Raw genomic sequence first — 51,984 nt, forward strand, 5'->3', positions numbered from 1 at the left:
ACCAACCAGGCGTAAACCAGCCAAACGCTGCCGTCACTACCCCCGAACGCCTGTAACTCCTACCTTTCAACCTCAGATGCGTTTGAGCCGGTTCTTCACCACGGTGATCAGCTGGTCGACGGTGCGCATGGCGAGGTTGGCCAGGCTCTTTTCATGTGGGCCCACACGCCCTCGACCGGATTCAGTTCCGGGGCGTATGCGGGCAGGTAGAACACCGTCAGCCAAGTGCGAGCCTCGATCAGCCGTCGCATCTGGGCCGAGGTGTGGGTGTTCAGGTTGTCCCACACCACCACCAGCTGCCCGCCCAGCTGCTGATGGGCAGCGTCGAGCAACGCCGCGTAGTCGGCCTCGGACAACCCTCGACGTTCGCCCTTACGGCCGCGATGGCGGCGCGTCCGGTAGATCAACCTCGATCGCTGACCGGGACGGGTGGCGATCAGGCCGGCGAGCGACACGCGCCCGGTGCCCTTGACCGGCAGCGACACAATCGGCGTGTGACCCTTGCGGCCCCAGGTACGTCTCTTGGGAGACCTCAGGCTCTGGCCGGCCTCGTCCTCGAAGCACAGCCACGCCCCTTGCTTGCGCCGCCAACCTTTTATGATCGGCCACTGCTCGTCCTTCCAGGCGGCGATGGCCTGCTCATCGCGTTCTGCCGCACGCCGGGAGGGGGGCTGCCAGCTCCAGCCCAGCCGGTGCAGCAGGTAGCACACGCCACCCACCGTGTGACATAGGCGACGGAGGCGGGTCCGCGTCCGGCCTTGGTGCCCTTGGTGACCGTCAGATGCGGGTTGCTGGTGCGCTGGGTCTCGCGGTGAGCCACGCATCGTTGCACCGTGGTCCAGCTGACTGGATCCGGGGACACCGGGCGGGGTCGCTGTCCGAGGCGGATAGTGCGGCTCGCGGGATCGATCTCCTCCAGGCGCAGATGGCGGACCTCGCTGCTGGAAGCGCCGTGCAGTAGGGCAAGAATGCCCAGCAAAGCTTCGTGCGGGTGGACGGCCGGGTCGGTGGTCCACCGCTGGAAGAGGCGTCGCTGCTGGTCGAGGGTGAGGGTCTGGCCGATGAAGCCGTTGGGCGCCTTCGCTGACAGCCCGCTGGTGGGGGTCGACGAGGACCAGTTTGTGGCTTTTGGCGAAGCGGAAGAACTGCCGGGCGATCTGCAGTCGTCGAGGCCGGTTCTTGGGCTGGGCGGCCAGGAACGTCTCGGTGTCGTGCACGTCGACCAGTGCCCAGTCCTGCTTGCCGCGGGCGTGGATGTGCTGGGCCAGATCTCGCAGGGTGGACAGCTTGATGTCGAGCGTGACGTCGGCGCGGGGCAGCGTTCCAGCTCGGCGGGCGCGTTCTCGGGGGCGCAGCAGGAACGTGTTGAAGGCCTCCGCCGCGGGCCGCTGCGGCTCGGGGACGGCGTCGATTAGGCGGCGACGGCGGCCGGCGGCCAGCCGTTCCGCATGGTCGGTGGCCAGCGCCAGACCGCGTTCGACGAAGAAGACTTGCAGTCCTCGCGCCAGCGGTCCCATCGAGCGGCCGGGTAGGCGGGCCCGCTGGCTCCAGCAGGGCTTGGGAGTGGTTGGGGTGTTCGTCGCCCAGCAGCCGTCCCAGTTGGCCGATCAGGCCGCAGGCCCGGCCGGAGAATGTCGGTCAGCCGGGCGATGAGGTTCTCGCCGGCGTGACGGTCCGGACGGCGCAGATCCCACAGGAGGATCCGGTGCTCCCCGCCGCCGCCCTTCGTCTCCGGGCCCACCACGGTCGCCACCATGGACCCGAGTGGCCGCACCTCTCCGCCCACGGCGCGTGGCCGCGCTGACCTGCGCCTCGGGCTTCAGTCCTTCCACGCCCAGCAGCACCAGCCCGCCGACGATCACCCCGGCGAGCAGAGCTAGCGCGCTTTCCACATGGTAGGAATGCTCCCCATTCTGGAAGCCCGCGGCACGGCTTCGGTGTTGCCGGCGTTATCTAGGGTGCCGAGAAGGCGTCAGGCATGTGAGGCAAGTGGGCTCCCGAGGAACATGCCGGACAGGTTATCTGGGGTTGTAAGGCACGTTGGTCACCTGTGGAAACCCCTTCTCTTGATAACGATCTCCCTCAGGGTCCGGTCGTACGCGTCGTTCGTCAGCGTCGCCGCAGTCACGTTGGCCTCTGGCAGTCATCGGGTTCCATGCCGTGGGCCAGCGTAGGAGCCATCGGCCACTCGAGTTCGCCCGCCGACGCTTCGCCGCCTGACGGCTCGTATCAAGCAGGCAGGACGAGGGGCGGACTTTTCGACCAGCTTCTCAGCCCCGCGGGCTCAGGCCCGCCACGGCCAGCCGGAACAGCCGGTCCGCGCGGGCCGCCGGGTCAGGGTGGTGCTCCGTCGCGAGGACGACGCCGACGATCAGCGCGATCAGGTCGGCGACGGTAACGCCTTCCGCCACCGCCCCGTCCTGCACGGCGCGCTGCAGCAGGGGATTCCCCGCCTCTATCATCATCGCCGAGCAGGTGTTCTCGTGCACGGGGTCGGGCTCGGCCCCGTCGTAGGCCAGTGCTGCCGCCAGCCCCCGGGCCGCGACGCAGTAGGCGACGACGTCACTGAGCCATGCCAGGAGCGCGTCACGGCTGTCACCCTTGCCTGTTAGCTCGCGGGCGCGGGTGGCCAGGGCCTCGATGCGTTGATGGGAGACCGCCTCCAGCAGCGCCCGGCGGGTCGGGAAGTGGCGGCGTACGGTGGCCGAGCCGACCCCCGCGATGCGCGCGATCTGTTCGAGGGAGGCCCCGGCCCCGTACGCGGCGACCTCCTCCTCGGCCACGGCGAGGATGCGCGCGTAGTTGCGCCGGGCGTCCGCGCGCTGGCGGTCGGGCATGGGCGTCATCTCCAGGGTTGCTAAATGGCGGGACCCGCCATATCTTATCGCACAGAAAACGGCGGCCACCGCCGTTTATAGTCCTGAGGAGCACCATGTCTGCAGACTCCGCACCCGTCCTGGTCACCGGCGCCACCGGCAGGCAGGGCGGCGCCACCGCCCGAGCCCTGCTCGCCGCAGGCGTTCCCGTACGCGCTCTGGTTCGTTACCCCGACACCGAGCGAGCCAAGGCCGTCGAGGCGCTGGGCGCCGATCTGGTCACCGGTGATCTCCACGATCGCGATTCGGTGGTGCGGGCCGCCACGGGTGTCCGCGCCGTCTTCTCTGTTCAGATGCCCGCCCTGGCCGCCGACGGGTTCGATTTCGACGGAGAGGTGGCCCAGGCCGTCAACCTCATCGAGGGCGCGAAGGCTGCGGGAGTGCCGCAGTTCGTCCACACCTCCACCAGTGGCGCCGGTCAGCACACCGAGGCTCCCGGCTGGATCGCAGACCGCTGGGGCTCCTTGGATGCCAGCCTGGGAGCCAAGAGCACGATCCAGGACCGGGTCCGCGCGGCCGGCTTCTCCCGCTGGACGATCCTCAAGCCGGGCTTCTTCATGGAGAACTTCCTGCCGTCCATGGCTTTCCTGTTCCCGCGAGGCGTCGAAGGCGGCCTGGTGAGCGTCGTGAAGCCGGACACCCGGCTGTCCCTCGCCGCGGTGGACGACATCGGCAGGGCAGCCGCCGCAGCCATCGCCGAGCCGGAGCGCTTCCACGGGGTCGAGCTGGAACTGGCGAGTGACTACCTGTCCATGACGGAGATCGCCGATATTCTCTCCCGCGCGCTGGGCACGCCCCTGTCCGCGCCGGACATGACCGAGGAGCAGGCACTCGCCGCCGGAATGCCGCCGATGGGCGCCTCACACGAGTGGATGAACATAGCCGGCCAGCCGGCCCGCCCGCAGTACGCCAGGGACCTCGGCCTTGCGCTCACCAGCTTCGAGGAATGGGCTCGGCAGCACCTGCGGCCCACGGCTTGACCAGCGGCGGCGGCTGGCTGCTCGGCGTCATCCCTGCCCCGGCCATCGTCTAGATGATTGATTCCAAGGGGTTTGGGATCAGTGATCGTAGGCGGTGAGTGATCGGGCGGTGGGCTGGCCGGTCTTGTCGTTGTGCCAGATGACGGTGGTCAGGGCCAGGACGCGGACGATCACGCGGATGAGGACGCCGGCGAAGGTGCGTCCGCCGTGGCGTTCGAGGTCGAGCTGGGCCTTGAGGGCCTGGTTGATCGACTCGATGGTCTGGCGCAGGGGTTTGAACAGGTGTGCGCCGGCTCGCGGGGGCTCGCCCTTGCGGGCCTTGCGCAGCAGGCGGATGCCTTCGCCTGCCAGGGGCCTGCTCGAAGTCGCGGCCGTAGTACTGCATGTCGGCGATCAGGTGCTGGCCGCGATGGCACTCCAGCAGGTCGGGGTCGGCTTCGAGCATGCCGAGCAGGGTGGTGCGTTCGTCGGCTTTGGCGCCGGTCAGGGCGAAGGCGACGGGCAGGCCGCCCAGGGTGCACAGCAGGTGCAGGCGCAGGCCCCAGAAGAAGCGCGAGTGGGAGGCGCAGTAGCCGTATTCGGCCCAGCCGGCCAGCTCCGAGCGCTGAGCGGTCTGCCGGGAGCGGCCGCATTCGACCGGGGTGGAGTCGGCCACCCACACGTCGTCGCTCCACAGGCTGGTGTCCCGGCCGAGGATGCGGATCAGGTGCAGCACCAGGCCGGTGGCGGCGCGCAGGCGTTTGTTGTAGCCGGACTGGCCGGGCAGGTAGGGGAACAGGCCGCTCAGGTGGGCGCGGGCGTAGCGCAGCCAGCGCCGCTCGGAGGTGAAGCCGAGCAGCGCCGACAGCACCGCCAGTGTGACCAGTTCGGCGTCGCTGAGCCGGGGCTGCAGGCCGGTGCGGGGCCGTTCGGGTGCCAGATCCGGGGAAGCGATCAGCTGATCGTCGATCTTCACGTACAGTGCTGTCGCGAGGGTGTTCAGTTCTGTCGTCACAAACGGATCTTGAACGCCCTCGCTTCATGTCCGCAGCCGAACAGCCGATCTGCATCCCTTGGAATCAACCATCTAGCTGATCTCACCCGTCAAGATGGCCCGCCACGCCTGACTCCTGCGCACCTGCTTGCCTTACGTGCCTGACACGCCTGAAAGCAGCTGACCAGCCATTTCGCTCGTCAACCCAAGATAACCATCGGAACCTGCCCGGCGCCGTGCCGAACTCGCGGCGGAAAGCGTTGGTGAAGGCGTACTCGGAGGTGTAGCCCACCTGGCGGGCGATCGAGGCGAGCGGCGCATCGGTGTCCTGCAGGAGCCGCGCTCCCGTGTTCAGGCGCCACCAGGTGAGGTAGGCCAGCGGAGGCTGGCCCACCAACGACGTGAACCTCCGGGTGAAGGCGGTCCTGGACATCCCGATCGTGTCCCCGAGGTCCTGCACCGTCCACCGGCGGGTGGGCTCGTGGTGGATGTGGTGCAGGGCGGTCGCGATGACCGGATCGGTGAGCGCAGCGTACCCCGCACCAGATCGCCCGGTTCCCAAGAGGAGGCGACGCACCGTCCAGCCGTTGAATGTCCTGCGTGCGCGGCTGGATGCCGCCTGGCGCACGCGGCCCACCTCGCCGGATCACTGAACCGCCCTCGGGAGGATCTTGCCGGACCTGCTTCGGGACACCCAACTCGCTGCCAGCATGTACGAGGGGGCCGACCGGCGCCGAGCGAACGCCCTGCTGGCCGAGGCTACGACTTGAGCCAGATGTTCATCGCCTACCAGTCGGCGCAGGACCTGCTGTGGCGTGTCGCCGACCGGTCGCTCCTAGACGAGTAAGTCCGAAGTACCCCTGAGTCGCTGGGCATGACGAAGGGTGTCGATGATCGGGTGATCTGCATCACTTACTGTCATACCTTGGGCGCCATTTCCCCCGAGGGATGTCGATGGCCGAACGAAGCTCTGTTCGGGGGCCGATCGTGACGCTGGCGGCCCGCACGCCGACGCGCCGCCTGACCGAGTCGTCCCTCGACACCCTCCGCGCCGCCTGACTGATTTCTTCCGTGAGTAACTCCGGCCCAGCGGCCCTGGCCGGTTCTCGGCGGTCAGAGTTTTGCGACCATGCGCCCGAGGGTGTGTGGCGCGATCCGAAGCATCGTCGGCATCAGTTTGGTCTGGCCTGGAAGAGCCATCGGCCGGCGCTGCCGGAGTGCTTTGAGCGTGACCGCTGCGACCTCGGCAGGTGGCAGTTTCGGGCCCGTGGCGTCGGCGTTCATGGGTGTGTCCGTGGTCGGTGGGAGGACCTCGAGCACGTGGGTGCCCTGCGGTGCGAGTTGGCGGCGCAGTCCGTCGGCGAAGCCGTGCAGGCCGGCCTTGACGGCGCCGTAGGTCGGGGCGCGGGTGGGGGAGACCAGGGCAAAGCCCGATGTCACGAACACGATCGCGTCCAGCGACGGCCAGCGCCGCAACGCCTCGCCGGTCAGGTGGATGGGTGCCGTGAGATTCAGGCCGATCTCCTGTTCGAGTGCCACGGTGGCATGAGCGTCCCCGGTAAAGTCCCGTTCGACGAACGTGCCGGCGTTGTTGATTAGCACGTCAAGCCGGCCAAACCGTTCACTAACCGCATCCAGCATGGCGGCTCTCGCCTCCCGGATGGTCACGTCGGACTGGACGGCCAGCGCCTGCGGATGGGCCTGACTGAAGCGGTCGAGGGCCGTCCGCGAGCGGCCGCACACGGCCACGAAGGCTCCCTCCTCGAGAAATGCTTCCGCGAGGCTCAGGCCGATGCCCGAGGTTCCCCCGGTAATGAGAACGACTTTTCCCACGGTTCTACCTCCATACTTCGGTATCAGTCGGTACCGAATGCCACCGTAGCACTTCCGGACCGGTCGGTACCGAATGGGTATGCTGGAGCCGTGAAGAGCGAGCGGACGGCGCCGATCGGCAGGCCGCGAGGGTTCGATGCCGACGAGGCCCTGCAACGGGCGATGCTGGTGTTCTGGGCCCAGGGCTATGAGGGCGCGAGCCTCGACGATCTGACCGCTGCGATGGGAATCACGCGCACGAGCATGTACCGCGCATTCGGCAACAAGGAAAATCTGTTCCGCAAGGCGCTGAAGCGTTACACCGAGGGCCCGGCATCCTACTTCGCCAAGGCCCTGGAGCAGCCGACCGCCAAGGACGTGGCCACCGCATTCCTCGGCGGTACAGTCCGGTCCACCACGCGGCCCGACTGCCCCGCCGGATGCCTTGGCGTGCAGGGCTCCCTGGCGGCCGGCGAGTCCGGTCGCCACGCTCGCGACACCCTCACTGCCTGGCGCGAGGAAGGCACCGCCCACCTGCAGGACCGATTCCAGCGGGCGGTCGACGAGGGCGACCTGCCAACCGGTGCGGATCCCGGTTCGCTCGCCCGATACCTGATGACTGTGGCCAACGGGATCGCCGTTCAGGCCGCGGGCGGTACCGCCCATGACGATCTCCAACTAGTAGCTGACATGGCTCTGCATACGTGGCCTCCTGTCGGCTCCTGACCGCGGCAAAATGAGGGATGTATACGGTTACGTGACGTTATCCCGATTTGCCCAGAATGGGGCGGGTCGTAGCGGCCGACAGCCATCGGTGTCGACGGAGCGGGTGCCGTGGAAATGACCTCGGCGTCCGGCGCGATGATGCGTATGGCTTCCCGTCGAGCGCCTCGTCGAGGTCGTCGCCGTCGGGTAACTCGGAGCAGTCCACATCGGGCGGAAGGTTCTCGATGCACTGACCCGGTTGAACCCGGCGACCCCGAGCGCCACGAAGAACCCGGCCTATTCGTGTTCCAGACCCGAAAACCGCCCGTCGCGTTGACGGGCGGTTCGGATACCGCCTACTTGTGGTCCCTAGACGAGTAAGTCCGAACTCCTTCGGGGCTGCGGGCATGAGGAAAGGTGTTGAAGATCGGTTTGTGACGACTGACCTCAACACCCTTCTGACCGCACTGTACGTGAAGATCGATGACTGGCTCGGCCGGCCGCCCCGCACGGGTCGGCCACCGAAGCTCTCCGACGCCGAGTTGCTCACCCTGGCCGTGGCGCAGGTCCTGCTCGGCGTGCGATCCAAGGCCCGTTGGCTACGGTTCGTGCCCGCCACCTGCCCGGCGCGTTCCCGTACCTGCCCGGACAGTCCGGCTACAACAAGCGCCTACGGGCCGCGCTGCCGGTCCTCAAACGCGCCATCCGCGTGCTGGCCCGCGACACCGACCTGTGGCACGACACCACCTGGATCGTGGACTCCACGCCCGTGGAATGCGCCCGGTCGCGGCCCACCGTCAAACGCTCAGAGCTGGCCGGCTGGGCCGCCTACGGCTACTGCGCCTCACACTCACGCTACTTCTGGGGCCTGCGCCTGCATCTGATCTGTACCCCCGCCGGGCTCCCGGTCGCCTGGGCCCTGGCCAACCCCAAGCTCGACGAACGGCAGATCCTCACCGCGATCCTCGACCACGACCCCCACCTGCTCACCGAACGCCCCGGCCTACTGATCATCGGCGACAAGGGCTACGTCTCCCACCACCTCGACACCTACCTCGCCGAGCGAGGCGTGCGGCTGCTGCGCCCCTCCTACCGCAACCGCACGCCCCGACCCGACGAAGCACTCCTCAAACCCGTGCGGCAGCTCATCGAGTCCGTCAACGACACGCTCAAAGGCCAACTCGACCTCGAACTCCACGGCGGCCGCACCATCGAAGGTGTCGGCGCCCGCATCGCCCAACGACTGCTCGCCCTCACCGCCGCCATCTGGCGCAACCGCGCCACCGGCCAGCCAATCGCCCGGTCACTGATCGCCTACGACCACTGAACCAGATCGGACTTACTCGTCCAGGTCCAAGCCGAAGGCGTACTTCCAGTCGATTCTGCCCCGCACCGCATCCGCGGCCTGCCGGTCCGACAGCCCCTCCGCGAACTGCAGCACGCTGACCAGCGCCAACCGACCCGGCGACAACGCCGGCCGGCCACGACGCTGGCCGGCCACGACGCGAGAACATGCCGACGAACTGCTCGTCCTCGAACAACGGCCCCAATACGTCCCGTAACCGGATGCACAGGGAGCCTTTGGGAAACGCCGCTCTGCATACGAGCGCGGTCTCCTCGGGGATCTCATGGTCCTGAACCGGACGCAGGGACACCATCAACTCCTTGACACCAGTCCCCGATCCGACAAGGCGACCATGATCTCAGCCAGTCCGCGTCCCAGGTATGCGATCTCGCGGATTGGCCAACAGTGTCAGATCTGGTCCAATAACCCGCAGGAGCGGCTGAACAAGGAGATCCGCCGCCGCACCGACGTGGTCGGCATCTTCCCCGACCGGACCGCGATCATCTGGCTGGTCGGGGCCGTGCTGGCCGAGCAGACCGACGAATGGGTCGAAGCCCGCCGCTACATGGGCCTGGACATCCTCGCCAAAGCCCGCATCCGGATGATCTCCGGCGACACACCAGCCCAGCACCCACTCCCACAGACACTTACCGCTTAACCTGCAGAAACAGGATCACGCGAAGATCGATTCATACCCCACGTCCATGGACGTGACCGTGTCGCGTCCTCGCCTCATCGAAGTGCTCACCGATCTGAACCTGCTCCACGACGACTCCGCTCCGGCGATCAGATCCTGGATCGACCGCGTCACAAACCAACGCGCACCCGGCTTTATCGCCCCCGTCCGGCAATGGCTGCTGGTCCTGCTCAACGGCGACACCAGGTCACGGCCCCGGTCCGCATCCAGCATCTATGTCTACTTCGGATGCATCCGGCCATTCCTCGACGACTGGGTGACGAGCTACGACCACCTGCGAGAGGTCACCCGCTTCGACATCAGAACAGCGCTTGGGCCGCTCAGTGGCTCACAACGCGCCACCGCGACCAGCGCCCTGTGGTCGCTCTTCGGATTCGCCAAGAAGCGCGGCCTGATCTTCTCCAACCCGAAGACCGGGTTGAAGGGCCGCCCGGCCGACTTCGCCCTGCTCCCAATGGCCAATGAGGAGATTCGGGCCATCGAGCAACAGGCCGATGACCTCGCCGGACGAGTCATCATCGCCCTGGCCGCCGAGAACGCCGCCCGCACCGGCGCCATCCGCCACCTGACGCTCGACGACCTCGACCTGGCTAACCGGCGAATCACCCTCGCCGGCCGCCGGCAGCGACTCGGCGACCTCAGCCATCGGGTACTCCGCCGCTGGCTCCGCCACCGTCGCGTCAGGTGGCCGCACACCAACAACCCACACGTCCTCTTCAGCGACAAGACCGCCCACGGCACCGGTTCGATCAGCCAACAATTCGTGACGGTGCGGATGAACCACATCGGATGCAGCGTCGACCGGATACGCAAGGACCGCATCCTCCACGAAGCTCTCGCCGGAGGGGCGGACCCGCTTCACCTGTCGCTGGTCTTCGGGATCTCCCACAGCACCGCCGCCAGAAGGCCACCACGGCGCATGATCCGCTCCACGGTCGAGGCGGACACCTGGTGGCCGTCAAACCGGCATAATGCCCAGATCTTGCGGTGTCCCCAGGCAGGGTGGGCCTCAGCATGCTTGATCACGAACGGTTCCACCGCTTCGGCGACCGGGGACGGCCACGGACCGCGGACCGGCGGCTCGCTACGGGCTCGTGGCTGCCAGCGTCGGCAGGTCCGCTCGGGGATGCCGGTCAGGCGACAGAACCTCGAGGTCGGCATCCCCGCCTCGGTGCGGATCACCTCGAGGTCTTGGAAGGGGCCAGGCGGTGCTCGGCCGACTTCTTCCACACCCGCAGCTCGACATGCGCCTGGCCAAGCGCGGTCTTCAGCTCCTCGATCTCCGCTTCGAGCTGGGCCTCGCGGCTGGGGGTGCGGGAGTTCTTCGCCACCAGGCCGGCGCGGCCGTTCTCGATGAACTGCCGCCTCCAGGTGCCGATCGACTGTTCCGAGGCTCTGGCGCGGCGAGCGGCCTGGGCCACCGTCATCTCGCCGGTCAGGATGCTCAGCACAATTCGGACCTTCTCATCGACGGGGATCGCAGGGGGTTGGGGCATCACGATCTCCTTAGGTCAGAGGACAAGCATGAACCTCTGCCAGAAATCATGACGCGGAACACATCGCCCACACGCACCAGCGCTGACCCGGTCGCGGGTCACCGGGCGTGCGTCGCACCGCCGTCCACAACCAACGTGGAGCCCACCACGTAGTCGCCCGCGCGGGACGCCAAGTAGATCGCGGCCGCGGCCATGTCCTCGTGGGTGCCGATACGCCCCGACGGGATCACGCCCATGAGCTCGTCCGCATGGTCGCGCGCGACCCTGTTCATGTTCGAGGCGAACGCGCCCGGAGCGATCGCGGAGACAACGATCCCGTCCCCGATCAGCCGCAGCGCCATCCTGCGGGTCAGCTGGATGAGTCCGGCCTTGCTGGCGTGGTAGCTGTAGGTCTCATCCGGGTTGATCGAGATCCCGTCGATCGAGGCGATATTGATGACCTTGGCCAGATGATCGCCGGTTGCGGCCACGAGCTCTGCCTTAAGTGCCTGCGTGAGGAAGAACGGCGTCTTGACGTTGAGGTCCATCACCTTGTCCCAGCCGGACTCGGGGAACTCGCCGAACGGCGCACCCCAGGCCGCCCCGGCGTTGTTGACGAGGATGCCCAGGGTCGACTCATGCTCGCGGTAGGCAGCCACCAGCTCCTGGATGCCTGCCGCGGTCGAGACGTCCGCCGGCAGCGAGACGCAGTGACCGAGCTCCGAGAGCTCCTTGGCGGTGGCGTCGCAGGCCTCCGCCTTGCGAGCGGAGATGTAGACCCGCACGCCGCTACGGACATAGCCCTCAGCAATCATCCGACCTATGCCGCGAGAGCCGCCGGTGATCAGCGCCGTGCGGCCATCGAGGGAGAAAAGAGTGGGAATGTCCATGGTTCTCGCTTTCTGTGCGGAGGACGACGAGCCGGTCCACCGGTCGCGCAAGTCTAGTATTGAACCTGAACTCAAATACGTCTAGGGTCGAGCGGAGAGTCCCGACCCAGCAAAAGGACGTCCATGGCTGACCGCGAAGTCCCTCGCCCCACCACCGTCGACCACCTCGTCGGCCGCGAGCTCGGCCCCACGGAGTGGCCCACGTCCACCCAGCAGGAGATCGACACCTTCGCCGACGTCACGGGCGACCACCAGTGGATCCACGTCGACCCTGAGCACGCGGCAGCAGGCCCCTTCGGCACGACCATCGGCCACGGCCTCTTCACGCTCTCACTCGGTCCCACCTTCATGGAGGAGCTGATGGCGTTCGACGGCTTCGCGCACAGTCTGGACTATGGCTACGACAGGGTCCGCTTCCAGCACCCGCGGCCGGTGGGCAGCAAGAACCGGATGCGGGCGACCATCACGGACGTGACCCACACCGGGGACGGCTCCGCGCAGATCACGACGACCCAGTACTTCGAGGCCGAAGGCATCGAGAAGCCGATCTGCGTCGCCGAGTCGATCGGACGGTTCACCGAGCACGAGGTCGTCTCGGCATGAGCGCGCGCACGACCCAGCTTCGCCTGGCCCGACGGCCGCAGGGGTTCCCCGACGAGCACACGTGGGAAGTCACCGAGACCGAGGTCCCTTCGCCTGCGCAGGGTCAGTTCGTCGTCGCGGTGGACCACATCTCGCTGGAACCCGCGATGCGGGGATGGATCAGGGACGTCCGCTCCTACTGGCCGCCGGTGGGCATCGGCGAGGTGATGCGCGCCCACGCCACCGGGACGGTGACGGAGTCACGACACTCCGGCTACGCGGTCGGTGACGCCGTCAGCGGTCACTTCGGCGTCGCCGAGCACGCCCTGAGCGATGGCAATGGTGTCGTTCGCATCGACACCGGGCTGGCTGGGCCGCCGACGTGGCTCGGCGCGCTGGGATTGCCCGGGATGACCGCGTGGTTCGGCCTGTTCGACGTCGGCCGAATCCAGCACGGCGAGACCGTGGTGGTCTCCGGAGCCGCGGGGGCGGTCGGCAGCGTGGTGGGTCAGCTGGCCAAGGCGCGCGGCTGCCGGGTGGTCGGCATCGCCGGCGGCCCGAAGAAGTGCGCATGGCTGAAGGAGATCGGCTTCGACGAGGCGATCGACTACAAGGCCCACGACCCGCTCAAGCAGCTGCAGGAGGCGGTGCCCGAGGGCATCGACGTCTTCTTCGACAACGTCGGCGGGGGCATTCTCGACGCGGGCTTGGCCAACCTGCGCCGGGGCGCACGCGTCGTAATCTGCGGTGCTGTCGCCAACTACAACGCCGAGAAGCCCGAGGGCCCGCGGCGCCTGATGTCTCTGATTGTGTGCCGCGCCTCGATGACGGGCTTCCTGGTCCTCGACTACGAGGACCGCTACCCGGAGGCGATCGAAGGGATCAGCGAGATGATCCATAGCGGCCGGCTGCAGGCGCGCGAGACCGTCGTCTCCGGCGGCGTGCAGGCCTTCCCCGAGGCGCTGCTCGGCCTCTTCCGCGGGATCAACACCGGCAAGCTTGTGCTCGAGGTCTGACGCGCCGCCGCATCAGAAGGTGGCCAGGGCCCCTACTTTCCCAGCGGACCGGACAGTCACCATCGCGAGCGGCACGATCGCGTCACGCAGAGCGGCGCCGAGTCGGGCGAAGCTCTCTGACGCGTCCTGCCGCTTCAGGCCCCGGTCGATTCCCACGCCACCCCCCTTCACCACGGGCGCACCGCCCCTTCCCGCAGGGGGCCGCGCCCCCTCGGAATGAAGAGGCATGGGCAGCCTGGATGATCTTCTGGTGGCGGGGCTGCTCGCTGCAGTCGCGCACGCTGAGGTGGCAGCCCGAGAGCGCGAGCGAGGTCAGCACCGGGTCCAGCTTGGCGTCGGCGAGTCCCTGCTCCTGGAGCGCGGCGATGCCCCTGGCGTTGCGGTGGGCGAAAATTTGACTGCGTCGGCGGCGGACCTCGCGGAACTTGGGATCCACGGCGGCTACCTGCTCAAGGATCATCATCAACATGGCGTTGCGCTTGTAGGCCTCGAAGTAGGCCCGGTTGCTCGCGCGGATGATCGCCTCGGGGGAGCTCTCCTGGACGCTCAACCGCCCCGCGCCCGGGGGTGGAGCATGCATGTCGTCCTCAGCCGTGGTTACGTAGGTGATTCGTGACAGCGTTTGACGGTCAGTCGCGACGGCGATCGTTTTGAGCTGGAATCGATGTCGGTGAGAAGTAGCAGCGCTCTTGGGCTTGCGGTGAGACGATGGGTGTGCTCCGCAGGATGAGGGGGCGCTGGTGCAACCGAAATCCAAGGTCGAGTTGTACGCGGCGATCCGCCGCGATTCCCGCGCGGGCCTGTCGAGTCGGGCCTTGCAGCGCAAGTACGGTGTGGGTTTCCGTACCATCGAGAAGGCCCTGGCCTCGGTCTGGCCTGAGCCACGTAAGCCGCTGCCGCCCCGCCGTTCCCGGCTGGATGCGTTCAAACCGCTGATCGACCAGATGCTGCGCGCCGACCTGGACCCCCCGGCCAAGCAGCGCCACACCGCCAAGCGCGTCTTCGACCGGCTGCTGGAAGAGCACGGCGCTGACGAGGTGTCCTACGGGATGGTGCGCGACTACGTCCTGAGCTTCACGCCTTTCCCGCGCCTGTGAGGCAGGGGCCTGGGCGCCCGGGAACCGCACGTGCTGGTGCCCAGACGCCCCGTGCCCCCTGCGCAGGCCAGCTCCCACTCCAGCAGCTGACCCCGTATCTCTATCTCTATCAGTAATTGCATGGACACCATGCGTTTACCGGGAAGCTGATGAACCCGCACGCCAAGGGTCAGCCGCGCGTCAGACCAGACCCAGAGGCCCGAGCCTGCACGCTCGGTCCATGACGGCCTGCGGCTGGAGGCTGACGAGCCGGCGTCTCAAAGGTGGCGAACAGGTCAACCAGCGCGCGCACGGGTGCATGGGCTTCGGTGTGGTGACGGAAGTGCTGATCAAGGTTGAGGTGATAGCGGTTGCGGCGCCCCACCCGGTCTCTGGTCAGATAGCCAGCCTGCTGCAGGTCGGCCACGATGTTCTGCACGGCGCGCTCGGTGATGCCGATGCTCTGGGCCACATCGCGCAGCCGGACCTCGGGATCGCGTGCGATCTCCAGCAGCACCCGCGCGTGGTGGGTCAAGAACGTCCAGGTCGAACGGTCTGGTGAGCGACTCATCGGCAACATCATGCTCTCGGCCTCGTCGTGACGGACGGCTCCTGCCCGGCGCAGCGGGCAAGTGACTCTCACCCTCGCATAACGCACCCACTTTCACGAAACCCGCTTCGCCCGTTAAAGTGAAGAAATCGGACTCCTGCCCATATCGGAGGCTGCTATGCCCAGCGTCTCGGCCAGCAGGAGGCCCACCCCACGAATCACCGGAGGCTCGTCGCGATGACCAGGCTCACGGTGACCATTGATCGCCGCGCAGACAGCACCATCATCGGTGTCTGCGGCGAAGTCGACGCCACCAGCCGCGCCCAGCTGACAGCGGCCCTGGAAGAAGGCCGTCGCCTGGGCGTGCCCATCATCATGGACCTCAGCGCCATGACCTTCCTGGACAGCAGCGGCCTGAACCTGCTGCTGCGCGCCCACAACCAAGCAGCAACCAAAGGCCGCCAATTCCACCTGGCGGCCCTTCACCCCCGGCCACACCGGCTCCTGGAGATCGTCGGCCTCCTGCCGCTCCTGCAGCCCCACGCCACCGTTGAGCAAGCGCTCAGGGCAGCCGCGCCCGAGTCAGAGACTCCGATTGAGTCCTAGAGAACATCCACCAGCCGGGCCACGTCTCGCCTTCATCCTCGATAGCCGCTCATCGCCTGGCCAGAGGAGCAGGTCAAGATGGAGCGCCAGGAGGCGAAGCCGAGGACGAACGATCTTGACCTAGGACGAAGGCCTGCGATCATTCACGCGCCGAGGATGAGGCGACCGCAGTCGTGATCAGGCACCCAGGGCAACAACCGCCGTGAACCCTGTTGGCGCTCCTGGCTTGACGAGAGTGCTGCTACTTCTCATCGACATTCTTGGCCCACTCCGGCTCCAGGCGCTGTCGAAACTGACCAACAAACGCTGCTACCACTCACCGCCGAAATCAGGGCCGCCTCGATGACGGCCTGGAGGATCTCCTCCTTGCTGGCGAAGTAGGTGTAGGAGCTGCCCGTGGAGCACTTGGCCTCGGCGGCGATATCGATGAGGCGGGCGTCTAGGTAACCGTCGCGCTCGAAGACCCGACGGCCGGCGGCGACCAGGGCAGCCCGCGTGCGCTGTCCACGCGCGCAGCTGGGCAGCGTGAGGAACCTCGGTGCCACGGGGCTCCTGCTCGCTTGAGGTGCTCATCGCAGGCCCATGTCATGGTTGAGCGGGATCGGCCGGTGCAGCCCGATCGCCTTCGATGGTGAGCGCTACCACTGCGGCCGGGTGGGCGCCAATACGCAGCGGCGCAGTTTGGCAATTCAGGTGGGAACCAGCGGCTGCCGGCCTGGTCGGGCCGGATGACAGCGCATGTGCCGCGGCACTACTGCGCCTCGTCGCTGTACGCCGCTGGGATGGGCATCAGGGCCCGCAGGAACTGCTCGGCCATGAGTGGCTGGCCATCACTCCATCTACGTCCGCACCGAGCACACCGAACAGGCCTGGAACCAGGCCCAACCAGCGGCTCAAGGACCGATTCGCTTCGTCGGCGAGAATCGCGCGGCACATCGGTTGTGCAGCGGTAGGCCTTATCGCACGATGACGATGTTATCTACGTCAACAGAACGAGAGTGGTGCGCAGGGACCAGGCGCTTGAGCTGGGCTGCGCGAATCGCGTGGTTCAGCGCAACGACGCGATAGGCGGTCCCTGACGTACGCCATTCGAGTAGTGCAGGCGGGCGATCGAGCGATCCCTCGCTGATCGTCGGCGTACCGTTGGAGCCGGGCGGCCCAACCATCTTCACATCGAGACCGAACTGCTCGGTCCAGTAGTAGTGCGATGGTCGGTACGGCGCTGCGTTCTCAGCTCGAAGCAGCGCTTGTGCCGCCGCGCGGGCCTGTTCGACGGCGTTGGTCCAGCTAGGTGTTCGTCTGCTCAACCCGTCTGGACCGGCCTGGACTGCTACGTCGCCTGCCGCGACGATATTCGGGCGCGCGCGGCAGTACGCGTCGACGTGAACTCCCCCGTTAAGGGAGAGTCCACTGCCGAGCAGCCACTCGATATTCGGAAGGTCACCCACGGCCGAAACGACGATGTCCGCTTCGAGGACCTCGTCGTCCGCGATTCTCGCACCGCTTGGGCGCTTCTCGCCGACAAGTTCGACGTCGCCCGCGGCGACACGAATCCGCACTCCTGCCTTGCGGGCCGCATCGCGGATCCTTGCGGCCAAGAGTGGTCCAAGCAGGCGTTCGAGTGGTGGTTCTCGATCGACGACAGTCACGTCCTTACCGAGCTGACGGCACGTCGAGGCAGTCTCCATCCCGAGGAATCCGCCTCCGACGACGAGCACCGACGACGCCGTAGCGAGATCCGCGCGGAGGGACCTGGAATGCTCGATGTCCCGCAGGACCCTCTCGCCTCCGCGCCGATGACCCACGGTGCGGGCGCGGGCACCCGTGGCGATGACGAGGCCGTCGAACGGGATCGAGCCTGCACTCGTGTGGACGACTCGCCGGTGCACATCGAGTCCCTCGGCCCGCACGTGAAGTCGCAGGTCCACGTCGTCCGACATCGCGGGAAGAGTCAAGTCGTCCTCCGACTCGAGCCCGGCGAGCACGCTTTTCGACAACGGCACGCGCGTGTACGGCGGAACCTTCTCGTCGCTGAGAACCGTGATCGATCCGTCGAACCCCTCCAGGCGCAAGGTCTCGACCGCAGTCAGCGCTGCGATCGAGCCGCCAACGACGACGATGCGCTTCAGCTTCACCGGATCACCTTCAGCGCGGCAACGGGACACACCCGCGCTCCGGCTTCGGCGAGCCGTTCGAGCTCCGGCGGCACTTCCTCGTGGACGACGGTGACGACCGCGTCGTCATCGAGTTCGTACACCTTGGGCGCGACCTCCTCGCAGAGACCGTGCCCTTCACACCTCGCTGTGTCTGCGCTGACCCTCATGAACGGACGCCTTCCGCCGTTGCCCGCGTCGTGACCGCAATAGGCAGTTCCTGCAGGCCGCGGATCACCGGGTTGTAGTGGCGGACCGGGGACCCCGCGAGCTCGAAGGTCGTGACACGCTCTGTGAGCGCCAGAACGATCGCCCGCGCCTCCAGACGCGCGAGCCCTTGGCCGGCACACCCGTGCACTCCGTTGCCGAAGGCTAGGTGGTCGAGTGACCCTCGGTGCAGGTCAAACCGGTCGGGATCAACGAAATGACGCTCGTCGCGGTTGGCGGCTCCGAAGTGGAGGCACACCCGGCTACCAGCAGGAACTGTCGTTCCGTCGATCTCGACGTCGCACGTCGTCTCACGAAAGAATCCTTGGACCGGTGATTCGAGACGGAGAGCCTCCTCGAAGGCTGCTCCGGCGAGTTTCGGGTCGTTCCGGACCTCCTCCCAGACGTCCGGACGCTCGGCGAAGACCCTCAGCATCGATGCGATGCCGTTCACCGTGGTGTCCATTCCGGCGACCAGAAACGCGCGCATGAGCGGGAAGGCTTTCTCTGCCGGAAGTCGGCCCTCATCGACCGCGTCCAGCACAGCGGCGCCCCAACTGCCCGGCCGGAGCCGGTCACGAGTCCCCACCTCCGCAATCCAATCCAGGAACGCGACGAGGTACGGCAAGCGCTCCTGAAGTTCCGGCGTGAGCGGTCCAAAGGAGGCAAAGGCTGCATCGGCTCCGGGAATCAGCTTTTCTCGACCCTCGTCAGGAACTCCGATCAGGTCGGCGACCACCTGAACCGGGAGCCGCTGGGCCAGCTGGGTCACCGCATCGAAGGTGCCGAGCGGAATGAGGGCGTCTACCAGTTCGGCTGCCTGCCGATCAATGTCACCGCGCAGCTTGTTGATGGCGCGGGGTGAGACCTGTTCTCGCAACACTGCACGGAGCGAATCGTGCTCGGGTCCATCCGAGGCGAGGACCCCGCCGATCTGACTCGCGTTGATCTCGGGAACCAACGCGACCCCGCGCGCCGAGGTAAAGATCTGCCAGTCGCGATCGGCTCTCCGCACGTCCTCGTAGCGCGTCAGGACATAGAAGTCGTGCTGCCGCATGTACACGGCGCCGCCGAGGTCGCGAAGCTCCCGCAGGACTGGGTAGGGATCCTCGAGAAGGGCGCGGCTGAACAGGTCAACGTCTGAGGCGACTTGGTGCCTGAATCGAGTCATGGCGTCCTTCCTGTCGAGTCGCGCGCCAGTAGGCGTCCGACGCGATCCACACTGTGATGGGTGTGATGACATCGACGCATTTTCGCGATGTCAATGGATTTTCGAAATACCCGGCCGACGGCCCGCCCGAGCGAGCGAGCGGGCGGGCGGGCGGCAGTAGTGCGAGGACGACGCCAATGGCATCCAGGTGGCAGGAATCCGCACGGAGATGCACCCCGACGGACGGCCTCTCGACGTTTCAGTTCAGCGTTGCCGCCCACTCCACGACAACCTTCGTGAACAGCTCCGGATCGAACTGGTGCATCATGTGGAGCGCCGTCGGGTGGTCCTGGTAGTCGCACCGCTGGCCGGCGGACTCGATCAGCTGCTTGGCCCTCATCGCCTGAGCGTCCGAGAGCGCCCCGGGGCCCAGGACACCGGTCTCCGGATCCTCGTGGCGAAGGTGATGAGTGATCAGCACGGGGGTCTTCACCTGCTTCAGCATGATGTCGTGGGGGCAGTTCAGAGCCACGGTGCCCTCGTAGAAGGAGCGCGCCCACTCCGGGTCGTACTCCTTCATGGTCTGCGGCGGCTGCGACGGGTCAGGGAACAACATCTTCGAGGTGATCGCGGACCCTGAGCTGTCGATCGCCTTCACGAGGCCATCCCAGGCGCCGACCGACCACTGGTCGCCGAGGTACCGGCTCCACATTGCGAACATGACGCCAACTTCATGTTGTCGGATGCCATGGCCGAACGCGGGAGTCAACTCGGAGGAGAACAAGGGGGCGTCCTCGCAGATCGCACCGCGGATCTGACCCGGCATGGAGTACGCGGACAGCCAGGCCGCCATCACGCCACCCGAGGAGCAGCCGGAAACGATGACCGGACGTCCGATGACTAGCGAGATGAACCTGACGAGGTCGCTGCCGAAATTGTCGAGGCTGTACCGCCGCGGCGTCCAGGTACTGCGACCCTGACCCCTCATATCGACGGCGAAGACGTGGAAGCTTTCAGCGAGCATCCCGATCGACGGCTCGTAGCTCCACCACGATCCCGTCTGCTCCGGAAGGAGAAGCAGGGCCGGGTTCTCCGGAGAGCCTGCCTCCGCATAGTTCATGGTGATCTCACCGAGGTCGACCTGCTTCTCGGGGAAGGCGTGCGGGACGAACACGTTCCTGTCCGCCGGGTTTCCTGCCATCTCTCGCTCCTTCTGTCTATTACTGATCTTTGGGGGCGTGGGCGTCTTCGGCATCCCACTGCCCGGCGAGCGTGATGTAGTAGGCGATGAGCTCGGGGCGGTCGATCGCTCCCTCACTCAGCACCTCCTCGGCGCGCGCGCCTTGCAGGATCCGCTTGATCGGGACCTCGAGCTTCTTTCCGGTCTTGGTGTGCGGGATCGCGGCCACGACGTGGAACTCGTCCGGCACGTGCCGTGGCGAACCTTCGGTGCGCAGCTTCTGCCGGAGGGACCCGATCGCCTCGTCGTCCAGGACCTGCCCCGCGTGCGGCACCAGGAACATGGGCATCCGGTACGTTCCGTTGGTGCGCTCGACACCGATCACCATGGCCTCGGCCACGCCGCCGGGCCCCTCGACGATCTGGTACAGGTCAGCGGAACCGATCCGCACGCCGTTGCGGTTGAGGGTCGAGTCGGAGCGGCCATGCACGACGAACGACCCGCTGCTGGTGTGGGTGACCCAGTCGCCGTGACGCCAGACCCCCGGGAACGTGTCGAAGTACGCGGATCGGTACTTAGATCCGTCCGGATCGTTCCAGAACCTGACAGGCATGCTCGGCATCGGAAGCGTGACAACCAGCTCGCCCACCTCATCGCGGATCGGCTCCCCGTTGCTGTCGAAGGCCGCAACGGCCGTGCCCAGCACCGGGCCTGAGATCTCACCGGGGACGACCGGGAGCGGAGGCGCACCGCTGACGAACGCGCCGACGACGTCCGTGCCACCGCTGCTCGAGATCAGGGGGATGGACGGCGAGACCGTGTCGGCCACCCACTCGTACACCGAGGCCGGCGCTGGCGCGCCGCTGACCATGACCTGCTTGAGGTGCGGGAACCTGTGGTGCTCGTTGGGCCTCAATCCTTGCGACGCGCACCCCAGGATGTGGCCGGGGCTGGTGCCGAAGACGGTGACGCGCTCGTCGGCGACGATCTGCCACAGTCGATCGGCCGTCGGGAAGAACGGGCTGCCTTCGTAGGTGACCGCCGTGACCCCGGACAGCAAACTGGAGACGACGCTGTTCCACAGCATCCAGTTCGTCGTGGTGTACCAGAAGAACGTGTCTCCAGGGCCCATGTCCACCTGCAGCGCCGACGCCGCGAGGTTCATCGCGACCACGCCGGCGTGACTGTGCACGATCCCCTTTGGGAGGCCGGTGGTGCCGGACGAGAACAAGACCCACAGCGGATGCTCGGCCGGCACCTGCGCGGTGGTGAGCTGCTCCGCGGAGTCTGCGGAGCAGACGTCGTTCCAGCGTTCATGGCGCACCGAGCCGTAAGCGGCAGGCTCGGCATCGAGTCCGGCGCGCGGCACCGTCACCACCGCGCGCACACCGAGACGTTCGACGAGCGCAGCGACCTCCTCGCGCCGGTCGCGCAGCTTCCCGTCGAAGCAGTACGCCGTGGCGGCCACCAGCACCGTCGGCTCGAGCTGCTGCAGGCGATCGGCGGCTGCCGAGACTCCGTAGTCGGGAGCGCACCCCGCCCACGTCGCGCCGAGTGAGGCCGTAGCAAGGAAGGCGATGACGGATTCCTGGGCGTTTGGGAGGTATCCGACGACTCGGTCCCCCGGCTCGATGCCCATGGAGCGCAGTGCCGAGGTGAAGCTGGCGACGGCCGCACGCAGCTGGGGCCAACTCAACTCGCTGCGGCTCCCGTCTTCGGCGATCGAGACCACCGCTGCACCGGGTCGATCGTCGAACCGCATCACCTGATCGACGTAGTTGAGCCGAGCTCCCTGGAACCACTTGGCTCCCGGCATGGTGCGGCGATCGAGGACCGATCGGTACGGCGCCGATGTGACGACGCCGAACTGTTGCCAGACCTCGGCCCAGAACTGCTCCGGCTCGCTGATCGACCACTCGTGCAACTGCCAGTAGTCGTTCAGGACGACGCCGTGCCGCTCTGCCGCTTTGGCGGCGAACCGTGCCAGCCGTCCCGCGCCGAGAGGGGCGGCGGCGAGCCCGGCGGTCTGCAGTGCATCACTCATGACGTGTGTGCCCCGGCCATCAACTCGGCGAGGTCGTCGGGGGCGAGGAAGGATGGCGGTGGCGGCGGACCCCACTCGTACATCGCTCGAACGCCCTCCCACACCTCCGGCTTCCACAACGCGTCGTCGACGATGCAGTCGATGTCGGAGCTGTACTCGGAGAAGTTGCCGGCAGGATCCTTGAGGTACCAGAAGAAGTTCGAGCCGACGGTGTGCCGACCAAGACCCCACACGTGGCGCGACGGGTCCGCGGCGAGCATGTTGTGGGCCCCGCGGCCGATCTCATCTATGTCGTCGACGATCCACGAGGTGTGGTGGAGGAACGACACCGGCGCCCGCTGGATGAGGACGTTGTGATGGTCGCTCGAGCAGCGGATGAAGGCTGCAACGTCGGATACGAGGTCGCTCACCTTGAAGCCGAGGCCCTCGATGAAGAAGCGCTCCGTTGATTCGTAGTCGGTCGAGCCCAGCACGACGTGGCCGAGCTTGCGCGGCTTGACCGGACCCTCGCGCGTGACGCCGTCGGCCCGCTCGTTGATGCGGACGGGCCGGCCGGGCGCGTTGTAGCTTTGCTCCCGGGCGGGCTGAGGCTCGATGCGAGGAGCGATCGAGACGTTGACCTTCACGCCGGTGCCGAGATCGACGGCCGTGATGCCGGCATCGGACCGCTCGTAGGTGAGGTCAAGTCGCTGCAGGCTGCTGGCGACGCGGTCGAGGTCGTCGGGGTCGTCGACACCGACTCCCAGTTCGATGAGCCGTCGCAGGTCCGCGTGCTTGAGGGTGAGCTGCTCACCACCGTCCTGGGTGCTGAAGCGTGCGATCTGGTCGACGCCCTCCGACGCGGCGGGCGTCAGCCCGAACTCTGTGTAGTACGCCGCCGTCGTGGCGACGTCGGGGACACCCATGGTGATCCTGGTCAGTCGGTGCAGTCCCATTGCAGTCCCTTTTCTCGCCCCGTCACTGCGCCTTGACGCACACGTGGCGCATCGTGCCGATGCCCTCGATAGAGGTCTCGACGACGTCGCCTTCCTTGAGGAACCACGGTGGCTTGCGGGCACCGCCGACACCCGACGGCGTACCTGTGAAGATCACATCGCCCGGGGAGAGCTCCAGCACCGACGACAGGTGCGAGATCAACGTCGAGACCGGGAAGATCAACTGCTTGGTCGAGCTGGACTGCACGGTCTCGCCGTTGACTGTGCAGGAGATGTGGAGCCGGTCGGGGTCCGGCACCTCGTCGGGAGTGACCAGCCACGGACCCTGTGGGGAGAAGCCGACGAACGACTTGCCGAGCGAGAACTGCGGCACAGGTCCTGCCAGCTGGAAGGTGCGCTCGGAGAAGTCCTGCCCGACGGTGAGCCCGGCGACGTGCGACCAGGCGTCCTCGACAGCGACGTTGCGCGTGGGCTTGCCGATCACGACGACCAACTCGGCCTCCCAATCGACCGTCTCCCCCGCCAGAGCGAGGTCGCCCGCCGGTCCGGCGAAGCTGCCGAGGAACTTGGTGAACACGGCTGGCTGCTTGGGGTAGGTGAAGCCTGACTCGTCGGCGTGATCGCGGTAGTTCAACCCGATCGCGAACACCTGCCGGGGGTCGGACGAAGGCGCCTCGAGCTCGCTGAGCTCGTACCGGTCGCCCGCGGCGAAGTCGATAGTGGCGGCGCCGTACCAGCGAACCAGCGCGTCCCAGGCGTCGAAGACCTGTCGTGGGTCGGGTCCGAACTCCCCCTCGCTGGCCTTCGCGAGGTCGACCACCGTGGCGGAGTCGGGCGACACCAGAACCGTTCGCCCTGCCCTCGTCGCGATTCGCATCGTGTGGCTCACCTTTCGTCTGTGGTTTGGCTCACAAAACCACCACGTATTCGAGAAGTCAAGAGTATTTCGAAATTTTGGCGGTGGCGGCTGTCTGCCCGAGATATCGACAATTGGACTACACTTCGGCCCATGGCTCGATCCATCGCGGCCACCACGCGGGCGAGCGTGGTGCTTCAACGACTGCGCTCGGATGTCCTCAACGGCCGCTTGGCACCGGGGTCGAAGCTCGGCTTCGCCGAGCTCGGCGCACGTTACGACGTCAGCAGCGGAGTACTGCGCGAAGTGCTGCCTCAACTCGTCGAGCAAGGCCTGGCCACCTCCGAGGCACAGCTCGGGTTCCGCGTCGTCGACGTCACGGTCGACAACCTCACCCAGCTCACCGATGCACGCGTCGCCATCGAGACCTTCGTGATCCGCGAGGCAGTCGCACACGGCGACATCACGTGGGAGTCGGAGGTCGTCGCCAAGCACCATGCGCTCGAACGAATCGGCCGCACCGTCGCCGGACCCGAGATCAGCGAGGACTGGCTCGCCGCGCACGAGGCGTTCCACCTCGCCATCCTCGCCGGCTGCGGAAACGGCTACCTCTACGAAGCGGCTGCGCGCCTTCGATCCATCTCGGAGGTCTACCGCTGCTGGTCAACGCCCGAGAGCCACCGCAAGCAGCGCAACATCGAGGCCGAGCACCGCGCGATCATGGAAGCCACCGTCCGCCGCGACGCCGACCTCGCTGTCAGCCTGAGCGAGCGGCACATCCGCCTGACCACCGAACTGCTGATCGCGGGTCAGCAGACGCCCTCGTCCGCCTGACGGGGGTGAGGCGCCCGCATGGCGCGGGCGATGGCGAGGCTCGCGGTGCGGATCGCCACCCGGTTTGCGACCTGGGCGCCGTGCGGACCGGGCGATACGAGCGAGATCGCACCAAGCGCCTGGCCTCGATGACTCAGGATCGGCGCCGCCACGGTTGAGATGATGTGCGGGCCGGTCGACAACGGATTCGGGTCGGTGAGCGCACACACACCCTCGGTTCTCGTCATCGCAAGGAGCCTCCGGAGCCGGGCGGGGTCCACGGAACGCTCCAACCACACTTGACGCACTGACTCGGGGGCGTACGCCAGCAGTGCCAAGCCGATGCCGGTTTCGCCGAGAGGGATCCGCCCGCCGACCCGGTACTTGACTGCCATCGCGTCCGCTGCCGACAGCCGCTCGACCAACACACCCTCGTCGCCCTCGCGCACCGCCAGCAGGATGTGCTGGCGCGTGACGTGATGCAGGTCCTCCATCACCGGCAGCGCCGCAGCGCGCAGTCCGTGCCCGCGTGGCGCGAGTGACGCGATCTCCAGGAGCTGCAGGCCGACGACGAACTCGCCGTCCTCGCGACGTTCGAGCGCCCCGAGGCGCACGAGCTGGTTCGCGATCCGCAGCGCGGTGCTCTTCGGCAGGCCGGAACGGGCGGCCAACGTCTGCAGCGACAGACTCTCGCCGTTGTCGACGAAGGCTCGAAGGAGCCGGAAGGCCCGATCGAGGATCGGCTCCCCGACCGGCGGACGGCCGGACGGTCGCCTTGGGCGTTCCGTGCCACTCATTGAAATGCCCCATGTGCGTGGACCCTCACACGCCGGATCATACGCGCATGCCTGAACCAGTGAACTCGACATCGACGGCTCCGGTCCTGGTCGCGGGGGGCGGACCCGCCGGACTCGCCACCGCGGCCGAGCTGGCATTCCACGGCATCCCCTCGATCGTGGTCGAGCCGCGGGCCGCTGTCTCCCACACCAGGCCACGCGCCAAGACGACAAGCCCACGCACGATGGAGCTCTTCCGGCGCTGGGGCATCGCCGGTGCGATCCGCAACGCTGCTCCCCTCAAACCGGGGTGGTGCCGAAGGGTCGTCTTCTGCACCACTCTCAACGGGGAGCGCATCACCGAGTTCGACGATGCGTTCGGCATGCGCGCTGCGCCCAGTGACCTCTTCGCCGAAGGCGGGCAGCAGGTGCCGCAACCGATCGTCGAGGAGGTGCTCCGCGCCCACTTGCAGTCGACCGGGCTCGTCGAGCTCCGGCTCCAAGAGCGCGTCACGGGTCTGACCGAGTCGAGCGACTCGGTCACCTGCGAGATCACGCGCGACGACGAGTCGACGTACCAGATCACCGTGGAGTACGTCGCCGGCTGCGATGGAGCGAAGGGCGTCTCCCGAGACGCCATCGGGTCGACGCTCGTCGGGGTGTCGTCGCCTCGCTCGAACCTCAACACGGTGTTCCGCGCACCGGGACTGCGGCCCGCGATCGGTGAGGCCATCCAGTACTGGGTGATCGGCCCGGAGGTCAAGGCGACCATGGGCCCGCTTGACGGCAAGGGGCTCTGGTGGGCGGGCCTCGGTGGTATCGATGCCACGTGCACCGAACGGCGCGTGGTCGAGCTCCTCGCCGCACTCACCGGACAGCCGGCGGACGAGACGGGCATCGAGCTGCTCGCCACCGACCCGTGGGTGCCCCGGATGCTGATCGCCGACCGGTACGCCTCCGCGCGGGTCTTCCTCGTCGGTGAGAGTGCGCACGTGAATCCGCCCTTCGGCGGCCACGGCTTCAACACCTGCGTCGGAGACGCGGTCAACATCGGCTGGAAGCTCGCCGCGGTGCTGCGCGGCTGGGCAGGCCGCGAGCTGCTCAGCACCTACCAGGCGGAGCGGCGCGATGTCGCACAGCAGACGATCGATTCCGCGACGCGCAACCTCGAGGCCTCAGGCCCCGACATCGCGCGGACCGCCGAACGCATCCAGGAGACCAAGTACGAGGAGTTCAACTCGCTGGGTCTCGTGCTCGGGTACTCGTACCACGGCTCACCGGTGGTGGTCACGACGAACGAGGCGCCGCCCTTCACCGTGGTGAGCTACACGCCGTCGACCGTACCCGGCTCGCGACTCCCGCATGCCTGGCTCGAGCCAGGTCATGCGCTGTACGACGACCTCGGCCGCGGGTTCACCTTGATTCATCCACGCGTCGCCGACCCGGGCGCAATCGCGCGGTTCCAGAGCGAGGCGGAGCGTCTCGGCATCCCACTGACGGTGATCCCGGCGCCGGCCGCGTGGGCACGCGAACCCTTCCTCCTGGTCCGCCCCGACCAGCACATCGCCTGGCGCGGCCGCCAACTGGACGCCTCCGTGCTGCTCCGCGTGGTGGGGCGTCTGGAGCACGCCGACGCGACCGCGTCGGCCCCGGCTGAATAGTCCGATCCATGATGTTGACTCACTAAGCGCTTGCTTAGCAAGGAGAACCACAGATGCCCGAAGTCGTGATCGTCGCCACCGCCCGCTCCCCGATCGGCCGTGCCATCAAGGGATCGCTGGTCTCGGTGCGGCCCGATGACCTGGCCGTGGCCATGGTCCAAGCAGCCCTTGCGAAGGTTCCGGCCCTGGACCCGCGTGACATCGAGGACCTCATGCTCGGGTCCGCCCAGCCGGCAGGCGAGGCGGGCCACAACATGGCCCGGGCCGTGGCCGTGCTCGCGGGAATGGACCACCTGCCCGGCACCACGGTCAACCGCTACTGCGCCTCCAGCCTGCAGACCACCCGTATGGCGTTCCACGCGATCAAGGCGGGCGAGGGCGACGTCTTCATCTCCGCCGGCGTCGAGGCGGTGAGCCGGTACGGCAACGGCTTCTCCGACATCCCCGGCACCGAGAACCCGCTCGTCGACGAGGCACGGAAGCGCACCGCGGTCCTGGCCGAGGGCGGTCAGGGATGGAGCGACCCGCGACCCGCCATGCCCGACCTGTACGCCGCGATGGGGCAGACCGCCGAGAACGTCGCCCGGCTCAAGGGCATCAGCCGCGAAGAGCAGGACGAGTTCGGTGTCCGCAGCCAGAACCTCGCCGAGGAGGCGATCGCCAAAGGCTTCTGGGAACGAGACATCACCCCGGTGACACTGCCGGACGGCACCATGGTCTCCGTCGACGACGGCCCTCGCCCCGGCGTGACCATGGAATCGGTCTCCCACCTCAAGCCGGTCTTCCGTCCCGACGGAAGCGTCACCGCCGCGAACTGCTGTCCGCTCAACGACGGCGCAGCAGCGGTCGTCATCATGAGCGACGCCAAGGCCAAGCAGGTCGGACTGACCCCGCTGGCCCGGATCGTCTCCACCGGCGTCACCGGGCTCTCGCCCGAGATCATGGGTCTCGGTCCGGTGGAGGCGAGCAAGAAGGCCCTCGCCCGGGCAGGCATGACGATCGAGGACATCGACCTCGTCGAGATCAACGAGGCCTTCGCGGCGCAGGTGATCCCCTCGGCCCGCGACCTCGGCATCGACATCGACAAGCTCAACGTCAATGGCGGCGCCATCGCGGTCGGCCACCCCTTCGGCATGACCGGCGCGCGCATCACCAGCACGCTGATCAACTCGCTCCAGTTCCACGACAAGCAGTTCGGGCTCGAGACGATGTGCGTGGGTGGCGGACAGGGTATGGCGATGGTGCTGGAGCGGCTCTCGTGACGACTCGCTTCGCAGGCAAGCCGGCGATCGTCACCGGTCAGGAACTGGTCGTCGACGGTGGGGTGACCCTGGTGGGCGGAGTGGCGTGAATACCGGCGCGGAGCTCGCGGGTCAGGGCGTCGTCGTCACCGGCGCCGCCCGCGGCATCGGTCGTGCGATCGCGTTGAGGCTAGCTTCCGAAGGTGCGCGCCTGGTCGTCAGCGACCTCGACGAGCAAGGCCTACAGACAGTGGCCGAGGAGGCCGGTGGTCTCGCCGTCCCCGGCGACGCGGCCACACCGGAGGGCGTGGCATCGCTGATCGAGCGGGCCACACAGTACCTCGGTGAGATCGACGTGGACGTCGCCAACGCCGGAGTCTCGCGCGGATTCGGCCTCGACGCGTCGGAGGCGGACTGGGCGATCAACATCGAGGTAAACCTGATGGCGCACGTGCGTGCCGCCAGGATTCTGGTCCCGACGTGGCTCGAACGCGGTCGCGGCCGATTCGTCGTCACGGCATCAGCTGCCGGGCTCCTCATGTCGCTCGGTGCGGCGACGTACTCGAGCACCAAGCATGCGGCCGTGGGGTTCGCGGAATGGCTGTCGGCGACGTACCGCCATCGTGGGATTCAGGTCCATGCTGTCTGTCCCCAGGGCGTGCAGACCGCGATGCTCGAGAAGAGCGGCGCCTGGGCCGACCTCATGGTCACCGACGCAGCCAGGACCCCGGATGAGGTCGGCGACACGTTGATGGAGGCGATCGAGCAGGACCGGTTCCTGGCATTGCCCCATCCCGAGGTCGCCGGCTACCACCAAGCTCGGGCAGCGGACACCGACAGGTGGCTGTCCGGCATGAACAGGCTCCAGCAGAGGTTCGAAACGAGGCAGCAATGAAGGCATGGCAGGTCACCCGGCTGGGCGAACCGCGGGACGCGCTCGTGCTCAGCGAGGTCGCCGACCTCGTCCCGGCCGCCAACCAGGTCGTGGTCAAAGTCTTGGCAGCCGCCGCGAACTTCCCCGACGCGCTGCTATGTCGCGGGCTCTACCAGATCAAGCCCGAGATCCCCTTCACGCCCGGCGTCGAGCTGTGCGGCGAAGTGGTCGCGATGGGCGAGAAGGTCACCGGCTTTGCAGTGGGCGACCGGGTGCTGGGCAATCCGGACCTGCCGCACGGTGGCTTCGCCGAGTACGCCGTGATGAGCCAGCACACGACGTTCCGCGCACCACGAGTCCTGGACGACGCGGAGGCCGCCTCGCTGCAGATCGGGTACCAGACCGGCTGGTTCGGACTGCACCGACGGGCCGGCATCCAAGCCGGTGAGACCCTCCTCGTGCATGCGGCTGCAGGTGGTGTCGGAAGTGCTGCCATCCAGCTCGGGAAGGCAGCCGGGGCGCGGGTGATCGGCGTTGTCGGCGGCCCGGAGAAGGCGGAGTACGCGCGCCGGCTCCGAGCCGACGTCGTCATCGACCGTTGTGAGCAGGACTTCGTCGAGGTGGTCAAGGAAGAGACCGGCGGCCGAGGTGTCGATGTCATCTACGACCCCGTCGGAGGCGAGACCTATCAGCGTTCGACGAAGTGCATCGCCTTCGAAGGCCGGATCGTCGTGGTCGGCTTCGCCGGAGGCGATATCCAGTCGGCGGCCCTCAACCACGCGCTGGTCAAGAACTACTCGATCCTCGGGCTCCACTGGGGTCTGTACAACAGCAAGGATCCGGCCTTGGTGCGGCAGTGCCACGCCGAAGTCACCCGCCTGGCCGACGCCGGGCTGATCAGGCCGCTGGTGAGTGAGCGGTTGGCGTTCGGCGATGTTGCCGATGGTGTGCAGCGGCTCGCCGACGGCAGCACGGTCGGGCGCCTGGTGTACGTCGCATGAGCGAGCCGGCCCGCATCGAGCCGTGGTCTTGGACTACGGCGGCGTCCTCACCAAGCCGGTCAGCAGCAGTGCATGGCCGGAGGCGGACGGCATCGCCCCGGAGTCGTTCTCGGCCGTGCTCAAGGCATGGCTCTCGCACTCGTCTCCGGAGGGCGCTCCCATCCACAGGCTTGAAACCGGCGATCTGAGCATCCAGGAGTTCGAGGTCTTTCTCGACGACGCGGAGCCCAACGTCGCCGATGCCCAGGGCGTCGAGTCGGCTCGTGACCGGACTACGGTTCACGACCCAAGCAGAAGGAGTAGAAGCATGACCGAACAGCGTGTGGCCATCGTGACCGGAGCGGCACGCGGCATCGGAGCCGGGATTGCTCGCCGGCTGGCTCAGGACGGGCTCGCCGTGGCGGTGCTCGACCTCGACGAATCCGCGTCGAACCTGGTCGCCGAGGAGATCGTCTCCGACGGCGGACGCGCCATCGGGATCGGAGCCGACGTCAGCGACGAGCAGGCGGTGGCCGACGCGGTGGCGCGGGTCGTCGCCGAGCTGGGTCCGCCCACGGTGCTGATCAACAACGCCGGCATCATCCGCGACAACCTGCTGTTCAAGATGACCACCGACGACTGGGACGCAGTCATGAACGTGCATCTGCGTGGCGCCTTCCTGATGACCCGCGCTGTGCAGGCCCACATGACGCAGGCGAAGTGGGGCAGGATCGTCAGCCTGTCGAGCACCTCTGCGCTCGGCAACCGGGGTCAGGCCAACTACGCGGCGGCGAAGGCCGGTATGCAGGGCTTCACCAAGACCCTTGCGATCGAGCTCGGCAAGTACGGCATCACCGCCAACGCCGTCGCTCCCGGCTTCATCGAGACCGAGATGACGCAGGCCACGGCCAGGCGCGTGGGTGTCTCCTTCGAGGACCTCAAGGAGAGCGCCGCGAAGGTCATCGCCGTGGCGCGCACCGGCCGTCCCGAGGACATCGCGCACGCCGCGTCGTTCTTCGTGAGCGAAGGCGCCGGCTTCGTATCAGGACAGGTGCTGTACGTCGCCGGCGGTCCGCAGGGTTGAGCCGGACAACCCATCTCAGAAGGAGGAACAGTGAAGGTCTTCAACGGCATCGCCGAGCTAGAAGAGGCGGTCGGCAGCGACATCGGCTACAGCGAATGGCATGAGATCACCCAGGCGCAGGTGAACGCCTTCGCGGACGCGACGGGTGATCACCAGTGGATCCACATCGACCAGGAGCGCGCCGTCGCCGGACCGTTCGGCACCACCATCGCGCACGGCTTTCTCACGCTGTCGCTCGTGCCGATGCTCTCGGAGCAGATCTTCCGGATCGACGGCCTCTCCATGGTGGTCAACTACGGCTGCGACCGGGTGCGGTTCCCTGCGCCCGCACCGGTCGGGTCACGGGTTCGCGCCGGCATCGGGCTGGTGTCGCTCAAGCAGAGCTCCCTCGGTTATCTGATGACTTCGCGAGTCACGATCGAGATCGAGAATGCTCAGAAGCCGGCCTGCGTCGCGGATTCCCTCGCAGTGGTGGTTCCCTGACGTGACCGGCTCATCCCGGAATGAGCTGCCGGGCCTTGACCTGGGCCGACTTGCTCGATGGTTCGACACCGAGCTGCCCGGAGCGCGCTCAGATGAGCTCGGTTGCCGCGTGATCGCAGGCGGCCGGTCGAACCTGACCTACCTGGTGGAGGACGGCGTGCACCGGTGGGTGCTCCGCCGGCCGCCCCTCGGACACGTGCTGTCCACCGCGCACGACATGTCCCGCGAGTTCCGGGTCATCTCGGCGCTGCAGGAGACAGCGGTGCCGGTGCCCGCGACGTACGAGCTCTGCTCCGATCCCGAGGTCTTGGGGGCTCCCTTCTACGTGATGGAGTACGTCGACGGCACGCCCTACCGCGAGGACTGGCAGCTCGAGCCACTCGGCCCCGAACGCACGGCGGCGATCGGCCGCCGGGTCATGGACGTGCTCGCCGCCCTTCACGGGGTCGACGCCGAGTCGATCGGCCTCGCCAACTTCGGCCGCCCGGAGGGATTCCTGGAGCGGCAGGTACGCCGGTGGGGTGCACAACTCGATGCATCGCACAGTCGGGACCTCGCCGGCATCGACGAGCTGCGCGCACGACTCGCAGCCAAGGTCCCGGAGACACTTTCGCCAGCCATCGTGCACGGCGACTACCGGCTCGACAACGTGCTGATCGACGAGGACGACCAGATCGCGGCCGTGCTCGACTGGGAGATGTCCACGCTCGGCGATCCGCTCAGTGACGTGGCACTGCTGGTGGTCTACCAGCGCAGCCAGGAGTTCGGCGCCGGCGCTGCCGTCGCCACCTTCCCCCGGGCTCCGGGCTGGCCGTCCGAGGCCGAGCTGCTCGAACGCTACGCAACCGCGAGTGGTCGCGACCTCGGCAACCTCTGGTTCCACCTCGCCCTTGCGGCCTTCAAGGCGGCAGTGATCCTCGAAGGCATCCACTACCGCTACGTCCATGGACAGACCGTGGGCTCTGGATTTGACGGGATCGGCGACATGGTCGAGCCCATGGTGGCCATCGGCCTCGACTCTTTGGAGGAGCACTACTGATGGACTTCGCCTACGATGCCCGCACCCAGGAGCTGCGGGAGCAGTTGAACGCCTTCATGGACGAGCACGTCTATCCGGTAGGCACCGCCGAGCAGAAGGAGAAGTGGCTGCGACCGCTAGCGTCGTCAGATGCGACCAACATCGAGCCGAGCGTCGTGCGCGACGGAGATGAGTACGTCATCAACGGCCGCAAGTGGTGGATCACGGGCGCCATGAACCCCGACTCCAAGATCTTCGTCGTCATGGGGAGGACCGATCCCACCGCCGATCGTCATCGTCATCAGTCGATGATCCTCGTGCCGCGTGACACCCCGGGCGTCGAGGTCCTTCGTGGCATGCATGTCCTCGGCTACGACGACCACAGCCACGGCGGACACGCGGAGATCGTGTTCACCGATGTGCGAGTGCCCGCATCGAACCTGATCGGCGAGGAGGGCACCGGGTTCGCCAACGCGCAGGCGCGGCTGGGTCCGAGCCGTATCCACTGCATGCGCTCGATCGGCATCGCCGAGCGGGCGGTCGAGCTGATGTGCCTGCGGGCGTCCGAGCGGGTGGAGTTCGGACGGTCCCTCTCGGAGCAGGGGGTGATCCGAGAGTGGATCGCAGAGTCGCGTAAGGCGATCCAGACCCATGGTGCCGGGGGGCTGAGCCAGGACTTCCCGCTGGCCGAGATGCAGTCCGGCGTGCGAACGCTGCGCTTCGCCGACGGCCCGGACGAGGTGCACCTCAACGCGCTCGGCCGCAACGAGATCAAGCGTCACCTCGAGGCGGCGAGGCGATGACCGCCCAGGACGAGATGCGGCGTCGAGTAGCCGACTTCCTCGCCGTACATGATCCGCGCAGCACGCCGGCACTGGAATGGCTGCAAGCCCGGTACGACTCAGGCCTGGCGTGGGTGCACTTCCCGCTGGGACACGGTGGCCTCGGGCTGCCGCGACCGCTGCAGGGCGAGGTCGACGAGCTGTTCGCAGCGGCCGGCGGGCACGACAACCGGCCGCGGGTGAACATGATCGGGCTAGGGATGGCGGCACCCACGATCCTCGCCTTCGGGACCGAAGCTCAGAAGAAGCGATTCCTGCGGCCGTTGTGGACGGGGGAGGAGATCTGGTGCCAGCTCTTCAGCGAGCCGGGCGCTGGATCGGACCTCGCTGCGCTCGGCACCCGTGCCGTGCGTGATGGTGACGAATGGGTGGTGAACGGCCAGAAGGTCTGGACGTCAGCGGCGCAGAACGCACAGTGGGCGATCCTCGTCGCGCGCACGGATCCGGATCGCCGGAAGCATGCGGGCATCACCTACTTCCTCTGCCCGATGGCCCAGCCGGGGGTCGATGTTCGCCCGCTGCGACAGATCACGGGTGAGGCGGAGTTCAACGAGGTCTTCCTCACCGATGTGCGCATCAGTGACGAGTGGCGGCTCGGAGAGGAAGGCAACGGCTGGCGGATCGCCAACACGACCCTCAACAACGAGCGACTGGCGATCGGAGGCCGTCCGGCTCCACGCGAGGACGGCATGATCGGCATCGTGGCGCGTAACTGGCGCGAGCACCCGGAGCATCGTACGCCGGACCTTCATCACCAGCTGATGGCGCTCTGGGTCGAGGCCGAGGTTGCACGGTTGACAAGCATCCGCCTGGCCCAGAAGCTGGCCGCAGGGCAGCCGGGTCCGGAGGGGTCGGCCATGAAGCTGACGTTCGCCCGGATCAGTCAGGCCCTCTCAGGGCTCGAACTGGAGCTGAACGGTGCCGACGGGCTCCGCTACGGCGACTGGACGATGACTCAACCGGAGGAGCTGCACTTCCTCGCGAAGGACGCCAGCTACCGCTACCTGCGCGCGAAGGGCAACTCCATCGAGGGCGGTACATCGGAGATCCTCAAGAACGTGGTCTCCGAGCGTGTCCTCGGACTCCCGGCCGAGCCGCGGTTCGACAAAGACCTCCCCTGGAAGGAACTCGAGCGATGACCGTCGGCAGTCTTCTCTACACCGATGTCGAGGACGACCTTCGTGCGGCAGTGAGCGCGTTTCTCACCGACCGGTGCCAGCCTTCGGACGTGGCGGCCCTGTACGACGGGGCCCCGGTCGATGCCGGGCTGTGGCGGGGCCTCGCGCATGAGCTCGGACTCGCCGGCCTGCTGGTCTCCGAGGAGCTGGGCGGAGCCGGAGCGTCCGCACGGGAGGTGGCAGTCGTCCTGGAGGAGCTGGGTCGCACGGTCGCTCCGGTCCCGTTTCTGACAAGCTCGGTGATCGCCACGCAGGTGTTGCAGGAGTCGGGGAGCGACCTGGTCCAGGGTGTTGCCTCCGGCCAGGATCGCGTCGCCCTGGTCGTGCCGTGGTCGACGGCTCCGGGCAGTGACCTTCCCCCGCTGTCGGTGGTGGAGGGTGCGCTCTGCGGTCAGGTGCGTTCGGTTGCTGGCGTGCTCGACGCGGACCTGCTGCTCGTGCCGGTGCCTGGGGATGCGGGCGTCGACCTCTACGCCGTCCGCGCCTCGGAGGTCGACGCTCGCCCCGTCGTCTCGCTGGACATGTCCCGGCCGCTGGCCGATGTCGACCTGACCGGAGCGCACGGCACCGTGATCGCTTCAGGCCCGCCGGGAGCCATCGCTGTCCAGCGGGGATTGCTGTGGGGGGCCGGACTGCTCGCGTCCGAGCAGTTGGGAGTGGCCCGATGGTGCTTCGACACCACGCTGGCGTATGTGAAGGAGCGTCGCCAGTTCGGTCGGGCCGTGGGCGGTTTCCAGGCCCTCAAGCACCGGCTTGCGGATCTCTTCGTGCAGGTGGAGGGTGCGGCCGCTGCTGCGCGCTACGCCGCAGGAGTCCTCGCGGATGACGCCGACGATGTCGAGGTTGCCGTGGCCGTGGCTCAGGCCCATTGCAGCGAGATCGCGGTGCACGTCGCGGAGGAAGCGATCCAGTTGCACGGCGGCATCGGCATGACGTGGGAGCATCCGGCTCACCTGTATCTCAAGCGGGCCAAGGCGTGCCAGATCGCCTTGGGTACGGCGGGTTGGCACCGGGCCCGGCTCGCCGACCTTGTGGACCTGCCGGCCTCGGCGTCCTAGAGCCAGCCCACGGGCCGTCCGGCCCGGGCTCGGGATAGGACACCTTGCCGTCAAAGGTGGCCTCACGGCCACCGTCGCGGCCGCCGCCAAACACGCTGACGCCCGGACCGAGAACGGCGATGCAAGCACCTGAGCGAGGTTTTCGAACTCGTGGCTGGCCAAGCGGCTCAGGTCGTGTTGCACCCGACCATTGTGGAGCCTTCAGATCACTTCGCGCGAATCCTTCTGGAAGGCGAGGCGCTGTTCCTCCAGGCATGGTCCGGAGGAGGCACGGACTATGCCCGGCGAGCTGACCGACCGGGCCCGGCACCGGAACGAGGTCACCTACCGCTCGGCGGGAAGGGGCCCTGTCCGGTGCGCGGCCGGAGACTGCGTGCCAGGACGGCGGCCAGGTGCTGGTCGGCACGGTAGGCGGGCTGCGGTCGAGCTGGTTGGCGCGCAAGTCCTCTGGGACTGTGATTGACCAGGGCAGATGCGTGAGAGGCAAAGAAGACGCCGGTGATCCGGCTCGCGCTCGCTGTCGATCACCGTGGTGGGATCAGTGTGTGTGGGCGGCGTTGCCCGGGGGTTGGATGGGCCGCCGCGAGCGGGACGGGTGCAGAATCCGGTCGAGGCGGACGGCGGCGTAGCCGAGGACCGACAGCGCGGTGACGATCAGCAGGTCGCCTATGGCCAGCGGTTCGGTGCCGAGCAGCTCTTGGAGCGGCGGCAGGTACAGTCCGGCCAACTGTAGTACGAGCGCACCGGCGACGGCGAACAGCAGCATGGGGTTGGCCAGCGTGCCGGGCCGCGTGCGAGAGCCGAGCGCGACGCCGAGCTGGATGGCGCCGAGGGCGAAGAAGGCCATGCTCTGCCATGGGCGTCCGGTCTGGTGGGCCCAGATGGCGACGCCGAGGGTGACAGCGGTCAGGACGACGGCGATCCGGATTATGCGCTGCCACAGCCCCGCGCCCAGGATGCTCTGGCTGGGAGGCCGAGGTGGGCTGGCCATGGCCCCGGGCACGGCCGGCTCGCCGCCGAGAGCCACGCCGGGCAGTCCATGCGTGAGCAGGTTGATCCAGAGGATCTGGGCGGGAAGCAAGGGGAGCACGAGGCCGGCGAACGGCCCCAGCAACATCACCGCGATCTCGGCTGCTCCGCCGGACAGGCCGTAGACCAGGAACCGGCGGATGTTGGCGTAAACCCGGCGGCCCTCCTCGACGGCCGCGACGACGGTGTCCAGGTTGTCATCGGCGAGCACGAGGTCGGCCGCCTGACGGGCGACTTCGGTGCCGCGTTTGCCCATGGCGACGCCGATATCGGCGCGTCGTAGTGCCGGGCCGTCGTTGACACCGTCACCGGTCATCGCGAGGGTCTCGCCACGAGTCCGCAGATCCTGGATGATATCGAGCTTCTGCCCCGGTGTGGCCCGGGCGTACACGCTGATCTCGGCATGGTCAGGCGTCCCGGGATCGCAGAGGTCCACGACCGGATCACCGAGGGCGATGATGCCCAGATCGGTGGCGATGGCACGAGCGGTCCCGGGGTGATCCCCGGTGATGAGGAGCGGCCTGATGCCGGCCTGTTTGCAGGCGGCGATCGCGGCGGCCGCCGCGGGACGCGGCGGGTCCAGGATCGCGACAAGCCCGAGCAGCGACAACCCGCTCTCCGGCGCTGTTTCGGGAACGGTGTCCAGATCGCGGCTCGCGACGGCGAGGACGCGGTAGCCCGCCTGGGCGAGCTGCTCGGCGCGCTCGGCGGCGCGAGCCAGCAGCGTCGGCTCATCGGCCAGGACAGGTGGGCGGAGCAGCACGTCGGGCGCGCCCTTGCAGATCACCCTGCCATGCCCGCCCGGCAGGCGAAGTACGGTGCTCATCCGCTTGCGTTCGCTGTCGAAAGGACGTTCGGTCACCCGTGGGAAGCGCTCTTGCAGTTGTTGACGGTCAAGGCCGAGCTTGGCGGCGGCGGCGAGCAGGGCCGCCTCGGTGGGATCGCCCAGCGCTGTCCACTCCCCGTCGGGGTATTGGGGCGGTGACAATCTGGCGTCGTTGCACAGCACGGTCGCCGCCAGCAGGTCGGTGAGACTCGTGCCGTCGAGGGAGCCGTCGCGCACGATCTCGCCGTCGGGTGCGTATCCGGAGCCGGTGATCGTGGCCTCTCCGGTGGGAGTCCACAGGTGCTGGGCGACCATCCGGCCCTCGGTGAGAGTGCCGGTCTTGTCGGTGGCGAGCACGGTCACTGCGCCCAGCGTTTCCACGGCGGGCAGCCTGCGTACGAGAGCGTTGCGCGCGGCCATCCGGCGAGCTCCCAAGGCCAGGCTCAAGGTCACGACCGCGGGCAGGGATTCGGGCACGGCCGCGACGACCAAGCTGATCGCGGTCACCACCATCAACTCGACCGGTTGCCCACGGACCAATCCCAGAGCCAGCACCAGCGCGGACAGCGCCACCGCGACGCCCGCCAGCAACCGCCCGACCCCCACCAGGCGGCGCTGCAGCGGCGTCAGCCCGGCTCCCTTGACCATCATGGTCGCGATCCGGCCGCTCGCGCTCGCCGCCCCCACGGCAGTGACCGTCGCCCGGCCACGCCCTCGTACCACGATGGTGCCCGAGGAGACGGGATCGTCGTCGGTCTTGTCCACCGGCACGGACTCTCCGGTAAGGGACGACTCGTCGACGAGCAACGCCGCCGATTCCACCACAGTGGCGTCGGCCACGATGATGTCGCCTTCGGCCAGGACCAGCAGGTCTCCCACGACGACGTCGGCCGCCGGTATCTCCGTCTGGGAGCCGTCGCGGATCACGCGTGCTCTCGGGGCGGTGAGCTGTGACAACGCCGTGATGGCCCGGTCGGCGCGCACCTCCTGCACGACCCCGACGGAGGTGTTGACGATGATCACGAGCATGATCACGGCCGTGTCGGTCCAGTCACCCGTAGCGATGGTCAACGCCACCGCAACGAGCAGGACGATGATCAAGGGATCGCGAAGCTGGGCGGCGATCCGCCGCCACAGCGGGACGGGCGGCTTCTGCGGGAGGAGGTTGGGTCCGTCCCGCTCCAGGCGTACCGCCGCCTCCACACACGACAGTCCGGAGCGTGTGGGAATCACCACGTCTTCCTCCCTGCTCCAGGTCTCCGATCGGCCGAGGCGCCGCATCGTCTCGCCTACCTGTTTTCGCAGGAAATGAACTTCCAGCCCAGGGGCGAAGGTCCCGGCGGTGGAGGGCCGATGGCAGGTACGTGACCGGCTGCCGGTTCGGTCTGGCTGCGCGCCGGCCATTCGAGCGACCACGTCAAAATGCTCAAGAGGCAGGGTGCGTGGAACTACCAGCGCGAGCGCCGTGTCCTGCGCAATTCCAAACCGGCTGCTGATCTTCCGGGAGATTGCCCGAACCGGGTCAATCGCGAGCGCGGCCAGGTCGCTTGGCTGGACCCAGCCGGCCGTCAGCCAGCACCTGCGCCACCTGGAACGTCAGGCCCGGATGCCCCTCGTTCTGCGCCGCCCCCGCGGCGTACAGCTCACCGAGGCGGGCGAGATGCTGCTCCGGCACGCCGACGCCATCGCCACCCGCCTGCACGCCGCGGCCGACGATCTCGACGCGCTGGGCCAGTTGCGCGCTGGCACCGTGCGGCTGGCCGTATTTCCCTCGGCCGGGGCCGCTTTCCCTCGGCCGGGGCCGCGATCGTCCCCGACGCGATGAGTCTGCTCGGCCGCCGTTACTCCGGCATCGATGTACGGCTGCGCGAGGCCGAGCCTCCGCATGCGCTCGACCTGCTCGCCGCGGGCGAAGTCGATCTGACCGTGACCTTCACTCACGCCGGCGAGCAACTCTCCGACAGCCCGGGGCTGGTGCGGATCGCGATCGGCGAAGACCCGGTGCGACTCGTGCTGCCCCGCTTTCACCCCATGCGCAACCGGCCGATGTGCCGCTTGACCTGAGGGTGCTGGCGGGGGAGAAGTGGAGCGCGGGGTGCGAGCGCTGCACCGCGAACCTGCGCGAGACGTGCGGTGCCACCGGGTTCGTGCCGGACATCCGGCACGGCACCGATGATTACGTGGTGTCCCAGGCGCTCATCGCGCGGGGCCTCGCCGTGGGGCTGCTCCCGCAGCTCGCCCTCGACGCCGCGCAGGACCCCGATGTTGCGGTGCGCCCGGCGGTCCAGCTGCGGCCGAGGACTCTGTACCTGACGCACCACCGCGAGGCCGACCAGATCCCCGCGGTCCGCAGGCCATGCCCGCCCTGCTCGACACCGCCGCCGACCGACATGGGCCGGGCTCCGCCGGATAGTGGGTGTACGACGGAACGGTCTGTTCTATCCGCAACCGGGAACCCAAATCGGCCACCACCGGCAGTAACCGCGCACTTCTCCACGCTCGGCGTGCCCCACTACGACCACAGGCAGAACTACGCCGCAGATGCCTCAATCACTCCGACGTGCGGAAAACGGGGCTCGCCCGGCTCAGCCGGGCTCGATCTGCGGGCGTCGGAAGCGCCATCTCGTGGTGGTTCCCCGGGCGTGCACCGCGTCGAGCGCCCGCTGGACAGCCTGGTCCGGTCCCGCGCTGGTGTCGATCTCGACCGCCTGCGGCCACGGCGGGGTGTTCGCGGCCAGGGCCGTGCTGATCGCCTCTTGACCGGTATCCGGAACGCCGCCGCGACGGGCCAAGCGCTCGGCGATGAGCTGTGGCAGTGCGGTGCAGCGCAGTTCCACGAGATCGCTGAACGTGCGCTGCGCGAGGTCACGGGCCTGTGCCCGGTGGCCGGCGTCGGCCCAAGAGGCGTCGAGGACGACTGATTCGCCGTGTGCGAGCAGCGTCTCGCTTCGGGCGAGGAGCTCATGATGGACGGGGCCGTTCTCCTCAACCGTGCCGTCGGGCGGCGCGCCCCGGTCCGGCGCGGCCCGGATGAGTTCCTCCCCGATGCGGTCACTGCTCAGGATCGGGTAGTCGAGACGGTCCGCGAGGGCGATGGCCAGGCTGGACCTTTCCGTCACCGGCGGCCCGCCGACGAGGACCAACGTGACGGCGTAGCCGTGCAGGAAAACCTCGGCCGGCCGCGGAGAGCCAAGCCGTTCCAGGTCCATGGCCAGGAAGGCGGCGTCGTCCAGCCCGTCGAGTGAGCGCAGCCGTTCGTCGAACTCGAGGCAGTCGAGGATCCGGGGGCCGTTGTCCAGGCAGAAGATGTCCTCGGCGAGCAGGTCTCCGTGGCCCTCGACGATGCGTCCCTCGGCGATCTGGACCGCGAAGAGCCGGCCTCGGCCGTCGAGGAACCTCATCCCCAGCCGTTCTATCTCCCGCATCGTGTCAGCGTCGAGCGTCGCCCCGGGCAGCGCGCGGACCTGCTCGAAACTCGCCACCCAGTGCGAGCGCAGCGACTCCCTGGTTCCCTGCCTGTCGATCTCCGGGCCGCGGCGGGCCGAGCCATGCAGGCTCGCGAGCACTCGGGCGATCTGCCGCACGTGCTCTTCGACCGGCTTGCCGGCGCGGATCAGCGTGGCCAGGCGGCGCTCGTCGGGCATGCGCCGCATCACGACGACATGCTCGCAGGGCTGCCCGTCCGGCCCCAGCACGTCCGCGACCCCCTCGTAGACGTCCGGCGCCAGCCGGCGGTTGAGCTCCACCTCGGCCCGGCAGGCGGCCTGGCGGGCCTCGCGCGTGGTGAAGTCCAGGAAACCGAGGTTCACCGGCTTCTTCAGCTTGACCGCCGTGGTCGCCGAGAAAGACCACCACGGCGGCGTGGGTCTCCTTGATCTCCGCCCACGGTCTCATGGGACTCCCCCCTTCACGGCCTCATGCCGGATGGTCAGCCGCGGACCACGATGACGGGCGTGCGCGCGTGGTGCAGCACGGCGTGAGCCGTGCCGCCCAGGCCGAGCAGCGCCTGCGGCACGCCGTGCGAGGCCCCCACGACCACGACGTCGGCCTCAGCCGAGGCGTCGGCCAGCGCCCTGGCCGGGTGCTCGTGCACCACCTGCTGGACGACCTCGACGTCCGGGAACCTCTCCCGCCACCCGGCGAGGACCTGCGCCAGCAGCAGCGCCTCCTCCTGCCCCACGGCCTCGATGTCGTAGACGGCGGGATCGACGGACCAGGGCGTGACCGTGCCGGGGTGCGTCCAGGCGTGCATGGCGCGCAGGACAGCATGCCGCAGCGCCGCCTCCTGGAAGGCGAAGTCCAGCAGGCCCTCCTGGCCGGGCCGTCCCGCCACGCCCACGACGACGGCTCCGTGCTCGCCAGTCGGCGGCTGCCGGACGACGGCCACCGGGCACGGCGCCCGCGTGGCGACGTGCCGGCTCACAGAGCCGAGCAGCAGCTCGGCGAATCCGCCGTGCCCGCGGCTGCCGACTACGAGCAGTTGCGCCCCCTCGCCGGCCTGGACGAGTAGGTCGCGCGCTGGCCCGATGGCGATCCGCGCGGTGACCTGCAACCGCGGCCTGCCGGCCCGGGCGTGGATCTCCGCCTGCTTCAGCCGCTCCCGGGCGGCGGCCTCCGCCTCGACCTCCCAGCCGGGCGGCTCGGGGACGAGAAGGGTGTCGAACGACCAGCTCGGCGCGGCATGGACGATGTGGAGCGGGGCGGCGTGGATTTCCGCCTCCTGCCCGGCCCAGCTCACGGCCCGCAGCGAGGACTCCGATCCGTCGAACCCGACGACGATCGGCTCTGTCATGGTCGCCACCTCACACGCTCCTTCGATCGCCTTCGCACCGTAGCCCTGTCATGGGTATCGCCGTTCTGGACCGGATTAGGCCACCTGTCGCGACGGCCAGGCTCCCGGTCTCGATGTACGGATCACGCCTGCCCTCCTTTCCTCAGGAAGCCCCTGAGCCGGTCCAGTGACCAGGTGTTGATCACCTGCTCGGCCGTGAGCCAGCCGCGTTGCGCGGTGCCGATGCCGTATCTGAGGTGGGCCAGGTGCGGACGGCGTGGGCGTCGGTGTCGATCGCGAAGACGACGCCTGCGCGCTGCGCGATCCGTACCAGATCAGCCGACAGGTCGAGCCGGTCAGGAAGCGCGTTGATCTCCAGCGCGGTGCCGGTGCGGGCGCAGGCCTCGAACACCTCCGGCCAGTCGGCGTCGCCGGGCTCCCCCTTGCCGATGAGCCGGGTCGTCGGATGGTCGATGATGTTGACGTACAGGTCTCGCAGGTTTGGACGAGCCGCCTGGTCGTGTCGGCGCGTGAGGTCGATGTTGAGCTCGATGCCGTCCAGCAAGCGCATCCCGCCGAAGGCGCTGTCCAGCCGGTGCACCTGCTCCCGCTGCTCCAGCGCCTTGGCCTCGGTCATCCGCAGTATCTACAGGTTCGGCGCGTGGTCGGTGACGGCGTAGTACGCGTAATCCCGGGCCGCCGCGCCGGTGGCCATCTCCTCCAGGCTGGCCAGCCCGTCCGCGAGGTTGGTGTGGGTGTGCAGATCACCGCGGATGTCGGCGGTGGTGACGAGGCTGGGCAGCCGCCCCTCCAGCGCGGCCTCGATCTCTCCGCCGTACTCCCTTGGGGCGCGGGAATCCACGGCAGGCCGAGCCGAGGGTGCACATCCTCCTCGTCAGCCGAGGCGATCCGGTCCCCGCTCGCCACGTCGAACAGCCCGTACTCCGACAGCTTGAGCCTCTTGTGCACGGCGATCTCCCGGGTGCGGATGTTGTGCGCCCGAGAGCCGGTGAAGTACTGCAACGCCGCGCCCCAGCCGTCCGGCGCACCACCCGCAGATCGATCTGCAGGCCGGCGTCGGTCCTGACAGAGGCCTTGGTCTCGCCGCGCGCGACCACCTCGGCCACGACCGGCAGGCCCGCAAGCCTCGCCATCAGCGCCGCGGAGTCGGCGGCCGTGGCCAGGATGTCGACGTCGCCGATGGTGTCCCCTCATCCTGCGCAGGGGTCCTGCGTACGCGCAGCGCTCGCAGCCGGGCACGGCCGACAGCGCGGCGACGATCTCCTCCGCCACGCCCATCGCGACGTCCAGGCGCACGCGCGCGCTGATCTTGTGCATCACGTCGATGCCGTGCAGCAGGTTCTCTTCGGGCTTGGCGCCGAAGCCGCGCAACCCCTGCAGCCGGCCCCCGCGGATTGCCGCCTGTCCTCGACGGAGCCGATGCCGGCCTCCTCGTAGAGGATCATCGCCTTCTTCGGGCCGAGCGAGGGGATGGTCGTCAGCAGCCGGACCCCTGCCGGCATCGTCTCTCTCAGCTCTTCCAGCTGGTGGATGGACCCGGTACGCACGTATTCGTCAATCTTGGCGGCGATCGACGTGCCGACGCCGGGTATCCGCCGCAGCCCGGCCAAGTGCAGGCCCGAGATGTCCTGCGCGTACCCGTCCACGGACCTGGCCGCCTTCTCGTACACGCGGACCTTGAACGCGTCACCGCCGGTGATCGCGATCAGATCAGCGTACTCCTGCAGCAGCTCGGCCCACCATGTCGTTGCACCGCTGCATGGCATAGCCGCCCGGTCACCCGACGATGATCAACGCTGTGCCTACGTAGACAGCGATGGACAGCAGGTCCTGCAACACCGTCGCAAGCGGCCCAGAACCGAAAGCGGGATCGCGGCCGAGGCGACTGAGCAGCCACGGCAGCCCCATGGCCAGCACCGAGGCCACCGAGCAGGCCGCGAACAGGGAGATGGCCGCCGTCAGCGCCACCCGCGCATCGCCGTAAAGCAGCGCGAACGGCAGGAAGGCGGCGGCCATGACCGTACCGATGATCAGCCCCGTGACGGCCTCGCCGCGGGCGAGCCGCCGGATCGACGCACCGACCGACAAGCCGCGCACCACGACCGCCTCGGTCTGCGTGCCGACGGCGTCGGCCAGGTAGACGACGCCGGGAAGGAAGAACGCCAGGGCGACGTTCGCGGCGAGCCGTTCCTCGAAGGTGGCCAGGATGCCTGTGGACGCCATCGCCCCGGCCAGCCCCAGCATCAGCCAGGGGATGCGGTGAGCGAAGCGTCTGGCCACCGGCTCTTCCGCGGCCGTCCTGGCCAGGCTCGACCCTCGCAGGTATCCGCCCAGCCGGGCCATGTCCTCGTCGTGCTCCTGGAGAAGGACCCGCAGCAGCCGGCGGCGGGGAACCAGTCCGACGAACCGTCCGGCTGGATCGACCACGGCCAGGCTGCTCTCGCCGTGCTGGACCGCGTGCCAGGCCGCCACCTCCTGGTCCACACCCGGCGCCACGATCGGCGGATCTCGGTCTGCCAGCTCGGCCAGGGTGGCGTCGCGGTCGGCGGCGAGTAGCCGCTCGATGCTCACCAGGCCGCGGAGCCGGCGGTCCCGGTCGTGGACCACGATGTCGGAGGCGCTGTCGTAGCGCGTGCCCGCCATCCGGCCCCATGCCTCGCCTGCGGTGGTCTCCAGGCGGAAAATGGGAACCGCGGTCACGGCGTGACCGCCCGCGGTGTCGGTGAACCGGGGCGGCGACAGTGGCTCTGTCAACATACGGTCGCCTGCCTGCGCGGGGCCCGCCCGGGCGGAGCGGGCCCGAAGGGCTGATCAGGGCTGGGTCTCGATCTGGATCCGCCTGCCCTCCTGCTTCTCCTCGGCGAGCTTGACGCTGATCTCGAGGATTCCCTTGTCGTAGACGGCGTGGATGTCCTGCTCGTCCACGCCCGGCGGCAGGGTGATGGAGCGTGAGAAGCTGCCGTACCGGAACTCCGTCCGGTGCTGCTCCTTGAGCTCCTCGCGGCGCTCGCCGTGGATGGTGAGGACGCCGTTGCGCACCGTGATCTCCAGGTCCTTCTCCGGGTCGATGCCCGGCAGCTCGGCCCGCACGACGTAACGGCCGTCCTTGATGTAGTCCTCGAACCTGATCGGCTGCTGGGAGCGGACGGCCGGCCAGTCCAGCCAGTCGAACAGCTCTGGGAACAGGCCCCTGTGCTCCCGGCGTGCTGGCGTGCCCATGTGCACCTCCGTAGGTTTTCGGAGTCTCCTTGCTCTTCAATCCCAGACCCGGGCACGTGTTCCGCGCAGGGGCGGAGGTCCTCAAGGCCCAGGGCCTTTGGGCCCACCGTGAGTGCCACTCCATCCGAGCTACTGCCTGCAAGCCGTACGCCCCTGTCGAGTTCGCCGTCGCCGCCGCAGGGTGGAACGAACCAGACAGGGGAGGTGCATCACGCGAGTTGACCCTTCGCGTGCGACGGTACCGGCTCGATCAACCCACTGCGGCGTCGCAGCGAGCGGCTGGAGACATTGGGTGTGCTGGTGGCGTTGGCTATGTTCTTGCTCAGCATCTGGCCTGTGGCCGTCGCGGGAAGGCTGGCCTACGAGGGCGGGCTGTATTCCGAGCGAACAGGTCCGGGCATCCGCCAGCCGGTGACGGCGACGCTCGTGCAGGACACGCCGGACACCGAGTTCATCGGAGAAGCACGGGCTGCGGCACAGTGGGACACTCCAGTGGGTCGGCTCGTGACGGACCAGGTGGCCGCACCGGCGGAGGCGAAGGCGGGCACGCCGATGATCGTGTGGCTCGACGGCGCGGGTGAGAGGACCAAGCCGCCGGCGGATCGCGCGGAGACTCTGGCGGGGGGCATTACCGTGGGTTTCCTGGTCATGGCCGGCGCCGCGGTTGTGCTGATCATCGGCCTGCAGGGGTTCAGGAGGTTGCTCGATCGAAGCCGCTACGCCGCGTGGGAGACCTCCTGGGTGCACGCGTGCGATCGATGGCGCCGTGCCGGACCCGGCGGTTAGAGGACGGCTACCACGGATCTGCGGATCTGTGCCGGCGCGAGCGTGCCGGCGCAGCGTCCTCTCACCGTCCTCTTCCGCTCTCATGATGCTCGACGTGGGCGTCTGGCCCCGGGTACACGAGGGTCTCGTGGTCGTCGTCGAGCCAATGGACCACGTAGGGTGGTGTGCCGTCGTCATCGCGCACGGAGACAATGATGCCGACGCGACGTGATTCGCCCTGATGGGCACCCTCGACCACCAATCGGTCGCCGACTGCTGCCTTCATGGCACCTCCTGCTGCTCTCAGCTACGGCTCGCCTCGGTGGCCGGCGTCACGAGCTCGGTGCTCATCGGCGTCCAGCGGTCGGCGAGCTTCTTGGTGAGGGCGGCCATGGTCGTGTACTCCAAGTCGTCCAGGGGCAGCCGGTGCGGCTCGAACGGGCCGTGGCGACGGAAGTAGTCCATGGCCTCGTTCGCCTGCTGCCGAACCCGGTCGAACGCGGGGTCGGCGAACAGGTCGCGGGGGCCGATCAGCTTGCCGTCGTGGATCTGGAAGCCCAGGGCCACCGCGCGCGGCGGGCCGTCGAAGCGTGACGGGTGCGCGTGGCCGCCCGCGACCGGCATGAGCGGTGCGTGGTGCGAGCCGCGCATGCAGCCGGCCACCGCATAGGCGAGGGTGAACGGCTCCAGCACCTCGCCGACGGCCGGCAGCCCGGACTGGCAGCGGACGATCATCACCGGGATGAGGGGTGTCATTCAGGTTCCGATCAGGTCGCGGCGGGCAAAGGCAGTCGTCCCGGCGGTGGCGAGGGTCAGCGCGAGAGCGGTCAGCCACAGCAGAGGCACGGCATCCAACTCCCCGCCGGGCATCTGCGGCAGATGGGCATAGGGAGAAACCCGTTGCAGCCACTCCGGCAGCCGAAGCACCTCACCGAGCTGTCCCAGGAGCGCGAAGGCCACCAGCGCGGCCCAGGCCAGGGCGGTCAGCTGGGGGAGCGCGCCGTACAGCAGCATGGCCAGCCCCGCGGTCACCCAGACGGCGGGTACCTGCACCCAAACGGCCCCGAGGAGGCGGACGACCTGCCTACCGATGTCACTTGCGCGTGTTCCGTGAGCGAGCCCCTCGGTCAGTCCGCCGACGGAGAGGATCATCGCCGCGCCGCCGAAGGCCATGATCAGGTGGCTGAGCGTCCACTGGCGTCGTGGCACCGCCGCAGCCAGCACTGGCTCGGCGCGCGAGGTGGCCTCCTCTGCCTGCAACCGCAGGACGGCCTGGACGGCGTAGCCGCCCGCGACCAGGCCGAGCAGTCCAGTCTGAGCAGCCAGGAACGTGTCGATCAGCGCCTGCGCGCCGCCCAACCGCTGCAGGATCTGCGCGAGCTGGGCGTTGTCGCGCAGGATCTCTCCCACGCTTTGGGCCAGCGCGCCGAACAGCCCCCCCGCCACGGCGAACCCAGCGCTCCAGGCCAGAAGCGAGCCGCGGTGCAACCGCCAGGCGAGCGCCAGCGGGCTGTTCAGGTACGGCGGGGCAGCTGCGGGACCGGCCCGGGACGGCAGCACCCCGGAACCCAGGTCGCGCCGGCGGGCGAGCGCGGCGGCGATCGCACCGAGGAGCAAGGCGACCAGGACCGTCAGGCCGATCACCCACCACCGGTCGCCGGCGAACGCGCGCACCCGCTGTGCCCAGCCCAACGGCGAGATCCACGACAGCGCCTCGATTCCGGCGGCGTCGCCACCGGCTCGCAGCAGGAAGGCCAGCCCGAGAACCGCCACGGCGAGAGCGTTGGCGCTTTTGGCGTGCTCGGTCAGCTGGGAGGTGACCGCGGCGACGGCGGTGAAGACCCAGCCGGTGGCGGCGATGGCGAGCCCGAAAGCAAGCGCGCTAGCTACTGGCAAGCCTAGCTCGGTCAGCGCCGCCGTCAGCAGCAGGGCGATCAGCAGGTTGGCGCCCGCGGCGACGATGATCGCCGCGGCCGGGATCGCCTGGCGGCCGACCGGGCACGCCCCGATCAGCTCGGCCCGTCCGCTCTCCTCCTCTGCGCGGGTGTGCCGGGTGACAGTGAAGAGGCTCATCAACGCGACCAGGACGGTGACCAGCGTGGTGGCGCGCCAGGCGGTCAGGCCGCCCACCGAGGTCGCGTCATACACCGGTCCAGTGAGCGCCTGGAGTGCGGGGGTGGAGCCGATGGTGACGCCGAGCGCGACCCGCTGCGCCATCCCCGGGTACAGCTCGGCGATGGCCGAGGCGGTGGCCGCGGTCATGCCGACGATGAGCAGGATCCATGCTGCGAGCAGGAGTCGATCGCGTCGCAGCGCCAGCCGTATCAGGGACAGGGTACCGGTCATGGCGCGGCCTGGTAGTGACGCAGGAACAGCTCTTCCAGGGTCGGCGGTCGGCAGGTCAGGTTGCGCACGCCCGCGTCGCTGAGCGTGCGCAACACTTGTCCGAGCCGTGGGGGCTCGACCTCGAAGGTGACCCGCGTACCCTCGGCAACCAGGTTGTGCACGCCGGGCAGGTGGTCCGGGATCCGGTCGAGTTCGGCGGTGACCGTGTTCCTGGTCAGGTGCCGCAGCTGGGCCAGGGTGCCGCTTTCCACGATTCGGCCGGCGCGGATGATGCTCACTCGGTCGCACAGCGCTTCGACCTCGGACAGGATGTGGCTGGACAGCAGGACGGTCCGGCCGTTGCCGCGTTCGTCGTTGACGCACGCGCGGAAGGCGGTCTCCATGAGCGGGTCGAGGCCGGCGGTCGGTTCGTCGAGCAGCAGCAGTTCGACGTGGGAGGCCAGGGCGGCGATCAGGGCCACCTTCTGGCGGTTGCCTTTGGAGTAGGCGCGGCCCTTCTTGGTGGGATCCAGGTCGAAACGCTCCAGCAGGGCCTGCTTGCGCTGCTGGTCCAGGCCCCCGCGCAACCGTCCGAGCAGGTCGATGGCCTCGCCACCGGACAGGGTCGGCCACAGGACGACGTCGCCGGGCACGTAAGCGAGCCTGCGGTGCAACTCGACCGAGTCACGCCACGGATGGCCGCCGAGGAGTTCGGCGTGGCCGGAGTCAGCGCGCAGCAGGCCGAGCAGAATGCGAAGAGCGGTGGTTTTGCCCGCGCCGTTGGGGCCGAGGAAGCCGTGCACCTCGCCGGCTTGCACGCTCAGATCGAGGCCGGCCAGGGCGCGGACGGTGCCGAAGGATTTGGTGAGGCCGCTGAGAAGCACGACAGGGTCGCCGGGCATGGGCGCCTCCCTCGAGCCGGTCCGATATTACGTTGCCGACCAGGCTTCCCGGCGCTCCACCACTGACGTTAGCAGCGGCGGCTACGCTGCACCAGACGCTTCTTTCGCGAGCCCGCTACGACGATAGCGGTGGCGGCCGCCACCGCAATGTAGGGTTGCCGTCCGCAGAGATTCCTTGCGCCACAGGGAGGCGGGCATCAGGCGGATCATCGCCGCCAAGAGCCGGTGAGCGGAGGCGGAGGTGCGCGACCACCGTCGTCCTGGCCCGACGCCCGCGCCCGACCAGTGGCGGCTGGGCGCTCTCCTTGCGCATCTCCGGTCTGCTCATCATCGTCCTCGCTGTCGCCGCGGGCATCGCCTACCGGCTCGACGTGGCCGCATCCGTCGTCTGCTGCGTGAGCACCTGGAGGAGAAGGGATACAGGCCATGACCTGGTCAGGTTGGCGTAACCTCCTGGCGCGCCGAGGGAGGTGGGGTGGTCTCGTGTGGCACCACGACGTCGGCGGCGCGTTCGCTGACGCGCGGATACAGCACCGCGATGGCCGGCACGGCCAGCGCGGCGCCGATCAGCTCGGCGGTCAGGAAAGCGCTTGTGGAGGCGGGGGCGATGACGGCGAAGGAATCGGTCAGCATGCGGGCCAGCGTGGCGGCAGGGTTGGCGAAGCTCGTGCTGCTGGTGAACCAGTAGGCGGCGCCGATGTAGGCAGCGGCCTCGCCGGATGTCAGCCCACTGAAGATGCGGTCGGCGAGCGTGACCACGGGGTTGAGGTGCGCCCCGGAGACCGGGCCCAGCGCGACGATGATGGCCACCAGTGCGGCGGCGGTGGCGGTGGAGTTCTGCAGCAGCTGCAACCCCACGTCGTGCGGGGAGAGCCGCTGCGCGGCGATGCCGGAGCCGACCACGGCGATCAGCAGCAGCGCGGTGCCGAGGAACTCGGCCAGCGCCCGGCGGGCCAGACCCTTCATGGCGCAGCGCCGGCGGCCGGGACGCCGAGCTCGGCCAGAAGCGCCCGCACGCGGCGTTCGATCTCGTCGCGGATCGGGCGCACGTCCTCCACGGATTTGCCGGCCGGGTCGTCCAGCTCCCAGTCCAGATAGCGCTTGCCGGGGAAGATCGGGCAGGCGTCGCCGCAGCCCATCGTGACCACGACGTCCGCGGCCCGGACGATCTCGTCGGTCCAGGGTTTGGGGTACTCGCGGGAGATGTCGATGCCGCGCTCGGCCATCGCGGCGACCGCGGCGGAGTTGATCTCGGCGGCGAACTCCGACCCGCCCGACCAGCCCACGGCGTGCTCGCCGGCCAGGGCGGAGAACAAGCCGAGCGCCATCTGCGAACGCCCGGCGTTGTGCACGCACAGGAACAGCACGATCGGCCGCCCGTCGCCCTTACCCTCGACCCGGGCCAGGGCCTGCAGGCGCTGGCGGGCGAACCGCTCGGCCAGCAGCGGCAGGAAGATGGCGATGGCGGCCTTGCTGGCGAACTGGTCGTAGCTGGTGTGCAAGAAGCGTTCGATGGTCTCGGTCCCGAACGTGCCGGCGAACTCGTCGGTCAGCCGGCGGGCGGCGGTGGTCAGGGCGAGCTGCTGGTCTATGGTCAGATCCGGGTGGGGATGGCTGGCGTACGTCATGGCGTGTCCTTCGTCGCGGAACGGTCGCAGGTCGCGGAGCCGGTGGGTGCAGGCAGGGCGGCGGGAAGGGCGGCGGCCAGCCGGTCGACGCGGCCGGACAGGTCGGTGAAGGCATGCTCGAAGGCGTCGTCGGTGTCGGCGGGCACGGGGTCGGGCACCGACCAGTGCAGGTTCGGCCGGGTGGGGAGATGTTCGTAGGCGTTTTCGTAGGCGTTGTCGCAGACCGCCACCACCAGGTCACCGGGACCGACGGTGTCGCGAAGGTGGGCGGTAGCGTGCGTGTCCAGGCTCAGCCGGTGGCGGCGGGCCACCGCGATCGCCCGCGGATGCACGCGCGAGGCGGGGTCGGTGCCGGCCGAGGCCGCGGGCAGGCGGCTGCGCC

54 protein-coding genes and 7 pseudogenes are annotated in these 51,984 nt (G+C 68.4%); 24 read left to right on the forward strand and 37 right to left on the reverse strand.

Annotated features, from left to right (window positions below; genetic code table 11):
* Positions 1-107: 107 nt before the first annotated feature.
* Complete coding sequence (locus DQW85_RS04795; protein WP_162794734.1) at positions 108-710, reverse strand: IS630 family transposase; 603 nt, start codon at positions 708-710, stop codon at positions 108-110.
* 351 nt (positions 711-1,061) lie between these two features.
* On the opposite strand from DQW85_RS04795, the gene DQW85_RS04800 reads away from it, so the two are divergent.
* Together DQW85_RS04800 and DQW85_RS47540 are read left to right on the forward strand one after the other, a co-directional pair.
* Positions 1,062-1,415: a hypothetical protein gene (locus DQW85_RS04800; RefSeq protein ID WP_113699210.1), complete on the forward strand. Its 354-nt coding sequence runs from the start codon at positions 1,062-1,064 to the stop codon at positions 1,413-1,415.
* 339 nt (positions 1,416-1,754) lie between these two features.
* On the forward strand, positions 1,755-1,880 hold the full coding sequence (locus tag DQW85_RS47540; RefSeq protein ID WP_275888170.1) for a hypothetical protein: 126 nt from the start codon (positions 1,755-1,757) through the stop codon (positions 1,878-1,880).
* A 390-nt stretch (positions 1,881-2,270) separates the two neighbouring features.
* Here DQW85_RS47540 and DQW85_RS04805 read toward each other — a convergent pair whose 3' ends face one another.
* Positions 2,271-2,837, reverse strand: a complete 567-nt coding sequence (locus tag DQW85_RS04805; protein WP_113699211.1) for a TetR/AcrR family transcriptional regulator — start codon at positions 2,835-2,837, stop codon at positions 2,271-2,273.
* A 95-nt stretch (positions 2,838-2,932) separates the two neighbouring features.
* On the opposite strand from DQW85_RS04805, the gene DQW85_RS04810 reads away from it, so the two are divergent.
* Positions 2,933-3,856 (forward strand): NmrA family NAD(P)-binding protein, encoded by a 924-nt coding sequence (locus DQW85_RS04810; protein ID WP_113699212.1) that lies wholly within the window; start codon positions 2,933-2,935, stop codon positions 3,854-3,856.
* Between the two features lie 78 nt (positions 3,857-3,934).
* Here the strand turns inward: DQW85_RS04810 and DQW85_RS04815 are convergent.
* The 3 genes and pseudogenes from DQW85_RS04815 to DQW85_RS04825 form a co-directional block, all read right to left on the reverse strand.
* Positions 3,935-4,850, reverse strand: a pseudogene (locus DQW85_RS04815) (IS982 family transposase).
* 82 nt (positions 4,851-4,932) lie between these two features.
* Positions 4,933-5,391: a helix-turn-helix transcriptional regulator gene (locus DQW85_RS04820; RefSeq protein ID WP_240196921.1), complete on the reverse strand. Its 459-nt coding sequence runs from the start codon at positions 5,389-5,391 to the stop codon at positions 4,933-4,935.
* A gap of 551 nt (positions 5,392-5,942) precedes the next feature.
* Complete coding sequence (locus tag DQW85_RS04825) at positions 5,943-6,662, reverse strand: SDR family NAD(P)-dependent oxidoreductase (protein ID WP_162794735.1); 720 nt, start codon at positions 6,660-6,662, stop codon at positions 5,943-5,945.
* A 90-nt stretch (positions 6,663-6,752) separates the two neighbouring features.
* On the opposite strand from DQW85_RS04825, the gene DQW85_RS04830 reads away from it, so the two are divergent.
* Both DQW85_RS04830 and DQW85_RS04835 read left to right on the forward strand, forming a co-directional pair.
* Positions 6,753-7,367, forward strand: a complete 615-nt coding sequence (locus DQW85_RS04830; RefSeq protein ID WP_113699215.1) for a TetR/AcrR family transcriptional regulator — start codon at positions 6,753-6,755, stop codon at positions 7,365-7,367.
* A 413-nt stretch (positions 7,368-7,780) separates the two neighbouring features.
* A pseudogene (locus DQW85_RS04835) lies at positions 7,781-8,673 on the forward strand (IS982 family transposase).
* A gap of 15 nt (positions 8,674-8,688) precedes the next feature.
* Here the strand turns inward: DQW85_RS04835 and DQW85_RS46500 are convergent.
* Positions 8,689-9,001: pseudogene (locus DQW85_RS46500) on the reverse strand (transposase); the annotation flags it as partial.
* 99 nt (positions 9,002-9,100) lie between these two features.
* On the opposite strand from DQW85_RS46500, the pseudogene DQW85_RS04845 reads away from it, so the two are divergent.
* Positions 9,101-9,349, forward strand: a pseudogene (locus DQW85_RS04845) (transposase); the annotation flags it as partial.
* A gap of 367 nt (positions 9,350-9,716) precedes the next feature.
* Here the strand turns inward: DQW85_RS04845 and DQW85_RS44155 are convergent.
* The 4 genes from DQW85_RS44155 to DQW85_RS04870 all read right to left on the reverse strand — a co-directional run bounded on the left by DQW85_RS44155 (position 9,717) and on the right by DQW85_RS04870 (position 11,753).
* A complete protein-coding gene (locus DQW85_RS44155) occupies positions 9,717-10,250 on the reverse strand; it encodes a hypothetical protein (RefSeq protein WP_162794736.1) in 534 nt (177 codons plus the stop codon).
* Positions 10,247-10,570 carry an IS3 family transposase gene (locus tag DQW85_RS04860; protein WP_113699218.1) on the reverse strand — a complete coding sequence of 108 codons (324 nt, stop codon included), beginning with the start codon at positions 10,568-10,570 and terminating at the stop codon, positions 10,247-10,249. The genes DQW85_RS44155 and DQW85_RS04860 overlap by 4 nt, the downstream gene beginning before the upstream one ends.
* A complete protein-coding gene (locus DQW85_RS04865; protein ID WP_205314881.1) occupies positions 10,567-10,884 on the reverse strand; it encodes a helix-turn-helix domain-containing protein in 318 nt (105 codons plus the stop codon). Before DQW85_RS04865 ends, DQW85_RS04860 begins: the two co-directional genes overlap by 4 nt.
* Before the next feature lie 98 nt (positions 10,885-10,982).
* Complete coding sequence (locus tag DQW85_RS04870) at positions 10,983-11,753, reverse strand: SDR family oxidoreductase (RefSeq protein ID WP_113699220.1); 771 nt, start codon at positions 11,751-11,753, stop codon at positions 10,983-10,985.
* A 123-nt stretch (positions 11,754-11,876) separates the two neighbouring features.
* Between DQW85_RS04870 and DQW85_RS04875 the strand changes: the two genes are divergently transcribed.
* The gene (locus tag DQW85_RS04875) at positions 11,877-12,356 is read left to right on the forward strand and encodes a MaoC family dehydratase (protein WP_113699221.1); all 480 of its coding nucleotides are present in this window, start codon (positions 11,877-11,879) and stop codon (positions 12,354-12,356) included.
* Positions 12,353-13,351 carry an NADP-dependent oxidoreductase gene (locus DQW85_RS04880; RefSeq protein ID WP_113699222.1) on the forward strand — a complete coding sequence of 333 codons (999 nt, stop codon included), beginning with the start codon at positions 12,353-12,355 and terminating at the stop codon, positions 13,349-13,351. Before DQW85_RS04875 ends, DQW85_RS04880 begins: the two co-directional genes overlap by 4 nt.
* Before the next feature lie 82 nt (positions 13,352-13,433).
* Here the strand turns inward: DQW85_RS04880 and DQW85_RS04885 are convergent, their stop codons facing one another.
* Positions 13,434-13,901, reverse strand: a complete 468-nt coding sequence (locus DQW85_RS04885; protein ID WP_113699223.1) for a hypothetical protein — start codon at positions 13,899-13,901, stop codon at positions 13,434-13,436.
* 190 nt (positions 13,902-14,091) lie between these two features.
* Between DQW85_RS04885 and DQW85_RS04890 the strand changes: the two genes are divergently transcribed.
* Complete coding sequence (locus DQW85_RS04890; protein WP_205314882.1) at positions 14,092-14,448, forward strand: hypothetical protein; 357 nt, start codon at positions 14,092-14,094, stop codon at positions 14,446-14,448.
* A 169-nt stretch (positions 14,449-14,617) separates the two neighbouring features.
* On the opposite strand, the gene DQW85_RS04895 is transcribed toward DQW85_RS04890, so the two are convergent.
* Positions 14,618-14,944 carry a helix-turn-helix transcriptional regulator gene (locus tag DQW85_RS04895; RefSeq protein ID WP_240196922.1) on the reverse strand — a complete coding sequence of 109 codons (327 nt, stop codon included), beginning with the start codon at positions 14,942-14,944 and terminating at the stop codon, positions 14,618-14,620.
* 270 nt (positions 14,945-15,214) lie between these two features.
* Here DQW85_RS04895 and DQW85_RS04900 point away from each other — a divergent pair, with 270 nt between their 5' ends.
* Positions 15,215-15,583, forward strand: a complete 369-nt coding sequence (locus DQW85_RS04900) for an STAS domain-containing protein (protein WP_113699224.1) — start codon at positions 15,215-15,217, stop codon at positions 15,581-15,583.
* A gap of 248 nt (positions 15,584-15,831) precedes the next feature.
* Here DQW85_RS04900 and DQW85_RS48100 read toward each other — a convergent pair whose 3' ends face one another.
* The 8 genes from DQW85_RS48100 to DQW85_RS04945 all read right to left on the reverse strand — a co-directional run bounded on the left by DQW85_RS48100 (position 15,832) and on the right by DQW85_RS04945 (position 24,129).
* A complete protein-coding gene (locus tag DQW85_RS48100) occupies positions 15,832-16,128 on the reverse strand; it encodes a TetR/AcrR family transcriptional regulator (protein ID WP_113699225.1) in 297 nt (98 codons plus the stop codon).
* A 411-nt stretch (positions 16,129-16,539) separates the two neighbouring features.
* Positions 16,540-17,718 (reverse strand): NAD(P)/FAD-dependent oxidoreductase, encoded by a 1,179-nt coding sequence (locus DQW85_RS04915; protein ID WP_205314883.1) that lies wholly within the window; start codon positions 17,716-17,718, stop codon positions 16,540-16,542.
* Positions 17,715-17,906, reverse strand: coding sequence for a ferredoxin (locus DQW85_RS04920; RefSeq protein WP_113699226.1), 192 nt, complete (start codon positions 17,904-17,906; stop codon positions 17,715-17,717). The genes DQW85_RS04915 and DQW85_RS04920 overlap by 4 nt, the downstream gene beginning before the upstream one ends.
* Positions 17,903-19,114, reverse strand: coding sequence for a cytochrome P450 (locus tag DQW85_RS04925; protein WP_113699227.1), 1,212 nt, complete (start codon positions 19,112-19,114; stop codon positions 17,903-17,905). The genes DQW85_RS04920 and DQW85_RS04925 overlap by 4 nt, the downstream gene beginning before the upstream one ends.
* A gap of 238 nt (positions 19,115-19,352) precedes the next feature.
* Entirely contained in the window at positions 19,353-20,348 is a 996-nt protein-coding gene (locus DQW85_RS04930) for an alpha/beta hydrolase (RefSeq protein ID WP_205314884.1), read from the reverse strand.
* Positions 20,314-22,317, reverse strand: coding sequence for an acetoacetate--CoA ligase (locus DQW85_RS04935; protein ID WP_113699229.1), 2,004 nt, complete (start codon positions 22,315-22,317; stop codon positions 20,314-20,316). Before DQW85_RS04935 ends, DQW85_RS04930 begins: the two co-directional genes overlap by 35 nt.
* Complete coding sequence (locus DQW85_RS04940) at positions 22,314-23,252, reverse strand: VOC family protein (RefSeq protein ID WP_113699230.1); 939 nt, start codon at positions 23,250-23,252, stop codon at positions 22,314-22,316. Before DQW85_RS04940 ends, DQW85_RS04935 begins: the two co-directional genes overlap by 4 nt.
* 22 nt (positions 23,253-23,274) lie before the next feature.
* Positions 23,275-24,129: a fumarylacetoacetate hydrolase family protein gene (locus tag DQW85_RS04945; protein WP_113699231.1), complete on the reverse strand. Its 855-nt coding sequence runs from the start codon at positions 24,127-24,129 to the stop codon at positions 23,275-23,277.
* A gap of 132 nt (positions 24,130-24,261) precedes the next feature.
* Here DQW85_RS04945 and DQW85_RS04950 point away from each other — a divergent pair, with 132 nt between their 5' ends.
* Positions 24,262-24,942: a GntR family transcriptional regulator gene (locus tag DQW85_RS04950; protein ID WP_113699232.1), complete on the forward strand. Its 681-nt coding sequence runs from the start codon at positions 24,262-24,264 to the stop codon at positions 24,940-24,942.
* Here DQW85_RS04950 and DQW85_RS04955 read toward each other — a convergent pair.
* On the reverse strand, positions 24,918-25,718 hold the full coding sequence (locus tag DQW85_RS04955; RefSeq protein ID WP_113699233.1) for an IclR family transcriptional regulator: 801 nt from the start codon (positions 25,716-25,718) through the stop codon (positions 24,918-24,920). The two genes, DQW85_RS04950 and DQW85_RS04955, sit on opposite strands and share 25 nt — an antisense overlap.
* A gap of 47 nt (positions 25,719-25,765) precedes the next feature.
* Here DQW85_RS04955 and DQW85_RS04960 point away from each other — a divergent pair, with 47 nt between their 5' ends.
* From DQW85_RS04960 to DQW85_RS05005, 10 genes and pseudogenes are all read left to right on the forward strand, one after another.
* Positions 25,766-27,358: an FAD-dependent monooxygenase gene (locus DQW85_RS04960; RefSeq protein ID WP_113699234.1), complete on the forward strand. Its 1,593-nt coding sequence runs from the start codon at positions 25,766-25,768 to the stop codon at positions 27,356-27,358.
* 53 nt (positions 27,359-27,411) lie between these two features.
* Entirely contained in the window at positions 27,412-28,620 is a 1,209-nt protein-coding gene (locus tag DQW85_RS04965) for an acetyl-CoA C-acetyltransferase (RefSeq protein WP_113699235.1), read from the forward strand.
* An 85-nt stretch (positions 28,621-28,705) separates the two neighbouring features.
* Positions 28,706-29,494, forward strand: coding sequence for an SDR family oxidoreductase (locus DQW85_RS04970; RefSeq protein ID WP_113699236.1), 789 nt, complete (start codon positions 28,706-28,708; stop codon positions 29,492-29,494).
* A 44-nt stretch (positions 29,495-29,538) separates the two neighbouring features.
* Positions 29,539-30,474, forward strand: coding sequence for an NADPH:quinone oxidoreductase family protein (locus DQW85_RS04975; RefSeq protein ID WP_240196924.1), 936 nt, complete (start codon positions 29,539-29,541; stop codon positions 30,472-30,474).
* Positions 30,475-30,781: 307 nt separating this feature from the next.
* Positions 30,782-31,537 carry a 3-oxoacyl-ACP reductase FabG gene (gene fabG, locus DQW85_RS04980; RefSeq protein ID WP_113699260.1) on the forward strand — a complete coding sequence of 252 codons (756 nt, stop codon included), beginning with the start codon at positions 30,782-30,784 and terminating at the stop codon, positions 31,535-31,537.
* Positions 31,538-31,567: 30 nt separating this feature from the next.
* Positions 31,568-32,020, forward strand: a complete 453-nt coding sequence (locus tag DQW85_RS04985; protein ID WP_113699238.1) for a MaoC family dehydratase — start codon at positions 31,568-31,570, stop codon at positions 32,018-32,020.
* Between the two features lies 1 nt (position 32,021).
* A complete protein-coding gene (locus tag DQW85_RS04990) occupies positions 32,022-33,059 on the forward strand; it encodes a phosphotransferase family protein (RefSeq protein ID WP_240196925.1) in 1,038 nt (345 codons plus the stop codon).
* Positions 33,060-33,139: 80 nt separating this feature from the next.
* A pseudogene (locus DQW85_RS04995) lies at positions 33,140-33,841 on the forward strand (acyl-CoA dehydrogenase family protein); the annotation flags it as partial.
* Positions 33,838-35,019: an acyl-CoA dehydrogenase family protein gene (locus DQW85_RS05000; protein WP_113699241.1), complete on the forward strand. Its 1,182-nt coding sequence runs from the start codon at positions 33,838-33,840 to the stop codon at positions 35,017-35,019. The pseudogene DQW85_RS04995 and the gene DQW85_RS05000, both read left to right, overlap by 4 nt.
* The gene (locus tag DQW85_RS05005) at positions 35,016-36,116 is read left to right on the forward strand and encodes an acyl-CoA dehydrogenase family protein (protein ID WP_113699242.1); all 1,101 of its coding nucleotides are present in this window, start codon (positions 35,016-35,018) and stop codon (positions 36,114-36,116) included. Before DQW85_RS05000 ends, DQW85_RS05005 begins: the two co-directional genes overlap by 4 nt.
* A gap of 538 nt (positions 36,117-36,654) precedes the next feature.
* On the opposite strand, the gene DQW85_RS05010 is transcribed toward DQW85_RS05005, so the two are convergent.
* Positions 36,655-39,207, reverse strand: coding sequence for a cation-translocating P-type ATPase (locus tag DQW85_RS05010; RefSeq protein WP_240196926.1), 2,553 nt, complete (start codon positions 39,205-39,207; stop codon positions 36,655-36,657).
* A gap of 229 nt (positions 39,208-39,436) precedes the next feature.
* On the opposite strand from DQW85_RS05010, the gene DQW85_RS47545 reads away from it, so the two are divergent.
* Complete coding sequence (locus tag DQW85_RS47545) at positions 39,437-39,796, forward strand: LysR family transcriptional regulator (protein ID WP_162794737.1); 360 nt, start codon at positions 39,437-39,439, stop codon at positions 39,794-39,796.
* Positions 39,793-40,262 (forward strand): annotated as a pseudogene (locus DQW85_RS48105) (LysR substrate-binding domain-containing protein); the annotation flags it as partial. The gene DQW85_RS47545 and the pseudogene DQW85_RS48105, both read left to right, overlap by 4 nt.
* Positions 40,263-40,556: 294 nt before the next feature.
* On the opposite strand, the gene DQW85_RS05030 reads toward DQW85_RS48105, so the two are convergent.
* The 8 genes and pseudogenes from DQW85_RS05030 to DQW85_RS05050 form a co-directional block, all read right to left on the reverse strand.
* On the reverse strand, positions 40,557-41,780 hold the full coding sequence (locus DQW85_RS05030; RefSeq protein ID WP_240196928.1) for a bifunctional aminoglycoside phosphotransferase/ATP-binding protein: 1,224 nt from the start codon (positions 41,778-41,780) through the stop codon (positions 40,557-40,559).
* Positions 41,781-41,899: 119 nt separating this feature from the next.
* Positions 41,900-42,763 carry a universal stress protein gene (locus DQW85_RS05035; RefSeq protein ID WP_162794738.1) on the reverse strand — a complete coding sequence of 288 codons (864 nt, stop codon included), beginning with the start codon at positions 42,761-42,763 and terminating at the stop codon, positions 41,900-41,902.
* Between the two features lie 181 nt (positions 42,764-42,944).
* Complete coding sequence (locus DQW85_RS46510; protein WP_240196929.1) at positions 42,945-43,379, reverse strand: PHP domain-containing protein; 435 nt, start codon at positions 43,377-43,379, stop codon at positions 42,945-42,947.
* A 9-nt stretch (positions 43,380-43,388) separates the two neighbouring features.
* On the reverse strand, positions 43,389-43,604 hold the full coding sequence (locus tag DQW85_RS46515) for a hypothetical protein (protein WP_240196932.1): 216 nt from the start codon (positions 43,602-43,604) through the stop codon (positions 43,389-43,391).
* 50 nt (positions 43,605-43,654) lie between these two features.
* Positions 43,655-44,080, reverse strand: a pseudogene (locus tag DQW85_RS46520) (DNA polymerase/3'-5' exonuclease PolX); the annotation flags it as partial.
* The gene (locus DQW85_RS46525; RefSeq protein ID WP_240196930.1) at positions 44,080-44,529 is read right to left on the reverse strand and encodes a helix-hairpin-helix domain-containing protein; all 450 of its coding nucleotides are present in this window, start codon (positions 44,527-44,529) and stop codon (positions 44,080-44,082) included. The gene DQW85_RS46525 and the pseudogene DQW85_RS46520, both read right to left, overlap by 1 nt.
* Positions 44,530-44,539: 10 nt before the next feature.
* The gene (locus DQW85_RS05045) at positions 44,540-45,520 is read right to left on the reverse strand and encodes a magnesium transporter (protein ID WP_113699248.1); all 981 of its coding nucleotides are present in this window, start codon (positions 45,518-45,520) and stop codon (positions 44,540-44,542) included.
* A 54-nt stretch (positions 45,521-45,574) separates the two neighbouring features.
* A complete protein-coding gene (locus tag DQW85_RS05050) occupies positions 45,575-45,982 on the reverse strand; it encodes an Hsp20/alpha crystallin family protein (protein WP_113699249.1) in 408 nt (135 codons plus the stop codon).
* A 258-nt stretch (positions 45,983-46,240) separates the two neighbouring features.
* Between DQW85_RS05050 and DQW85_RS05055 the strand changes: the two genes are divergently transcribed.
* Entirely contained in the window at positions 46,241-46,768 is a 528-nt protein-coding gene (locus DQW85_RS05055; RefSeq protein ID WP_476703595.1) for an Rv1733c family protein, read from the forward strand.
* A gap of 61 nt (positions 46,769-46,829) precedes the next feature.
* Here DQW85_RS05055 and DQW85_RS05060 read toward each other — a convergent pair whose 3' ends face one another.
* The 7 genes from DQW85_RS05060 to DQW85_RS05090 all read right to left on the reverse strand — a co-directional run.
* Entirely contained in the window at positions 46,830-47,033 is a 204-nt protein-coding gene (locus tag DQW85_RS05060) for a DUF1918 domain-containing protein (RefSeq protein WP_113699251.1), read from the reverse strand.
* A 17-nt stretch (positions 47,034-47,050) separates the two neighbouring features.
* A complete protein-coding gene (locus DQW85_RS05065; RefSeq protein WP_113699252.1) occupies positions 47,051-47,503 on the reverse strand; it encodes a fructose 1,6-bisphosphatase in 453 nt (150 codons plus the stop codon).
* Positions 47,504-49,093 (reverse strand): ABC transporter permease, encoded by a 1,590-nt coding sequence (locus DQW85_RS05070; RefSeq protein ID WP_113699253.1) that lies wholly within the window; start codon positions 49,091-49,093, stop codon positions 47,504-47,506.
* Entirely contained in the window at positions 49,090-49,974 is an 885-nt protein-coding gene (locus DQW85_RS05075; RefSeq protein WP_113699254.1) for an ABC transporter ATP-binding protein, read from the reverse strand. Before DQW85_RS05075 ends, DQW85_RS05070 begins: the two co-directional genes overlap by 4 nt.
* Before the next feature lie 435 nt (positions 49,975-50,409).
* Complete coding sequence (locus DQW85_RS05080) at positions 50,410-50,940, reverse strand: aquaporin (RefSeq protein WP_113699255.1); 531 nt, start codon at positions 50,938-50,940, stop codon at positions 50,410-50,412.
* Positions 50,937-51,602: an arsenate reductase/protein-tyrosine-phosphatase family protein gene (locus DQW85_RS46530; protein WP_113699256.1), complete on the reverse strand. Its 666-nt coding sequence runs from the start codon at positions 51,600-51,602 to the stop codon at positions 50,937-50,939. The genes DQW85_RS05080 and DQW85_RS46530 overlap by 4 nt, the downstream gene beginning before the upstream one ends.
* A partial coding sequence (locus DQW85_RS05090) for an arsenate-mycothiol transferase ArsC (RefSeq protein WP_420819146.1) occupies positions 51,599-51,984 on the reverse strand: 386 nt, incomplete at its 5' end. The genes DQW85_RS05090 and DQW85_RS46530, both read right to left, overlap by 4 nt.

Source organism: Nonomuraea lactucae, assembly GCF_003313395.1.
Taxonomy (GTDB): domain Bacteria; phylum Actinomycetota; class Actinomycetes; order Streptosporangiales; family Streptosporangiaceae; genus Nonomuraea; species Nonomuraea lactucae.

What these genes read in the sequence shown, in the direction of transcription:
- DQW85_RS05060 (WP_113699251.1), bottom strand. Translation starts at nt 47,033, where the DNA reads ATGAAGGCAGCAGTCGGCGACCGATTGGTGGTCGAGGGTGCCCATCAG.
- DQW85_RS04940 (WP_113699230.1), bottom strand. Translation starts at nt 23,252, where the DNA reads ATGGGACTGCACCGACTGACCAGGATCACCATGGGTGTCCCCGACGTC.
- DQW85_RS46530 (WP_113699256.1), bottom strand. Translation starts at nt 51,602, where the DNA reads ATGACGTACGCCAGCCATCCCCACCCGGATCTGACCATAGACCAGCAG.
- DQW85_RS47540 (WP_275888170.1), top strand. Translation starts at nt 1,755, where the DNA reads ATGGACCCGAGTGGCCGCACCTCTCCGCCCACGGCGCGTGGCCGCGCT.
- DQW85_RS04880 (WP_113699222.1), top strand. Translation starts at nt 12,353, where the DNA reads ATGAGCGCGCGCACGACCCAGCTTCGCCTGGCCCGACGGCCGCAGGGG.
- DQW85_RS04810 (WP_113699212.1), top strand. Translation starts at nt 2,933, where the DNA reads ATGTCTGCAGACTCCGCACCCGTCCTGGTCACCGGCGCCACCGGCAGG.
- DQW85_RS04935 (WP_113699229.1), bottom strand. Translation starts at nt 22,317, where the DNA reads ATGAGTGATGCACTGCAGACCGCCGGGCTCGCCGCCGCCCCTCTCGGC.
- DQW85_RS04955 (WP_113699233.1), bottom strand. Translation starts at nt 25,718, where the DNA reads ATGAGTGGCACGGAACGCCCAAGGCGACCGTCCGGCCGTCCGCCGGTC.
- DQW85_RS04945 (WP_113699231.1), bottom strand. Translation starts at nt 24,129, where the DNA reads ATGCGAATCGCGACGAGGGCAGGGCGAACGGTTCTGGTGTCGCCCGAC.
- DQW85_RS04870 (WP_113699220.1), bottom strand. Translation starts at nt 11,753, where the DNA reads ATGGACATTCCCACTCTTTTCTCCCTCGATGGCCGCACGGCGCTGATC.
- DQW85_RS46525 (WP_240196930.1), bottom strand. Translation starts at nt 44,529, where the DNA reads ATGCCATGCAGCGGTGCAACGACATGGTGGGCCGAGCTGCTGCAGGAG.
- DQW85_RS05005 (WP_113699242.1), top strand. Translation starts at nt 35,016, where the DNA reads ATGACCGTCGGCAGTCTTCTCTACACCGATGTCGAGGACGACCTTCGT.
- DQW85_RS05080 (WP_113699255.1), bottom strand. Translation starts at nt 50,940, where the DNA reads ATGAAGGGTCTGGCCCGCCGGGCGCTGGCCGAGTTCCTCGGCACCGCG.
- DQW85_RS04875 (WP_113699221.1), top strand. Translation starts at nt 11,877, where the DNA reads ATGGCTGACCGCGAAGTCCCTCGCCCCACCACCGTCGACCACCTCGTC.
- DQW85_RS04925 (WP_113699227.1), bottom strand. Translation starts at nt 19,114, where the DNA reads ATGACTCGATTCAGGCACCAAGTCGCCTCAGACGTTGACCTGTTCAGC.
- DQW85_RS05070 (WP_113699253.1), bottom strand. Translation starts at nt 49,093, where the DNA reads ATGACCGGTACCCTGTCCCTGATACGGCTGGCGCTGCGACGCGATCGA.
- DQW85_RS46510 (WP_240196929.1), bottom strand. Translation starts at nt 43,379, where the DNA reads ATGACCGAGGCCAAGGCGCTGGAGCAGCGGGAGCAGGTGCACCGGCTG.
- DQW85_RS05000 (WP_113699241.1), top strand. Translation starts at nt 33,838, where the DNA reads ATGACCGCCCAGGACGAGATGCGGCGTCGAGTAGCCGACTTCCTCGCC.
- DQW85_RS05065 (WP_113699252.1), bottom strand. Translation starts at nt 47,503, where the DNA reads ATGACACCCCTCATCCCGGTGATGATCGTCCGCTGCCAGTCCGGGCTG.
- DQW85_RS04900 (WP_113699224.1), top strand. Translation starts at nt 15,215, where the DNA reads ATGACCAGGCTCACGGTGACCATTGATCGCCGCGCAGACAGCACCATC.
- DQW85_RS04930 (WP_205314884.1), bottom strand. Translation starts at nt 20,348, where the DNA reads ATGCCGAAGACGCCCACGCCCCCAAAGATCAGTAATAGACAGAAGGAG.
- DQW85_RS05075 (WP_113699254.1), bottom strand. Translation starts at nt 49,974, where the DNA reads ATGCCCGGCGACCCTGTCGTGCTTCTCAGCGGCCTCACCAAATCCTTC.
- DQW85_RS04920 (WP_113699226.1), bottom strand. Translation starts at nt 17,906, where the DNA reads ATGAGGGTCAGCGCAGACACAGCGAGGTGTGAAGGGCACGGTCTCTGC.
- DQW85_RS04950 (WP_113699232.1), top strand. Translation starts at nt 24,262, where the DNA reads ATGGCTCGATCCATCGCGGCCACCACGCGGGCGAGCGTGGTGCTTCAA.
- DQW85_RS04865 (WP_205314881.1), bottom strand. Translation starts at nt 10,884, where the DNA reads ATGCCCCAACCCCCTGCGATCCCCGTCGATGAGAAGGTCCGAATTGTG.
- DQW85_RS05035 (WP_162794738.1), bottom strand. Translation starts at nt 42,763, where the DNA reads ATGACAGAGCCGATCGTCGTCGGGTTCGACGGATCGGAGTCCTCGCTG.
- DQW85_RS04800 (WP_113699210.1), top strand. Translation starts at nt 1,062, where the DNA reads ATGAAGCCGTTGGGCGCCTTCGCTGACAGCCCGCTGGTGGGGGTCGAC.
- DQW85_RS04805 (WP_113699211.1), bottom strand. Translation starts at nt 2,837, where the DNA reads ATGCCCGACCGCCAGCGCGCGGACGCCCGGCGCAACTACGCGCGCATC.
- DQW85_RS04965 (WP_113699235.1), top strand. Translation starts at nt 27,412, where the DNA reads ATGCCCGAAGTCGTGATCGTCGCCACCGCCCGCTCCCCGATCGGCCGT.
- DQW85_RS04960 (WP_113699234.1), top strand. Translation starts at nt 25,766, where the DNA reads ATGCCTGAACCAGTGAACTCGACATCGACGGCTCCGGTCCTGGTCGCG.
- DQW85_RS05050 (WP_113699249.1), bottom strand. Translation starts at nt 45,982, where the DNA reads ATGGGCACGCCAGCACGCCGGGAGCACAGGGGCCTGTTCCCAGAGCTG.
- DQW85_RS05045 (WP_113699248.1), bottom strand. Translation starts at nt 45,520, where the DNA reads ATGTTGACAGAGCCACTGTCGCCGCCCCGGTTCACCGACACCGCGGGC.
- fabG (WP_113699260.1), top strand. Translation starts at nt 30,782, where the DNA reads ATGACCGAACAGCGTGTGGCCATCGTGACCGGAGCGGCACGCGGCATC.